The 55,529-nt window shown below is 73.8% G+C and carries 52 protein-coding genes, 1 tRNA gene and 1 pseudogene (1 of these 54 running past the window's edge); 25 read left to right on the top strand and 29 right to left on the bottom strand.

The window, feature by feature from the left end:
• Together ACIOHG_RS35035 and ACIOHG_RS35030 are read left to right on the top strand one after the other, a co-directional pair.
• Positions 1-443 (top strand): annotated as a pseudogene (locus tag ACIOHG_RS35035) (phosphoribosyltransferase); it begins 2,061 nt to the left of the window's first position.
• A 31-nt stretch (positions 444-474) separates the two neighbouring features.
• Positions 475-1,320 (top strand): HAD family hydrolase, encoded by an 846-nt coding sequence (locus ACIOHG_RS35030; RefSeq protein ID WP_400956959.1) that lies wholly within the window; start codon positions 475-477, stop codon positions 1,318-1,320.
• 89 nt (positions 1,321-1,409) lie between these two features.
• Here ACIOHG_RS35030 and ACIOHG_RS35025 read toward each other — a convergent pair whose 3' ends face one another.
• Complete coding sequence (locus ACIOHG_RS35025) at positions 1,410-1,625, bottom strand: zinc ribbon domain-containing protein (protein ID WP_400956956.1); 216 nt, start codon at positions 1,623-1,625, stop codon at positions 1,410-1,412.
• Positions 1,626-1,791: 166 nt separating this feature from the next.
• Positions 1,792-3,048 carry a hypothetical protein gene (locus tag ACIOHG_RS35020; RefSeq protein WP_400956981.1) on the bottom strand — a complete coding sequence of 419 codons (1,257 nt, stop codon included), beginning with the start codon at positions 3,046-3,048 and terminating at the stop codon, positions 1,792-1,794.
• A 180-nt stretch (positions 3,049-3,228) separates the two neighbouring features.
• Between ACIOHG_RS35020 and ACIOHG_RS35015 the strand changes: the two genes are divergently transcribed.
• Both ACIOHG_RS35015 and ACIOHG_RS35010 read left to right on the top strand, forming a co-directional pair.
• A tRNA-Val gene (locus tag ACIOHG_RS35015) sits at positions 3,229-3,300 on the top strand.
• Between the two features lie 224 nt (positions 3,301-3,524).
• Entirely contained in the window at positions 3,525-4,085 is a 561-nt protein-coding gene (locus ACIOHG_RS35010) for a flavoprotein (RefSeq protein ID WP_400956953.1), read from the top strand.
• Here ACIOHG_RS35010 and ACIOHG_RS35005 read toward each other — a convergent pair.
• Both ACIOHG_RS35005 and ACIOHG_RS35000 read right to left on the bottom strand, forming a co-directional pair.
• On the bottom strand, positions 4,042-4,683 hold the full coding sequence (locus ACIOHG_RS35005) for an HAD family hydrolase (RefSeq protein ID WP_400956950.1): 642 nt from the start codon (positions 4,681-4,683) through the stop codon (positions 4,042-4,044). The two genes, ACIOHG_RS35010 and ACIOHG_RS35005, sit on opposite strands and share 44 nt — an antisense overlap.
• 42 nt (positions 4,684-4,725) lie before the next feature.
• Positions 4,726-6,072, bottom strand: a complete 1,347-nt coding sequence (locus tag ACIOHG_RS35000; RefSeq protein WP_400956948.1) for an acyltransferase — start codon at positions 6,070-6,072, stop codon at positions 4,726-4,728.
• A 316-nt stretch (positions 6,073-6,388) separates the two neighbouring features.
• Here ACIOHG_RS35000 and ACIOHG_RS34995 point away from each other — a divergent pair, with 316 nt between their 5' ends.
• A complete protein-coding gene (locus tag ACIOHG_RS34995; protein ID WP_400956945.1) occupies positions 6,389-7,954 on the top strand; it encodes an APC family permease in 1,566 nt (521 codons plus the stop codon).
• A 136-nt stretch (positions 7,955-8,090) separates the two neighbouring features.
• Here the strand turns inward: ACIOHG_RS34995 and ACIOHG_RS34990 are convergent, their stop codons facing one another.
• A complete protein-coding gene (locus ACIOHG_RS34990; RefSeq protein ID WP_400956942.1) occupies positions 8,091-8,744 on the bottom strand; it encodes an NAD(P)-dependent oxidoreductase in 654 nt (217 codons plus the stop codon).
• Between the two features lie 261 nt (positions 8,745-9,005).
• Here ACIOHG_RS34990 and gcl point away from each other — a divergent pair, with 261 nt between their 5' ends.
• Complete coding sequence (gcl, locus tag ACIOHG_RS34985; RefSeq protein ID WP_400956939.1) at positions 9,006-10,787, top strand: glyoxylate carboligase; 1,782 nt, start codon at positions 9,006-9,008, stop codon at positions 10,785-10,787.
• A gap of 256 nt (positions 10,788-11,043) precedes the next feature.
• On the opposite strand, the gene ACIOHG_RS34980 is transcribed toward gcl, so the two are convergent.
• On the bottom strand, positions 11,044-11,298 hold the full coding sequence (locus ACIOHG_RS34980) for a DUF4190 domain-containing protein (protein WP_400956937.1): 255 nt from the start codon (positions 11,296-11,298) through the stop codon (positions 11,044-11,046).
• A 19-nt stretch (positions 11,299-11,317) separates the two neighbouring features.
• Positions 11,318-11,470 carry a hypothetical protein gene (locus ACIOHG_RS34975; RefSeq protein WP_400956934.1) on the bottom strand — a complete coding sequence of 51 codons (153 nt, stop codon included), beginning with the start codon at positions 11,468-11,470 and terminating at the stop codon, positions 11,318-11,320.
• 101 nt (positions 11,471-11,571) lie between these two features.
• Here ACIOHG_RS34975 and ACIOHG_RS34970 point away from each other — a divergent pair, with 101 nt between their 5' ends.
• The 4 genes from ACIOHG_RS34970 (at position 11,572) to ACIOHG_RS34955 (ending at position 15,570) form a co-directional block, all read left to right on the top strand.
• Entirely contained in the window at positions 11,572-12,207 is a 636-nt protein-coding gene (locus ACIOHG_RS34970) for a TetR family transcriptional regulator (protein ID WP_400956932.1), read from the top strand.
• Between the two features lie 114 nt (positions 12,208-12,321).
• Positions 12,322-13,164 carry a serine protease gene (locus ACIOHG_RS34965; protein WP_400956930.1) on the top strand — a complete coding sequence of 281 codons (843 nt, stop codon included), beginning with the start codon at positions 12,322-12,324 and terminating at the stop codon, positions 13,162-13,164.
• Positions 13,165-13,342: 178 nt separating this feature from the next.
• Positions 13,343-13,939, top strand: a complete 597-nt coding sequence (locus ACIOHG_RS34960; RefSeq protein WP_400956928.1) for a TetR/AcrR family transcriptional regulator — start codon at positions 13,343-13,345, stop codon at positions 13,937-13,939.
• Entirely contained in the window at positions 13,939-15,570 is a 1,632-nt protein-coding gene (locus tag ACIOHG_RS34955) for an acyl-CoA dehydrogenase family protein (RefSeq protein ID WP_400956926.1), read from the top strand. The genes ACIOHG_RS34960 and ACIOHG_RS34955 overlap by 1 nt, the downstream gene beginning before the upstream one ends.
• A gap of 422 nt (positions 15,571-15,992) precedes the next feature.
• Here ACIOHG_RS34955 and ACIOHG_RS34950 read toward each other — a convergent pair whose 3' ends face one another.
• Positions 15,993-16,268: a hypothetical protein gene (locus ACIOHG_RS34950; protein ID WP_400956923.1), complete on the bottom strand. Its 276-nt coding sequence runs from the start codon at positions 16,266-16,268 to the stop codon at positions 15,993-15,995.
• A gap of 49 nt (positions 16,269-16,317) precedes the next feature.
• Between ACIOHG_RS34950 and ACIOHG_RS34945 the strand changes: the two genes are divergently transcribed.
• Both ACIOHG_RS34945 and ACIOHG_RS34940 read left to right on the top strand, forming a co-directional pair.
• A complete protein-coding gene (locus tag ACIOHG_RS34945) occupies positions 16,318-23,037 on the top strand; it encodes a ricin-type beta-trefoil lectin domain protein (protein ID WP_400956920.1) in 6,720 nt (2,239 codons plus the stop codon).
• Positions 23,034-23,564 (top strand): hypothetical protein, encoded by a 531-nt coding sequence (locus ACIOHG_RS34940; protein WP_400956917.1) that lies wholly within the window; start codon positions 23,034-23,036, stop codon positions 23,562-23,564. Before ACIOHG_RS34945 ends, ACIOHG_RS34940 begins: the two co-directional genes overlap by 4 nt.
• A 79-nt stretch (positions 23,565-23,643) precedes the next feature.
• Here the strand turns inward: ACIOHG_RS34940 and ACIOHG_RS34935 are convergent, their stop codons facing one another.
• The 5 genes from ACIOHG_RS34935 to ACIOHG_RS34915 all read right to left on the bottom strand — a co-directional run bounded on the left by ACIOHG_RS34935 (position 23,644) and on the right by ACIOHG_RS34915 (position 27,790).
• Positions 23,644-24,873, bottom strand: a complete 1,230-nt coding sequence (locus ACIOHG_RS34935; protein ID WP_400956914.1) for a sensor histidine kinase — start codon at positions 24,871-24,873, stop codon at positions 23,644-23,646.
• Positions 24,870-25,589 carry a two-component system response regulator CseB gene (gene cseB, locus ACIOHG_RS34930; protein ID WP_400956911.1) on the bottom strand — a complete coding sequence of 240 codons (720 nt, stop codon included), beginning with the start codon at positions 25,587-25,589 and terminating at the stop codon, positions 24,870-24,872. Before cseB ends, ACIOHG_RS34935 begins: the two co-directional genes overlap by 4 nt.
• Positions 25,586-26,416, bottom strand: coding sequence for a hypothetical protein (locus tag ACIOHG_RS34925; protein WP_400956909.1), 831 nt, complete (start codon positions 26,414-26,416; stop codon positions 25,586-25,588). Before ACIOHG_RS34925 ends, cseB begins: the two co-directional genes overlap by 4 nt.
• Positions 26,417-26,563: 147 nt before the next feature.
• Entirely contained in the window at positions 26,564-27,406 is an 843-nt protein-coding gene (locus ACIOHG_RS34920; protein ID WP_400956906.1) for a class F sortase, read from the bottom strand.
• Between the two features lie 3 nt (positions 27,407-27,409).
• The gene (locus ACIOHG_RS34915) at positions 27,410-27,790 is read right to left on the bottom strand and encodes a sortase-dependent protein (RefSeq protein WP_400956903.1); all 381 of its coding nucleotides are present in this window, start codon (positions 27,788-27,790) and stop codon (positions 27,410-27,412) included.
• A gap of 247 nt (positions 27,791-28,037) precedes the next feature.
• On the opposite strand from ACIOHG_RS34915, the gene ACIOHG_RS34910 reads away from it, so the two are divergent.
• Positions 28,038-28,526, top strand: a complete 489-nt coding sequence (locus tag ACIOHG_RS34910; protein ID WP_400956901.1) for a DUF2269 family protein — start codon at positions 28,038-28,040, stop codon at positions 28,524-28,526.
• Here the strand turns inward: ACIOHG_RS34910 and ACIOHG_RS34905 are convergent.
• A complete protein-coding gene (locus ACIOHG_RS34905; RefSeq protein ID WP_400956898.1) occupies positions 28,495-28,731 on the bottom strand; it encodes a DUF2277 family protein in 237 nt (78 codons plus the stop codon). The two genes, ACIOHG_RS34910 and ACIOHG_RS34905, sit on opposite strands and share 32 nt — an antisense overlap.
• 62 nt (positions 28,732-28,793) lie before the next feature.
• Positions 28,794-29,771 (bottom strand): Lrp/AsnC family transcriptional regulator, encoded by a 978-nt coding sequence (locus tag ACIOHG_RS34900; RefSeq protein ID WP_400956894.1) that lies wholly within the window; start codon positions 29,769-29,771, stop codon positions 28,794-28,796.
• A 93-nt stretch (positions 29,772-29,864) separates the two neighbouring features.
• On the opposite strand from ACIOHG_RS34900, the gene ACIOHG_RS34895 reads away from it, so the two are divergent.
• Positions 29,865-30,683, top strand: coding sequence for an inositol monophosphatase family protein (locus ACIOHG_RS34895; protein WP_400956891.1), 819 nt, complete (start codon positions 29,865-29,867; stop codon positions 30,681-30,683).
• Between the two features lie 154 nt (positions 30,684-30,837).
• Positions 30,838-31,332 carry a hypothetical protein gene (locus ACIOHG_RS34890; protein WP_400956888.1) on the top strand — a complete coding sequence of 165 codons (495 nt, stop codon included), beginning with the start codon at positions 30,838-30,840 and terminating at the stop codon, positions 31,330-31,332.
• 29 nt (positions 31,333-31,361) lie between these two features.
• On the opposite strand, the gene ACIOHG_RS34885 is transcribed toward ACIOHG_RS34890, so the two are convergent.
• On the bottom strand, positions 31,362-32,015 hold the full coding sequence (locus ACIOHG_RS34885; protein ID WP_400956886.1) for a 4'-phosphopantetheinyl transferase family protein: 654 nt from the start codon (positions 32,013-32,015) through the stop codon (positions 31,362-31,364).
• Between the two features lie 224 nt (positions 32,016-32,239).
• Between ACIOHG_RS34885 and ACIOHG_RS34880 the strand changes: the two genes are divergently transcribed.
• Positions 32,240-33,694 carry a choice-of-anchor A family protein gene (locus tag ACIOHG_RS34880; protein ID WP_400956883.1) on the top strand — a complete coding sequence of 485 codons (1,455 nt, stop codon included), beginning with the start codon at positions 32,240-32,242 and terminating at the stop codon, positions 33,692-33,694.
• Positions 33,695-33,783: 89 nt separating this feature from the next.
• On the opposite strand, the gene kynU is transcribed toward ACIOHG_RS34880, so the two are convergent.
• Complete coding sequence (gene kynU, locus ACIOHG_RS34875) at positions 33,784-35,031, bottom strand: kynureninase (RefSeq protein ID WP_400956881.1); 1,248 nt, start codon at positions 35,029-35,031, stop codon at positions 33,784-33,786.
• Entirely contained in the window at positions 35,028-35,855 is an 828-nt protein-coding gene (locus ACIOHG_RS34870) for a tryptophan 2,3-dioxygenase (RefSeq protein WP_400956878.1), read from the bottom strand. Before ACIOHG_RS34870 ends, kynU begins: the two co-directional genes overlap by 4 nt.
• A 166-nt stretch (positions 35,856-36,021) precedes the next feature.
• On the opposite strand from ACIOHG_RS34870, the gene ACIOHG_RS34865 reads away from it, so the two are divergent.
• Entirely contained in the window at positions 36,022-36,453 is a 432-nt protein-coding gene (locus ACIOHG_RS34865; protein ID WP_400956875.1) for an Lrp/AsnC family transcriptional regulator, read from the top strand.
• Positions 36,454-36,508: 55 nt separating this feature from the next.
• On the opposite strand, the gene ACIOHG_RS34860 is transcribed toward ACIOHG_RS34865, so the two are convergent.
• Entirely contained in the window at positions 36,509-36,826 is a 318-nt protein-coding gene (locus ACIOHG_RS34860) for a barstar family protein (protein ID WP_400956872.1), read from the bottom strand.
• Positions 36,827-36,944: 118 nt separating this feature from the next.
• Here ACIOHG_RS34860 and ACIOHG_RS34855 point away from each other — a divergent pair, with 118 nt between their 5' ends.
• The 3 genes from ACIOHG_RS34855 to ACIOHG_RS34845 all read left to right on the top strand — a co-directional run bounded on the left by ACIOHG_RS34855 (position 36,945) and on the right by ACIOHG_RS34845 (position 40,137).
• Complete coding sequence (locus tag ACIOHG_RS34855) at positions 36,945-37,508, top strand: DoxX family protein (protein WP_400956869.1); 564 nt, start codon at positions 36,945-36,947, stop codon at positions 37,506-37,508.
• Positions 37,509-37,548: 40 nt separating this feature from the next.
• Positions 37,549-38,067: an FxLYD domain-containing protein gene (locus ACIOHG_RS34850; RefSeq protein ID WP_400956866.1), complete on the top strand. Its 519-nt coding sequence runs from the start codon at positions 37,549-37,551 to the stop codon at positions 38,065-38,067.
• Positions 38,068-38,334: 267 nt separating this feature from the next.
• Positions 38,335-40,137: a glycosyl hydrolase family 18 protein gene (locus ACIOHG_RS34845; RefSeq protein WP_400956863.1), complete on the top strand. Its 1,803-nt coding sequence runs from the start codon at positions 38,335-38,337 to the stop codon at positions 40,135-40,137.
• Positions 40,138-40,255: 118 nt separating this feature from the next.
• On the opposite strand, the gene ACIOHG_RS34840 is transcribed toward ACIOHG_RS34845, so the two are convergent.
• Positions 40,256-40,819 carry a MarR family winged helix-turn-helix transcriptional regulator gene (locus ACIOHG_RS34840; RefSeq protein WP_400956860.1) on the bottom strand — a complete coding sequence of 188 codons (564 nt, stop codon included), beginning with the start codon at positions 40,817-40,819 and terminating at the stop codon, positions 40,256-40,258.
• Positions 40,820-40,963: 144 nt separating this feature from the next.
• On the opposite strand from ACIOHG_RS34840, the gene ACIOHG_RS34835 reads away from it, so the two are divergent.
• A complete protein-coding gene (locus tag ACIOHG_RS34835) occupies positions 40,964-42,244 on the top strand; it encodes an MFS transporter (RefSeq protein WP_400956857.1) in 1,281 nt (426 codons plus the stop codon).
• A 58-nt stretch (positions 42,245-42,302) separates the two neighbouring features.
• Here ACIOHG_RS34835 and ACIOHG_RS34830 read toward each other — a convergent pair whose 3' ends face one another.
• A complete protein-coding gene (locus tag ACIOHG_RS34830; protein ID WP_400956854.1) occupies positions 42,303-43,322 on the bottom strand; it encodes a MerR family transcriptional regulator in 1,020 nt (339 codons plus the stop codon).
• Between the two features lie 146 nt (positions 43,323-43,468).
• Between ACIOHG_RS34830 and ACIOHG_RS34825 the strand changes: the two genes are divergently transcribed.
• Both ACIOHG_RS34825 and ACIOHG_RS34820 read left to right on the top strand, forming a co-directional pair.
• Positions 43,469-45,064, top strand: a complete 1,596-nt coding sequence (locus ACIOHG_RS34825) for a dolichyl-phosphate-mannose--protein mannosyltransferase (protein ID WP_400956851.1) — start codon at positions 43,469-43,471, stop codon at positions 45,062-45,064.
• Between the two features lie 6 nt (positions 45,065-45,070).
• Positions 45,071-45,871, top strand: a complete 801-nt coding sequence (locus ACIOHG_RS34820) for an ABC transporter permease (protein WP_400956848.1) — start codon at positions 45,071-45,073, stop codon at positions 45,869-45,871.
• Positions 45,872-45,891: 20 nt separating this feature from the next.
• On the opposite strand, the gene ACIOHG_RS34815 is transcribed toward ACIOHG_RS34820, so the two are convergent.
• Both ACIOHG_RS34815 and ACIOHG_RS34810 read right to left on the bottom strand, forming a co-directional pair.
• Positions 45,892-47,235, bottom strand: coding sequence for a hypothetical protein (locus ACIOHG_RS34815; RefSeq protein ID WP_400956846.1), 1,344 nt, complete (start codon positions 47,233-47,235; stop codon positions 45,892-45,894).
• Between the two features lie 206 nt (positions 47,236-47,441).
• Positions 47,442-48,395: an AraC family transcriptional regulator gene (locus ACIOHG_RS34810; RefSeq protein ID WP_400956843.1), complete on the bottom strand. Its 954-nt coding sequence runs from the start codon at positions 48,393-48,395 to the stop codon at positions 47,442-47,444.
• A gap of 103 nt (positions 48,396-48,498) precedes the next feature.
• Between ACIOHG_RS34810 and ACIOHG_RS34805 the strand changes: the two genes are divergently transcribed.
• Positions 48,499-49,023 (top strand): DUF1772 domain-containing protein, encoded by a 525-nt coding sequence (locus ACIOHG_RS34805; RefSeq protein WP_400956841.1) that lies wholly within the window; start codon positions 48,499-48,501, stop codon positions 49,021-49,023.
• Between the two features lie 65 nt (positions 49,024-49,088).
• Here the strand turns inward: ACIOHG_RS34805 and ACIOHG_RS34800 are convergent, their stop codons facing one another.
• The 5 genes from ACIOHG_RS34800 to ACIOHG_RS34780 form a co-directional block, all read right to left on the bottom strand.
• Positions 49,089-50,072, bottom strand: a complete 984-nt coding sequence (locus tag ACIOHG_RS34800) for an FAD-dependent oxidoreductase (protein ID WP_400956838.1) — start codon at positions 50,070-50,072, stop codon at positions 49,089-49,091.
• A 14-nt stretch (positions 50,073-50,086) separates the two neighbouring features.
• The gene (locus tag ACIOHG_RS34795) at positions 50,087-50,683 is read right to left on the bottom strand and encodes an NADPH-dependent F420 reductase (RefSeq protein WP_400956835.1); all 597 of its coding nucleotides are present in this window, start codon (positions 50,681-50,683) and stop codon (positions 50,087-50,089) included.
• A 41-nt stretch (positions 50,684-50,724) separates the two neighbouring features.
• Complete coding sequence (locus ACIOHG_RS34790; protein WP_400956833.1) at positions 50,725-51,558, bottom strand: inositol monophosphatase family protein; 834 nt, start codon at positions 51,556-51,558, stop codon at positions 50,725-50,727.
• Positions 51,559-51,755: 197 nt separating this feature from the next.
• The gene (locus ACIOHG_RS34785; RefSeq protein ID WP_400956831.1) at positions 51,756-52,676 is read right to left on the bottom strand and encodes a LysR family transcriptional regulator; all 921 of its coding nucleotides are present in this window, start codon (positions 52,674-52,676) and stop codon (positions 51,756-51,758) included.
• Between the two features lie 214 nt (positions 52,677-52,890).
• Positions 52,891-53,934, bottom strand: a complete 1,044-nt coding sequence (locus tag ACIOHG_RS34780) for a Scr1 family TA system antitoxin-like transcriptional regulator (protein WP_400956828.1) — start codon at positions 53,932-53,934, stop codon at positions 52,891-52,893.
• A gap of 130 nt (positions 53,935-54,064) precedes the next feature.
• On the opposite strand from ACIOHG_RS34780, the gene ACIOHG_RS34775 reads away from it, so the two are divergent.
• A complete protein-coding gene (locus tag ACIOHG_RS34775; RefSeq protein ID WP_400956825.1) occupies positions 54,065-54,256 on the top strand; it encodes a hypothetical protein in 192 nt (63 codons plus the stop codon).
• A 587-nt stretch (positions 54,257-54,843) separates the two neighbouring features.
• On the opposite strand, the gene ACIOHG_RS34770 is transcribed toward ACIOHG_RS34775, so the two are convergent.
• Positions 54,844-55,416: a recombinase family protein gene (locus ACIOHG_RS34770; RefSeq protein ID WP_400956823.1), complete on the bottom strand. Its 573-nt coding sequence runs from the start codon at positions 55,414-55,416 to the stop codon at positions 54,844-54,846.
• Positions 55,417-55,529: the final 113 nt, after the last annotated feature.

Genomic DNA, 55,529 nt, shown 5'->3' with positions numbered 1-55,529 from the left:
AGTTCCACGGCGCCAAGTACTACCGGGACCTCGCGGCCGCCGACGTCTCCCGGCAGTTCGTCGACACCGTCGCCGCCGCCTTCCCGTCCGTCGGCCCCGCCGTCGCCGCCGAGACCGCCCGGCTCGCCGCCGCCGACCGCACCCCCACCTGGGAGGGCTGGGCCGCCGTCGAGCGGATCAGCGCCGAGTACGGCATCGACAGCGTCAACCTGGTCAAGCCCGGCGTCGGCGAGACCACCCGGGTGCTGCTGCGCCGCGTCCCCTGGCGGATCCTGGCCCGCCGCGGCGCCGGTGCCGACCTCGACCACGTGCGGCTGCTCGCCGCCCAGCGCGGTGTCCCGGTCGAGGAGGCCGACGACCTGCCCTACACCTGCGTCGGGCTGATCCACCCGCGCTACACGCGGGGCGCCATCGGCGCGGACGGCACCGCCGTCCAGCCCTGAGCCCCATCCCCGATCGAAGGAGAACCCGCCCGTGCCGCAGTTCCTGGTCGCCAGCGACCTCGACCGCACCCTCGTCTACTCCAACCGCGCGCTCGCCCTGGACGTGCCCGACCGGCTCGCCCCCCGGCTGCTCTCGGTGGAGGTGCACGACGGCAAGGCGCTCTCCTTCATGACCGAGACGGCCGCCGAACTGCTGGCCGAACTCGCCGCGCAGGTCCCGGTCGTCCCCATCACCACCCGCACCCGCACCCAGTACGAGCGGATCAACCTCCCCGGCCCCACGCCGGGCTGGATCCCCCCGTACGCGGTCTGCGCCAACGGCGGCCACCTGCTCGTCGACGGAGTCCCCGACCTCGACTGGCACCACGAGATCCGGGCCCGGCTGGCGGCCGCCAGCGCCCCCGTCGCCGAGGTGGTCGAGCACCTGGCGATCGCCGCCGACCCCGAGTGGACCCACAAGCGCCGGGTCGCCGACGAGCTCTTCGCCTACCTGGTGGTCGAGCGCGCCGAACTCCCGGCCGGCTGGATCGACGAGCTCACCGCCTGGTGCGCCGAACGCGGTTGGACGGTCTCGCTCCAGGGCCGCAAGGTCTACGCCGTCCCCGCGCCGCTCTCCAAGAGCGCCGCCCTCGCCGAGGTCCGCGAGCGCACCGGCGCGCGGACGGTCCTCACCGCCGGCGACTCGCTGCTCGACGCCGAACTCCTGCTCGCCGCCGACCACGGCTGGCGCCCCGGCCACGGCGAGCTCGCCGAGACCGGCTGGACGGCGGAGGGCGTCACCGCGCTCACCGAGATCGGCGTCTCGGCGGGCGAGGAGATCATCCGCCAGATGCTGGAACGGGTCCGCTCGGGGGCAACCGTCCCCGTCACGGCCTGACGGCCCGTCAGCCGTGGGTGCCGGGTCCGGGCGCACGCCCCGGACCCGGCCCCGGTTCCGGGTTGCGGTTTCGGGCTGCGGTTTCGGGCTCAGCCGCAGCAGCCACCGCCGCAGCAGCCGCCCCCGCCACCACCGCTGGGCGCCGGGGAGCCGGCCGCCCCGCCGGTGACGGCGACGGTGGAGAGCAGCTTGACGGTGTCGGGGTGCCCCTGCGGGCAGGTGGCCGGGTCGTTGGCTTCGGCCATCGGGCGGCTCAGTTCGAAGGTCGCGCCACAGGCGCGGCAGCGGAAGTCGTAGCGAGGCATACCGAGCAGGGTACCCAGCGGGCACCGGACACCCGGCGAAGCGGGCACCGGCGGCTGCTCCTCCTGTCCTCCTGCCCCTTCTGGTCTTGCTGCTCCGGCCGTCCGGTGCTCGGCTTCCGGTGTTTACTCCCGCTGTCCGCTTCCGACGGTTGCTCCCAGCGGTCGCTCAGTGGCCGCGGATCATGGTGACCACCTCGGCCGCCGTCTCCCGGACGGCCACCAGCTCGGTCAGGAAGGCCCAGTAGTCGGGGTGGCGGCCAGCGTCCTCCAGCGAGGCCACGGCGCGGTCCAGCCGGGCCACCGCCGCGTCCAGCGGTCCGGCGTGCCGCGGGTCCGGGGCCTGGCGTCCGGCCATGGCGAGCCGCTGCGCGTCGCGCAGCGCGAACCGGGCCCGCTCGATCTCCTGCTGCGGGTCGCGCTGCACCTCGTTCAGCTGCCGCAGCCGCTCGTTCACGGCGGACACCGAACCCTCGGCGGTGTCCAGCAGCGCCCGCACGGTGCCGATCGCCGCGGTGGCGTCCGCCCAGCGCTGCTCGTCCCGGGCCCGCACCGCCTCGGTCAGCCGGGCCCGGGCGTTGCGGACGGCGTCCGCGGTCTGCGCGGGCACGTGCTGCAGGTCCTGCCAGCAGGCCAGCGAGAAGCGGCGGCGCAGGTCGCTGAGCGCCGGGTCGACCGTCCCGGCCCGGTTCTCCAGGGCGTCGATCCTGGTCCGCAGGGTGCCGACCCGGCGGTCGATCTCGCCCGCCCGCTCCGGCAGCCGGACGGCCTCGGCCCGGACCTCCTCGGCCCGTCGGGCCACGTCCTCGGCGCGCTGCAGCGTGGCGGGCACGCCGTGCTGCGAGACGCCCTGGTTCAGCCTGGTCAGCTCCGGGGCCAGCTCGGCCAGCCGGGCCGCCAGGTCGTCGGCCCGCAGCCCGGCGCCCCGGGCCTGTTCGAGGGCGGTGGTCGCGGCCAGCAGCGCCTGCTTGGCCCGCTCCACGGCGGGCGTGACCCGGATCAGCTGCGCCTCGGCGTGCTCGACCAGCGGCTGCAACCGGCTCACGAAGGTGCCCAGTTCGGCGCGCTTGGCGTCCAGTTCGCGCTTGGCCTGGTCGAGCTGCTGCCGGGCCCGGGCGACGGCGCCCGGGTCGACCTCGGCCGAGTCCAGGTCGACGGCGTCCAGCGCACCCAGGTAGGCGACGGTGACCTGGTCGATCCGGGCGGTCAGGTCGGCGAAGTCCTGCTCGACCCGGCGGGAGGTGGCGGGCTCGCCCGCGGACTTCACCGTCTCGACCGCGAGCAGCGCGTCCCGCTGGGCGGAGTCCAACTCGTAGAAGGACTCCTGGGCCGCCTCCCGGGCCGCCCGGGCGTCCTCCCGCGCGGCGTCCCGGCGGCCGCCGCCCCACCAGCCGCCGCCCCGTCCCCCGCCACCGCCGCCGGCCACCCTCACCACGCCGCTCCCTGCTCCGTACCGTCCCGTCGCTTCCCCGCCATTCTTGCCGATCACCCGCCCCGCCCGGCACCCCCCGCGGAATCCCCCTTCCGGACACGGCGGCGAAGCACTCCCCGGACCAGGTAGTCTGTCCATTCGTCGTGCGACCGGCCTGCCGGTCCACCGCGACGAGGGCGCATAGCTCAGCGGTAGAGCGCCGCCCTTACAAGGCGGATGTCGGCGGTTCGAAACCGTCTGCGCCCACCCTCGTGAGTAGTGGTGAAGCACTCAAAGGCCCAGGTCGGAGCGGAAGTTCCGGCCCGGGCCGTTTGCGTTTCCGGGGCCGGGGTCGGTGCCGGCGGCCGGGGAGGGGACGGGGAGCGGCCACGGCGAAGACCGTCTCCCGATTTCCCCCTGAAGGATCATGATGTGTGCCCTCCGATGGCCGGGCGTTGCGTGGGGGACGGGGGAGCGGGTTGCATGGCGGGATGGGAGACGTGGGGGCCGGGCGGCCGGTGGTGTACCTGTTCGCTTCGGCGGCGGGGGTGGTGCCGGGGATCGGTGGGGTGGTGCGGTCGGCGTTGGGCCGGGGGTGGGACGTCGCGGTGGGGCTGACTCCGGCGGCGCGGGCCTGGTTGGAGGGGCGGGTGCCGGAGTTGGAGGAGTTGACCGGGCACCCGGTGAAGAGCACGTACCGGTGGCCGGGGCAGCCGGACGTGCTGCCGCCCGCGGATGCGGTGCTGTTCGCCCCGGCGACGTTCAACTCGGTCAACAGCCTGGCGCTCGGCCTGACCGGTTCCTGGGTGGTCGGCTACGCGGCCGAGGCGGCGGGCAAGGGCGTCCCGGTGCTGGTGGCGCCCTGTGTCAATGCGGCGCTCGCCGCACACCCCCAGTACGCCCGCAGTCTCGCGGTGTTGCGGGAGGCCGGGATGGAGGTGCTGGAGGCCGAGGACGCCGGCTTCGACTGGGAGGCGGGGCTGGACGCGGTGACCAGGGCGCTCCGGCTCAAGGGCGGGGACGGGGCAGCAGCAGGTCCGCGAGTGCGCTGAGCGAGTCCGCGGTGAGGTCGGCGTCCGGGGCGGTGGTGGTGAGGCCGATCGGTCCGCGTCGGAGGTGGGCGGTGCGCAGGCCGGCGGCGCGGGCGGGGGCGATGTCGTGGGCCGGGTGGTCGCCGACGTAGAGGGTGCGGTGCGGGGGCGTGGGGGCCCAGGCGGTGAGCCGTGCGTAGAAGTTCGGCGAGGGTTTGGCGGCGCCCCACTCGGCGGAGGTGGCGATCGCGTCGGCGGGCAGGTCGAGTCCGCGCAGCAGTGGGCCGACGGCGGCGTTCTGGTTGCCGGCGACGCCGACCCAGAGTCCGGCGGCCCGTAGCCGTCCGAGCGCGGGCCGGACGTCGGGGTACAGGTCGTCCTCGGTGAGCCGTTCGCCCCGTCCGGCGGCCTGCCGGGCCCGCCACTCGGCGCCCACGTCGCAGCCGGGGCGCAGGATGCGGATCGCGTCGGCGTTGTCGCGCCCCTCGGCGACCACCATGCCGACCAGCGCGGACATGGTGTGCGCGGGCACGCCCAGCCAGTCGGCCCAGTCCCGCCAGTACCGGGTGTCGTCGGTCAGCGTGTTGCCGACGTCGAACACCACCGCATCGATGTCCATGGGAGAAGGGTAACCAGAGCGGAAAAGGACATTGACGGCTCGTCAGAGGAGCTTGCGGGGCGCGAGGGCGGGGCGCGGGTCGTCGTCCGTGCGGTAGGGGTGGAGCAGGGCGGCGGCGCTGCGGAGGCGGGCGGCGGTGCGGGTGGGGAGGACGGCGGTCCAGAGGTGGCCATGGCCGGCGGGGCCCTCCACCAGCCAGGAGGTCCAGGGGAGTTGGAGGGTGGCGGCGGGACTGAAGGCGAGAGGGAGGTGGCCGGCCAGTGGGAGGTCCTGGAGGCCGAGGCGGCACCAGCTGGAGAGGGTGAGGGTGCGGCGGGCGGGGTCGAAGCCGACCGGGACGCAGTCGGCTACCCGGTCCCGGCCGACGGCGTCGAGGAAGCGCAGGTTGCTCCGGACGCTGAGGTGCTTCTCGGTGAACTCCTCGACTGCGGTGCGGAGTTCGGCCGCGTACCGGGCGGGGGTGGTGCCGGGCCGCCAGGGCAGCCGGATCTCGCCGAGCAGGTTGCCGAGCGCGCCGTCGGGCAGGCCGAGGACGCGGCGCAGGTTGACCGGCATGGTGAGGGTCTGCTCGTCCGCGTCGGCGCCGTCGGCCTCGCGCAGGACGTGCAGCAGGTGGGCGCAGAGGGCGTCGTTGGCGGAGAGCCGGCGGCCGGCCTCGGCGGAGAGTGCGGTGCGCAGCCGCTCGGTCTCCTCGGCGGAGAACCAGACCTGGACGGTGCGGTTGGCGAGGGCAGCGGCCGCGAAGGAGCGGCGGAGTTCGGCGCTCTCGGCCGGGGCGGGGAGCCGGAGGGCGGGGGTGCCGCTGTCGTGCTCGGGCAGGTGCGCGTCGAGGTGGCGGTCGCGGTCGGCGGCGCGTTCGACCGCGGGGAGCGGGGTGCCCTCGGTGCAGGCGGACCAGGTGCGCAGCAGGGTGGCGAAGGTCTGCATGTCGCCGACGGCGTGGTGCCAGGAGATGCCAAGGGCGCTGCCGCCGTCGGCGAGGCGGTTGAGCCGGACGGTGAGCAGCGGGTGGCCGCCGCGGCGGGCCTCGGCGGCGCGGACGTGGTCGACCAGCCCACCGGCGGGCAGCACCATCCGGTCGAAGGCCTCGGTGAGGGTGTGGGGGGAGTCGGCGACGGTGAAGGGGACGCCGGCGTCGTCGGTGTCGATCCACAGGTCGCCGTCGTCGGTGGTGCGCAGCCGGCCGGCGAACTCGGGGAGCCGGTCGAGGGCGAGGGCGAGGCCGTCGGCGAGGACCTCGGGGTCGAGGGCGTGTTCGTGGAACAGCACCACGGAGACCGGGAGGTCGGCGAGCAGCAGGTCGCCGACGGAGCAGCGGATCGGCCCCGGCCCGGGGCGGCCGGCCCGGACGGTGCGGGTGTCGGTCTCGGACGTCAGCGTGCCGGTCATGCCGGTCCCCTCCCTGGAGTGACGGGGGGAACGATAGGGGCGGCGGGCGGCGGGAACCAGAGGTGCCCGAACGGACGGTTCCGGTTCGGGAGGGTGTGTGGTGTTTCTCACGTTGCTGGTCGAAAAGCCGGAAATAACACCGTCTGCGGTTTTCGTCCCCGGCTCCACGCCCATGGAGCGGCCTGAAACGAAGGCAATTTCCAGTTAAAAATCATGTAATCAACGGGAGTAGACCCTATCATTCCGATGAAACGCAGGCGATCGTCCGGCTTCGACCGTGGTGAGCTGCGGAAACAGTGGGGGTTACGGTTCCCGCATGGTTCAGCTCGACAACCGCCCGCGGGCCGGCGCCGAGGTCGCCGCCGGTGCGGACGCCCCCGGCGGCGTCCGGTCCAAGGGCCTCAACAGCAACTCGGTGGGCCTGCTCGGCAACGCCGTGATCGGCGTGTCCACCGTCGCCCCGGTGTACTGCCTGACCACCACCCTCGGCACCACGGTGGCCGCCGTCGGCCTGCAGATGCCGGCGCTGTTCCTGGCCGGCTTCCTGCCGATGATGCTGGTGGCCTTCGCCTACCGGGAGTTGAACAAGGCGATCCCCGACAGCGGGACCTCCTTCACCTGGACGGTGAAGGCGTTCGGCCCGAAGGTCGGCTGGATGTGCGGCTGGGGCCTGGTGGTGGCGACCATCATCGTGCTCTCCAACCTCGCGGGCGTCGCCACCGAGTACCTGTACCTGCTGCTCGGCGAGATCACCCGGAGCGACGCGGTCACCGCGCTCAACGACAACCGGCTGGTCCACGTGCTCACCTGCCTGGCGCTGATCGCGGTCGCCACGCTGATCAGCTACCGCGGCATGACGGCCACCAAGGGCGTCCAGTACGCCCTGGTGGGGCTCCAGTTGGCGGTGCTCGGCCTGTTCGGCGCGATGGCGATCACCAAGTCCGCCGGCCACGGCGCGGCGGGCTCGCTGCCCTTCTCCTGGAGCTGGCTGAACCCGTTCCAGGCCAGCTCCTTCACCTCCTTCGTCGCGGGCCTGTCGCTCTCGCTCTTCATGTACTGGGGCTGGGACGCCTGCCTGAGCGCCAACGAGGAGACCGGCGGCAGCGAGAAGACCCCCGGCCGGGCCGCGCTGCTGGCCATGGCGGTGCTGGTCGGCTCCTACCTGTTCACCGCCGTCGCGGTGCAGATGTACGCGGGCGTCGGCACCACCGGCACCGGCCTCGGCAACCCGGAGACCTCCTCCAACGTGCTCGCCGTGCTGGCCGGACCGGTGATGGGCCCGGTGCTCGGCGTGCTGCTGTTCGTCGCCGTGCTGGCCTCCGCCGCCGCCAGCCTGCAGACCACCTTCATCCCGGTCAGCCGCACCGTACTGGCGATGAGCGTCTACGAGGCGCTGCCGCCGTCCTTCACCGGCGTCAACGAGCGCTACAAGACGCCCGGCCGGGCGATCGTCACCGCGGGCGTCGGCACCGGTGCGTTCTACACCGTGATGACCCTGGTCAGCTCGCACGTGCTGGCCGACACCATCGCCGCGCTGACGCTGATGATCTGCTTCTACTACTCGCTGACCGCCTTCGCCTGCGCCTGGTACTTCCGCGCCGACCTGCGCGGCTCGTTCCGCTACGCGCTGCTCAGGTGCGTCTTCCCGCTGCTCGGCGGGCTCACCCTGGCCGGGATCTTCGGCAAGTCGCTGGTCGACATGGTCGATCCGTCCTACGGCAGCGGCAGTTCGGTGTTCGGCGTCGGCTCGGTCTTCGTGGTCGGGGCCGGACTGCTGGCGCTCGGCCTGCTGGTGATGGCCGTGATGACCCGGCGCAGCCCCGCGTTCTTCCGCGGCGAGGTGCTCACCCGCGACACCCCCGCCCTGGTCGTCCCCGACTGAGCCGGGGAGCACGCCGGAGGGCCCCGACCACCCGGTGGTTCGGGGCCCTCGGCATGTCGTGCGACGGATCGGTGCGCGGGCGGGATCAGTACGCGGACGGGATCAGTACGCGGACGGGATCGGTGCGCGGACGGGATCAGTACGCGACGGTGAAGCGCTCGCCGAGGTGCTTCGGGTGCTCGATCTCGTCCAGCAGCGCCACCGCGTAGTCCTCGGTGGAGATCCGGCTCTCGCCGTCCGCGCCGATCAGCAGGTCGTCCAGGCCGACCCGGTAGGTGCCGGTGCGCTCGCCCGGCGCGATGGTGCCCGCCGGGGAGACGTTGGTCCAGCGGACGTCGGTGACGGTGCGCAGGAAGTCCAGCGCGTCGCCGTGCGCGTGCATGATCTGCAGCAGGAACTCCGGCAGGCCCTCGGCGTCCCAGACCTGCTTGCCGTCCGGGGTGCGCAGCGAGCCCGCGCCGCCCACCGTGACCAGTCGCGGCGCGTCCGCGCCCAGCGTGCGCAGCCCCGTCACCAGCGACTCGAAGGACGGCGCGATCAGCGCCTGGTGGCCCGGCCCGTCGCCGCCGCCGACCGCGCTGACCACCACGTCCGCGCCCTTGGCGTGCTCGGCCACCGAGGCCGGGTCCAGCACGTCGCCGGTCACCACGGTCAGCGCCGGGTGGGTCAGCGTCAGCTTCGCCGGGTCGCGGACCACCGCGGTGACGGTGTGGCCGCGGCGCAGCGCCTCATCCAGGACGCGGGAGCCGATGGTGCCGGTGGCGCCGTACAGGGTGATGGTGCTGCTCATGTCGGATCGTCCCGTCTGTCGTTTTCGGTCTTCGCAACGACCGTACGGCGGGTCGGTCCGGTTCGGCGAGGTGGCGGGCCGACAGGGTGTGGTGAAAAACGGACAGCGGCAGGGGTGGGGCCGAGGGGTGGCGAGGGGTTGGCTTGCAACGTTTTGTTGAAACGCACCTTGACGCCCCGGATGGCCCGGCCTAGCTTGCTTTCGCATGACAAAAATGTTCTTCCGCATAGCGGAAGCAAGCGCCGACGGCAGGAGTAGCCGATGCCCCGCATGACAGCCGCCCGCGCGGCCGTGGAGATCCTCAAGCTCGAAGGCGTCGAGGTCGCGTTCGGCGTGCCCGGGGCCGCGATCAACCCCTTCTACGCCGCGCTCAAGGCGTCCGGCGGCATCCGGCACACCCTGGCCCGGCACGTCGAGGGCGCCTCGCACATGGCGGAGGGCTACACCCGGGCGAAGGCGGGCAACATCGGTGTCTGCATCGGCACCTCGGGTCCGGCCGGCACCGACATGATCACCGGCCTGTACTCGGCGATCGCCGACTCGATCCCGATCCTGTGCATCACCGGCCAGGCCCCGGTCGCCCGCCTGCACAAGGAGGACTTCCAGGCCGTCGACATCGCCTCGATCGCCCGGCCCGTCACCAAGGCCGCCACGACCGTGCTGGAGGCCGCGCAGGTCCCCGGCGTCCTCCAGCAGGCCTTCCACCTGATGCGCTCCGGCCGGCCCGGCCCCGTCCTGGTCGACCTGCCGATCGACGTCCAGCTCACCGAGATCGAGTTCGACCCCGAGGCGTACCAGCCGCTTCCCGTCCACCGGCCCGCCGCCAACCGGGTCCAGATCGACAAGGCGCTCGCCCTGCTCCAGGAGTCCGAGCGCCCGCTGATCGTGGCCGGCGGCGGCGTCATCAACGCGGACGCGGCCGAACTCCTGCGGGAATTCGCCGAGTTGACCGGCGTCCCGGTCGTTCCGACGCTGATGGGCTGGGGCGTCGTCCCCGACGACCACGAGCTGAACGCCGGCCTGGTCGGCCTGCAGACCTCGCACCGCTACGGCAACGAGAACTTCCTCGCCTCCGACTTCGTCCTCGGCATCGGCAACCGCTGGGCCAACCGCCACACCGGCGGCCTGGACGTCTACACCGCCGGCCGGAAGTTCGTCCACATCGACGTCGAGCCCACCCAGATCGGCCGGATCTTCGCCCCCGACCTCGGGATCGCCTCCGACGCGAAGGCCGCGCTGGTGCTGTTGCTGGCGGCGGCCCGCGAACTGGCCGCCGCCGGGCGGCTGAAGGACCGTCGGGAGTGGGCCGCGAGCACCCGGGAGCGGAAGGCCGCGCTGCAGCGCAAGACCCACTTCGACGACGTCCCGCTCAAGCCGCAGCGCGTCTACGAGGAGATGAACCGCGCCTTCGGCCCCGAGACCCGGTACGTCACCACCATCGGCCTCTCGCAGATCGCCGGCGCGCAGCTGCTGCACGTCTACCAGCCCCGCCACTGGATCAACTGCGGCCAGGCCGGCCCGCTCGGCTGGACGATCCCCGCCGCGCTCGGCGTCGCCACCGCCGACCCGGACGGGCAGGTGGTCGCGCTCTCCGGCGACTACGACTTCCAGTTCATGATCGAGGAGTTGGCGGTCGGCGCGCAGCACCGCATCCCCTACGTCCACGTGCTGGTCAACAACGCCTACCTGGGCCTGATCCGGCAGGCCCAGCGGAACTTCGACATCGACTTCCAGGTCAAGCTGGAGTTCGAGAACGTCAACGCCCCCGAGCTGGGTGTCTACGGCGTCGACCACGTCCGGGTGGCCGAGGGGCTGGGCTGCAAGGCGATCAGGGTGACCCGGCCGGAGGAACTGCTGCCGGCGTTCGAGCAGGCGAAGAAGCTCGCCGCGGAGTTCCGCGTCCCGGTGGTGGTCGAGGCGATCCTGGAGCGCGTCACCAACATCTCGATGGCGGCCGCGGACATCGACAAGGTCATGGAGTGGGAGGAGCTCGCCACCTCGCCGGAGGACGCGCCGACGGCGATCCTCCCGCTCAACTCCTGAGCAGTCAGGGGCCCGTGGAACTTTGCGGCAGACGCTGAGTCATCAGGGGCCCGGGGAACGGCGGGGCCGAGGGGCGAGGGGCCGGGGCACAGTGGGGCGCTACGGGGCGTCGGCCAAAAGACCTTCGGCCCGAAACGGGGTGGCGCCTCGCAGCCTGTTGGACGCCCGCCACTCGGCTCCGCCGTTCCCCGGGCCCCTGGAGCTTCGCTCCCAGCGGGCCCAGAACGGAGCTTCGCTCCCCGGGCTGGGCCCTGGTTCAGCCGAGGTGCCAGAGGGTGCCGTGGGCGGTGTGCAGGGTGGTGGCGAGGAGGGCGAGGTCGGCGAGGCCGAGGGTGAGGCCGAGGAGGGCGCGGGCCGGGCGGGTGGTGCGGCGGCGGAGGGCGACGGCCGCGAGGGTGAGGGCGATGGGGCCGAGGACGAGGTTGAAGAAGAGGAGTCCGAGCAGGCCCAGGACGAAGGAGGCGACGGCGAGTTGGTCGGCCTCGGCGGCGGTGCGGCGGGTGTCGTGCATGGCGGAGGCTCCCGAAGGGTCAGTGACGGCGGGTGCGGCCGAGTCGTTCGCGGGCGGCGAAGAGCAGCAGCCAGCCGGAGATCGCGGCCGCGGCGGTGAGGAAGACCGGCCCGGGCAGGTGGGCGGCGGCCCCGGCGAGCAGGCCGAGGGCGAGCAGGGCGACAAGCAGCACGGCGGACTCCTTCCGACTTCGGTTAACAAGTGTTCGCTGAGTGTTGGTCAGTACTCTAGCGGGGCTCGCCAAATTCGGCAAACAGTTGTTTACTGAACCCCGTGACGACCCCCACGACGACCCCGCCCCCCGGTGCCCGCCAGGTTCAGAAGCAGGCCAGCCGCCGCGCCCTGCTGGACGCCGCGCTCGGCCTGCTGGAGCAGCAGAACCTGAGCGGCCTGGGTGTCCGCGAGGTGACCCGGGCCGCCGGCCTCTCCCCGGCCGGGTTCTACCGGCACTTCGCGGACCTGGCCGAGCTGGGCGTGGTGCTGGTGGAGGAGTCGCTGGCGAACCTGCACGAGATGGTCCGGGCGGTGTTCGCGGGCGCGGGCGACCCGGAGCGGCTGATCGACCGCTCGGTCGAGGTGATCGCCGCGCACGTGGCCGCGCACCCGGCGTACATCCGGTTCCTGGCCCGTGAGCGGCACGGCGGGGTGAAGCCGGTACGGGACGCGGTCGCCGCCGAACTGGCGCGTTTCGCCGAGGAGTTGGCCCAGCTGCTGGCTGTCCAGCCGGACACCGCGGACTGGTCGGCGGCGGACCGGCGGATGCTGGCGGAGCTGTACGTGGACCGGATGGTGTCGACCGCGCTGGCGCTGGTGGAGGCGGACCCGGCGGGCCGGGCGGCGCTGGCGGCAACGGTGCGCACCCAGTTGCGGCTGATCAACCTGGGCAGCCGCCACTGGAAGGCCGACTGACGGCCCGTCGGCGGGAGGTGTCGGAGGCGGGGGTCTTGACAGTCTGTCATGGGCGCGCCAATTTAGGTGGACCCCGTGGGACCCCCACCCCCACGCCCCTTGAGAGGCACCCTCATGAAGAAGCCGCTCACCGGCGCGCTCTGCGCGCTCCTCGTCACCGGCGCCACCGCCCTGGTGAACGCCGCCCCCGCCACGGCCGCCCAGGCCCTGGTCGCCCCCGCCGTCACGGTGAACTTCTCCGGCACGGTCGCACTCAGCAACTGCTCCGGCTCGCTGGTGCGGATGCCCAACTCGGTCGACAGCGACCCCGGCCTGATCCTCACCAACGGCCACTGCCTGGAGTCCGGCATGCCGAACCCCGGACAGGTCGTCACCAACCAGTCCTCCAGCCGCAGTTTCACCCTGTTGAGCGCCAGTGGCAGCAGCCTCGGCACCGTCCGGGCCAACCGGGTGCTCTACTCGACGATGACCGACACCGACGTCACGCTCTACCGGCTGGGCAGCAGCTACGCCACGATCAAGAGCCGCTACGGGGTGTCCCCGCTGACCATGGCCACCACCCACCCGGTGGCCGGCAGTGCGATCAAGGTGGTCTCCGGCTACTGGAAGAAGATCTACTCCTGCAACGTGGACGGCTTCGTGTACCGCCTCAAGGAGGGCGGCTGGACCTTCAAGGACTCGGTCCGCTACACCTCCGCCTGCGACACCATCGGCGGCACCTCCGGCTCCCCGGTGGTCGACGCCGCCAGCGGCCAGGTCGTCGCCGTGAACAACACCGGCAACGAGAACGGTGAGCGTTGCACCGTCGACAATCCCTGCGAGGTCGACCAGAACGGCACGGTGACGGTCCGTCAAGGCATCAACTACGCCCAGGAGACCTACACCATCCCGAACTGCTTCGCCCCGGGCAACGTGCTCGACCTGACCAGGGCAGGCTGCGTGCTGCCCCGCCCGTAGTCGCGCCCGCTCCCGTCCGGCCACCCGCGAACCCCCTTCCCGCGGGTGGCCGGACGCGTTCCTGCCCGGACGCGTTCCCGCCCGGACACGTCCCCGCTCGGATGCGTTTCCGGGCGGATGCCTGCGCCCCCGCCGCGCGCCCTTCCTGAAGCAGTGAATCGGTGCTTCAATCCTTGCCGTGGTCTACCGACGCACCCCCGCCGTCCAAGCCCGGCTCGACGACCGGCGCGAAGCCGTCCTGCGGGCCGCCGCCGCGCTGCTCGCCGACCGCGGCTACGCGGCCTGCTCGATGGCGGCCGTCGCCGAGCGGGCGGGCATCGCCACCGGCAGCGTCTACCAGCACTTCGGCAGCAAGGCCGAGTTGGCCGTCGCCCTGTTCCGTGCCGTCTGCGGCCGCGAGATCGCCGCCGTCACCGAGGCCGCCGAACGCGCCGCCGACCCGCTCGACGGCATCGCCGCCCTGGTCGGCGCCTTCGCCGCCCGCGCCCTCCAGGCGCCCCGGCTCGCCCGCGCCCTGCTCGCCGAACCCGCCGACCCGGCGGTCGAGGCCGAACGGCTGGTCTTCCGCCGGGCCTTCCGCGACCTGATCGCCGTCCGGATCGACCGGGCCGTCGCGCTCGGCCGACTCCCCGCCCAGCCCGCCGAGTTGACCGCCGCCGCGATCGTCGGCGGCGTCGCCGAGGCCCTGGTCGGACCGCTCACCGAGGGCCGCCCGCCCGAGGCGGTGCTGCCCGCACTGGTCACCTTCACCCTGCGCGCCCTGGGAGGGCACTGATGGCAAGCACCCACGAGGTCACCAACCAGGTGCCCGACCCGTACGGCCACGACGTCGCCGCCGACCCCACCCTGCTCGCCGCCCTCGACCGGGCCGGTGCCGGCTGGGCCGCCGACGAACTGCACGCCCTCGGCCGGCTCGCCGGCAGCGAGCAGGCCGCCGACTGGGCCCGCCTCGCCAACGACCACCCGCCCGTGCTGCGCACCCACGATCGCTACGGCCACCGCGTCGACGAGGTCGAATTCCACCCGTACTGGCACGAGTTGATGCGCACCGCCGTCGAACACGGCCTGCACGCCGCCCCCTGGCGCGACGGCCGCCCCGGCGCGCACACCGCCCGGGCCGCGAAGTTCTACGTCTGGGGCCAGGTCGAGGCCGGCCACACCTGCCCCGTCTCGATGACCTACGCCGCCGTCCCCGCGCTCCGCACCAGCCCCGAACTCGCCGAGCAGTACGAGCCGTTGCTCGCCGCCCGGGAGTACGACTTCGGCCTGCGCGAACCGCACGGCAAGCGCGGCCTGATCGCCGGCATGTCGATGACCGAGAAGCAGGGCGGCTCCGACGTCCGCGCCAACACCACCAGCGCCGTCCCCGCCGGCGACGGCACCCACCGCCTCACCGGCCACAAGTGGTTCACCTCCGCCCCGATGTCCGACCTGTTCCTGACCCTGGCCCAGGCCCCCGGCGGCCTGTCGTGCTTCGTGCTGCCCCGCGTCCTGCCCGACGGCAGCCGGAACGCGCTGCGCCTGCAGCGCCTCAAGGACAAGCTCGGCAACAAGTCGAACGCCTCCGCGGAGATCGAGTACGAGGACGCGGTGGGCTGGCTGGTCGGCGAGGAGGGCCGGGGCGTGCGCACCATCATCGAGATGGTCAACATGACCCGCCTGGACTGCACGGTCGGCGCCGCCTCCGCGATGCGCTACGGCGCCCTGCGCGCCCTCCACCACGCCACCCACCGGCGGGCGTTCGGCAAGGCCCTGGTCGACCAGCCGCTGATGCGCAACGTCCTCGCCGACCTGGTGGTCGAGTCCGAGGCCGCCACCGCGATCGCCCTGCGCCTCGCCGAGGCCACCGACCGCGCGCTGGCCGGCGACCCCGGCGAGGCGCTGCTGCGCCGCCTCGGCCTCGCCGTCGCCAAGTACTGGGTGTGCAAGCGCGGCCCCGGCCACGCCGCCGAAGCCCTCGAATGCCTCGGCGGCAACGGCTACGTCGAGGAGTCCGGCATGCCCCGGCTCTACCGGGAGGCCCCGCTGGTCTCGATCTGGGAGGGCTCCGGCAACGTCGCCGCGCTGGACGCGCTGCGCGCGATGGCCCGCCAACCCGAGAGCGTGGCGGCCGTGTTCGCCGAACTCGACGCCGCGAGCGGCCTCGACCGGCACTACGACACCGCGCTGGCCGCTCTTCGCAAGGATCTCGCCGACCCCGACCAACTGGAGTACCGCACCCGCCACTTGGTCGAACGGCTCGCCCTCGCCCTCCAGGGCTCCGTGCTGCTCCGGCACGGCCACCCCGCCGTCGCCGAGGCTTTCACCGCGACCCGCCTGGCCGGTGGCGGCGGCCTCGCCTACGGCACCCTCCCCACCGGCCTCGACATCGCCGCGATCCTCGGCCGGATTCCCGAACTCCCCTGAGGCCGTCGGAGCAGGCGGGGCACGCCCCGCCGTTCTCTCCGCGGCGATTTGGGCGGGATTGTTTCGGCTGTGCCCAATCGGACGGGTGGGCCGGAATTCGGGGCGGATCGATCAAATGTCCGCCCGGTTGTCCGGTCGCAGCCCGCCCGGCCGAACGGGGTCGAATTTCCCGGAGTTGTGCAGGTGAATGGTGTCTTTGCGCGACATTTGGCGCCGCGTCACCTATGCGGCGGCAATGGACGATTTCGGAGTCGAACGTGACCTGCATCACTCCGCTGCCGTTGGAAATTTCAGCGCCCTGAATTGACCTGCCCTTGGTACGCTGCACCGCCATTTTCCTGATCGTCGGTCAGTTTTCTGATCCGGACAATAGGGGTGCAAAGCATGTCAAGGGCAAAGCAGCTGACATATCGTCAAGCGGCTCAATCCCCACCGAAGTACCGGACCAGGTTCGCCGCGTTGGCCGCCGGGGCCGTCGTCGCCTCGCTGCTGGTGCCGGTGTCGGTGGCTGCTGCGGGGCCGGACTGGTCGCGGAAGTGGTCGCCGCCGAACACGCCGTTGGCGAGGACCGCGTCGGTGGACGGTCGGGACGCGGCGTTGCTGGGTGCGGTGAAGCCGGCGCATCCGGTGCCGCCGGTGTGGCAGCCGGCGAAGCCGGTGGCGGTGCCGAAGGGGCACGCGGACGTCAGGCTGTCCAAGTCGCCTGCGGCGAAGCGCAGTTCGGGTGTTCCGGAGGCGGGTGCGGCGGTGCAGGCGGCGGGTCTGCCGGTGGCGCTGGCGCCGCTGGCGGGCTCGGCGGTGGCGGAGCAGTCGGTGGGGGTCGACGTGGTCGACCCGAAGACGGCCGGTGCGGCGGGGATCCCGGGCCCGGTGGTGGCGCTGTCGCGGGCGGCCGGGGCTTCGGGGGACGGCCCGGTGCGGGTCTCGCTCGACCTGGCGAAGCTCGCCCCCGCCTACGGTGCGGACTGGGCGTCGCGGGTGCGGCTGGTGGCGCTGCCGGCGTGTGCGCTGACGACGCCGCAGCACGAGGAGTGCCGGAGGCAGACTCCGGTGGAGTCGCAACTCGACGCCACTGCCAAGCAGTTGACGGCGGACGTGGTGCTGCCCGGTGACGGCGGTACGGCGCGGACGCAGCTCCAGGGCGTGGGCGCGGCCTCCGCGCAGCAGGGTGTGGTGCTGGCGGCCGTGTCCGGTGCGTCCAGCGGTGCGGGCACCTACGCCGCGACGCCTTTGAACGTCTCGCAGAGTTGGACGTCGGGTTCGTCCTCGGGTTCGTTCGACTACGACTACCCGATCGGGCTGCCGAAGGGCCTGGGTGGCACGGCGCCGTCGGTGTCCCTGTCCTACGACTCGGCGTCGGTGGACGGGAAGACCTCTTCGACGAACGCGCAGGCGTCCTGGATCGGTGACGGCTGGGAGTACGGCGCGGGTTTCGTGGAGCGCTCGTACAAGCCCTGCTCGAAGGCCGGGATCACCAACTCCGGTGACGAGTGCTGGGCGGGGGCGAACCTGACGCTGTCGCTGGGCGGCCACTCCGGTGAGCTGGTGCCCGACGACGCGTCCTGCCAGAGCGGCGCGGCGGCGACGCTGGAGCAGTCGGCGTGCACTTGGCGGCTGAAGAAGGACGACGGCAGCAAGGTGCAGTTCCTGACCGGCGCCACCAACGGCACCTGGAACGGCTCGTACCTGAAGGTTACGGACACGGCCGGCACGGTCTACTACTTCGGCCTGAACCACCTGCCCGACGCGAGCGGCAACCCGTCCACCAAGGGCGCGGACTCCGGCTCGGCGTGGACGGTGCCGGTGTACTCCCCGAACGCCGGGGACCCGTGCTACGACGCCGCCAAGGGCAAGTCCTCCTGGTGTCAGGCGGCCTGGCGCTGGAACCTGGACTACGTGGTCGACGCGCACGGCAACCTGACGACGTACACGTACGCGCCGGAGACCAACTCCTACGCGCGGGGCGGTGCGCAGAACAACGGCACCGGCACGCTGACGCAGTACACCCGCGGCGGCGTCCTGCAGTCCATCGGCTACGGGCAGCTGCTGTCCGACCAGATCGCGGCGAACGGCGCCTACAACCCGGCGGCGAAGGTCGTCTTCTCCTCCGGCGAGCGCTGCGTCACCTCGACCCTGGCGTGCGACCCGGTGAACCGGACCGCCGCGCACGCGGGCGACTGGCCGGACGTCCCGCTCGACCAGCAGTGCGCGAGCACCGGCACCTGCACCAACTACGGGCCGACCTTCTGGTCCACGAAGTGGCTCAACTCGATCACCACGCAGGTGCGGTACAACGGCGCCTACCAGGACGTCGACGTCTACACGCTCACGCACCGCTTCGTGAACGTGCAGAACAGCACGGAGAACACCCAGGTCCCGTGGCTGGCCAGCGTCCAGCGCACCGGCAAGGACACCCAGGCATCGTCCACCCCGGTGGCGCTGCCGCCGGTGTCCTTCACCGAGATGCTGCTGCCCAACCGGGTCGACGGCACCAACCTGGTGCCGTCCCGTCCGGCCTACAACCGGCCGCGCATCCAGCTGATCACCACCGAGACCGGCGCGACGATCGGCATCGACTACTATCCGGCGGACTGCTCGCGGGTGAACAACTCGATGCCGGGCTCGGCCGATACGAACACCCGGTCCTGCTACAACGTCAAGTGGCACACCCCGAACGAGGTTCAGGGCGCGGACCCGGTGGACGACTGGTTCCAGCGCTACCCGGTCAAGACCGTCACCGTCACGCCCGGCACACCCGGCTCGGCCCCGATGACCACCGCCTACAGCTACGGCAGCACGGCCTGGCACCGCAACAACTCGCCCTTCGTCGAGACGAAGGACCGCACCTGGGACGACTTCCGGGGCTACGCGAGCGTCACCACCGTCACCGGAAACGGCAACGACGGGCCGCGCGCGCAGAGCACCGCCACCTACCACCAGGGCATGGACGGCGACTTCAAGGCCGACGGGACGACCCGCAGCGTCAGCGTCGCGGGGCCGATGAGCGGTCAGGTCACCGACTCCGAGTGGCTCTCCGGCCGAGCGCTGGAGACCGACACGTTCACGCAGGCCGGCGGCACGATAGCGGCCTACACTGTCACCACCGGTACCGGCCCGGTCGCCACCGCCACCCACGCCCGCAGCGGGCTGCCGTCGCTGGTCGCCCGCTACGGTGCCACCACCGGCACCACCGTGGCCAAGTCCCGCAAGAGCGACGGGTCCTGGACCGGGACGACGACCACCACGACGGGCGACGCCACGCACGGCAACCGCACCGTCTCGGTCCTGACCGCCGCCGACGGGCTGCCGGACACCTGCAGGCGCACCTCCTACGCCACCGGCCCGGACCCGCAGGTCACCTCCCTCGTCTCGGAGGAGCTGACCGTCAGTGGCGCGAACGCCTGCACCGCCACCGCCGGGCAGCAGAACACCGTCTCCTGGACCAGGACGTACTACGACGGCAAGCAGCTCGGCCAGGCCGGTGCCAAGGCCGACGCCACCTCGGCCGAGACCGTCGACCACTACACCGGCGGCACGGCCGCGTTCACCGTCACCGGCGTCCGGACCTACGACGCCTACGGGCGGACCCGGTCGGTGACCGACCCCAACACCACCGACAGCACCCACCAGGGCGGTGCGACCACCACGACCGCGTACACCGCGCCGCAGGCCGGTGAGCTGCCGACCGGCATGACGGTGACGACCCCGGCCCCGGCCGGAGCCGCCGACGCGGCCACCGGTCGCACCACCGTCACGGTCCTGAACAGCGCCCGGGGCCTGGTCAAGAGCTCGACGGACGCCAACGGCCGTGCCACCACGGTCGGTTACGACGCGCTCGGCCGGACCACCGCGGTGTGGAACCCGGGCCGCAGCACCTCGCTGTCCCCGAACACCGCCTACGCGTACGCGATCCCCGGCGTGGTCAACGGCCAGGTCGTCCCGCCGAGCACCAGCACCACCACCCTGGTCGGCGCCGGCACCAACGACACCTACACCTCGGTGACCGCCACCGCGATCATGGACGGTACGGGCCGGACGATCCAGACCCAGTCCCCGCCCGCCCTGTCGGCGTACTCCGGACGGCTGCTCACCGACACCGCGTACGACTCGCAGGGCCGGGTGATCCGCGCCAACGCGAGCTGGTACAACGACGCGGCCCGGCCGGGCACCACGCTCTACCAGGAGAGCAACACCCAGAAGATCCCGGCCCAGACCCACACCGTCCACGACGGCATGGGCCGCCCGGTCACCACCGAGTTCGTGGCCTACGGCACCGTGCAGAACACCACCACGACGGCGTACCCGGGCGCGGAGCGCACCGATGTGACCCCGCCCGCCGGCACCGCGCCCACCAGCACGGTGGTCGACGCCCTCGGCCGCACCACCCAGCTGTGGCAGTACCGCACCCCGACGGCGACCGGGAACCCGGCCGACGCCGACGTCACCACCTACACCTTCAACCCCGACGGGCAGCCCGCCACCCGCAGGGACGCGGCCGGAAACACCTGGTCCTACGGCTACGACGTGCGGGGCCGCCAGACCTCCGTCACCGACCCGGACACCGGCACCAGCACCACCGCCTACGACGCGGCGGGCCGGGCCGCCTCCACCACGGACGCCCGGGGGCGGACGATCACCACCAGCTACGACCTGCTGGGCCGTCCGGTGGCGACCTACGACGGGGCGACCACCGACGCCGCCAAGCAGTTGACCGCCCGCAGCTACGACACCGTGGCCAAGGGCCGACCGGCCTCCACCACCCGCTACACGGGCGGGGCGTCCGGCAGGGCCTACGTCTCGACCGTCAACGCCTACGACACGGCGTACCACCCGACCAAGGCCACCACCACGATCCCGGGGTCGGAGATCGGGGCGGCCGACACCAGCCCGCTGACCTACACCTACCAGACCGTCTACGACCAGGTCACCGGCCTGCTGCTGCGCGACAACCGGCCGCAGGTGGACACCACGGCCGCGGAGCGGCTCGACTACAACTACGACGCGTACGGGCTGCTGATCGGCTACGGCGCGTTCGGCGGGTCGACGTACGACCTGTCGAACGACTACGACGCCTACGGCCGACCGACCCGCACCACGGTCAACCCGTGGGGCACCCAGATCGTGCTCACCAACGTCTACGACGAGTCGACGGGGCGTCAGCTCTCCCAGTTCGTCGACAAGCAGACCGCCGCGACGGGCGCGGTGCAGCAGACCACGTACGCCTACGACGCCTCGGGCCGGATCACCGGCATCCGCAGCATCCCGGACAACACGCCGTCGGCCACCGACCTGCAGTGCTTCTCCTACGACCACCTGAGCCGCCTGACCACCGCCTGGACGGACAAGGGCGCGCTCAACCTCGCCCCCGACCCGGCCGTCGGCGGGCAGGGCGCCTGCGCCAACACCTCGCCCACCAGCGGCGCGGTCGCCCCGGCGAAGAACACCGTCGGCGGCGGCGCCCCCTACTGGCAGGACTACGGCTACGACCTGACCGGCAACCGCAAGAGCCTCACCCAGCACGACCCGAGCGGTGACACCAGCAAGGACACCGCCACCACCCAGACGTTCCCGGCGGCGGGCACCGTCAACAACGGCAACGGCCAGGGCGGCCCGCACGCCCTTACCGGCACCGGCACCGTCGTCAACGGTGCCACCGACACCACCGGCAGCAGCACGTACGACGCCGCCGGCAACACCGCCGCCCAGTACTCCGACCGGACCGGCACCACCGACCTCGCCTGGACCGCCGAGGGCAAGCTCGACGCCTACCGGCCCGCTGTCCAGATCCAGGGCATCGGCGGCACGTGCCTCACCACCCAGGGCGGCGGCTCCGCCGCAGGCACGCCCGCGGAGATCGTCGACTGCGCCGCCGGCGGTGCGCAGAAGTTCGCCACCACCGGCAACCTGCTCAAGGTCCTGAACAAGTGCCTCACCGCCGCCGGCACCACCCCCGGCGCGGCCGTCCAGCTCCGGACCTGCGACGGCAGCTCGGCGCAGACCTGGACCGCGCAGCCCAACGGCACCGTCACCAACGGTGCGAGCGGCCTGTGCCTGGCCGTCCCCGGTGACGTCACCACCTCGGGCACCGACACCGTGGTCGCCACCTGCGGCACCAGCACGATCCCGGCCGGCCAGAAGTGGACCGTCCCCGACAACGCCACCAGCTACGTCTACGACGCCGACGGCAAGCAACTCGTCCGCCGCGACCCGGGGAAGACCACCATCACCCTCGGCAGCGACGAACTCGCCTACGACACGGTCGCCAGGACCAAGGCCGTGACCCGCTACTACCGGATGCCCGGCGGCCTGAGCCTGGTCCGCCAGGGCGGCACGGCCACCTGGCAGGTCAGTGACCACCACGGCACCGGCAACCTCGCCCTCGACGGCACCACCCTCGCCGAGACCAGGAGGACCACCGACCCGTTCGGCAGCCCACGCGGCACCCAGCCCACCGGCTGGGCCGGATCGCACGGATTCGTCGGCGGCACCAAGGACGAGGCCACCGGCCTGACCAACCTCGGCGCCCGCCAGTACGACCCCCGCACCGGACGCTTCATCAACCCCGACCCGCTGCTCCGCCCCGGCGACCCGCAGCAGTGGAACGCCTACGCCTACGGCAACAACAACCCGCTGAACCTCACGGACCCGGACGGCCTCGCCCCCTGCGCGGACGGCATCAGGGACCAGTGCGGCCCGGCGGGGCCGAGCTGCGGCGGCAGCATGTGGGCGAAGCCGTGCCCGCCCAGCACCGGCACGTGCACGAACCCGTTCGCCCTGAAGTGCAACGGCGGCGGGGGCGGCGGCGGTACGCCCGGCCCGACGCCCGGTCCGACGCCTTCCCCGAGCCCGTCGTCCGGCCTGATGCCGACCCCGGGTCCGACGCCGCCCAAGAGCCCGAAGGCCACCCCGTCCCCGTCGCCGAACTCGCCGCCGCCGGGGTACTACAAGCCGTGCGACGGCCCCTGCAAGTACGTCACCACGGCGGGCATGGCCCTGGACAGCCTCGGCTGGGCGCCCTTCGGCCGGGCCAACGAGCTCAACGGCGCCGACGAGCTGGCGCGGGTGATGGACAACTCCGAAACCTGCGAGGTCGGCGAGAAGCAGGTGATCTGCTACGGCGGCTCGCCCGGCGGCGAGCAGCCGATGACGGTCGGCGACGTGCTCTTCTACCCCGGCAGCAAGGAGGAGCTCAACACCCAGCTGGCGAACGAGGCCGAGACCCGGCGGCAGATGACCGAGAAGCGCGGAGCGGACTTCACCGAGAAGTACGGGCCGGACCTGTTCCGGCACGAGACCGTCCACTCCGAGCAGTGGTCGCGGGAGGGGGCCATCCTGTTCTCGGCGAACTACGGCATGGCGTCCGCCACCTCCAAGATGGCGACCGGGAGCCCGGCCCTGGCCAACAAGTACGAGATCGAGGCCAACCTCTACTGGGGCAGCTACCAGACGATGGAGGGCTGGAAATGACCGGCCCGCGCGTCCGGCGGCACCGCTTCGCCGCCGCCGCGGCCGCCGGCTGCCTCGCGCTCCCCCTGCTGGCCGCGTGCACCCCGGCCGAGGACCGCGTGTTCGGGGTCCGGGTGGTGCAGGGGCGCCTCGTGGTCGACCCCGGCAGGTGTCCGGACGAGACCATGGACTACGTGTCGGTCACCACGCGGCTGAACGGCGCCGAGGCCGGGTCCTGGCGGGCGGACGCGGACAGCACGGGCGCGAAGGCCGACCAGGTCGACCCCGGGGCGCTCGCCCCCGGCTGGAAGGCCGCCGGGGAGCCGCCCGTCCTCCGCGAAGGGGCGAGCTACACCGTCCGGGTGTCGGCGGCCCGCGGCGACCGGCCGCACATCGGTGCCTTCACGGTGGACGCCGCGGCGCTCACCGGGCTCGGCGCGGACCGGATCGTCCGGTTCTCGGGAGGGAAGTCGGGAGGGAAGAAGGACGGGAGCGGGACCGTGACGCTCTCGGACTACCGGGCGCAGGTGGAGAAGTCCTGCCACTGACCCGGTGCACGGACGGCCCCCGCCGTCGGGCCCGGCTCCGGCCGGAGCCCGGTGGCGGGGGCCGTCCCCGTTGCCGGGGTCAGTCCGCCGGGGGCGGGAACTCCGGTCCGGGGAGGCGGAGTTCGGCCACGGCGCCGCCGTCCGGGTGGTTGCCGAGGCGGAGTTCGGCGCCGAGGGCGCCGGCGTGGCCCTGGGCGATGGTGAGGCCGAGGCCGTGGCCGCCGCCGCGTTCGCGGGCGCCGGTGCGGAAGCGGCGCGGCCCCTCGCGCAGGACCTCCTCGGGGTAGCCGGGGCCGTGGTCCCGGACGGTCACGGTGGTGCCCTCGGCGGTGACCAGCACCGGGCCCCGGCCGTGCCGCTGCGCGTTGGCGACCAGGTTGTCCACCACCCGGGCCAGCCGGCGCGGGTCGGTGGTGACCGTCCCGGCGGCGCCGGTGCGCAGCTCGGCCCCCGACCCGGCGGCGGTGACGATCCGGACCAGCAGCGGGCCGAGCGGCAGCTCGGCCAGCTCCGGGGCCTCCGCGCCCGCGTCCAGCCGGGACACCTCCAGCAGGTCCTCCGTCAGGTCCCGCAGGGCGCGCACCCGATTGCGGACCAGCTCGGTCGGCCGGCCCGGCGGCAGCAGCTCGGAGGCGGTGAGCAGCCCGGTCAGCGGGGTGCGCAGCTCGTGCGCCACGTCGGCGGTGAAGCGCTGCTCGCCGGCCAGCCGGTCGCGCAGCGCCGCCGACATCGAGTCGACCGCGGCGGCCAGGTCGGCGACCTCGTCGCGGGAGCGGCCGAGCGGGCCGATCCGGGCGTCCAGGTCGCCGCCCGCGATGGTCCGGGCGGTGCGGGCGGCGGTCCGCAGCCGGCTGCTGATCCGGTCCGCGGCCAGCACCCCGGCCAGCACGGTGACCAGCACCGACAGGGTGGCGCCGACCGCCACCGCCCGGTCCAGGTCGGCGATCGCCCGGGCGTCCTCGGCGTAGTCCATCCGCACCGACAGCACCTGCCCGTTCGCCCCGGCGGCCGCCCACATCGCCGGGCCGCGCGGCCCCGGCCCGAGCATCGACCCCTGCCGGCCGCGCTCGGCCAGGCGGCGCAGCTCGGCGGGCAGCGCCGGGTCGCCGACCGCGGCGTGCCAGCCCGCCACCGGCTCCCCGGTGGCGTCGTAGCCGGTCAGCACGGTGTCGAGGGCGGCCAGCGCGGACTTCCGGGCCTGCGCGCTGTGCTGGTCCACCGAGGCCCGGTGGACCAGCACCCCGACGGCCGTGGCGACCAGGCAGGACACCAGCGCGATCACCGCGGCGATCTGCCGGCGGAGCGTCACGTGGTGCGCCGCAGCTTGTAGCCGAAGCCGCGGACGGTTTCGATCCGGGCCGCGCCGATCTTCGCCCGGAGCCGCTGCACGTGGACGTCCACCACCCGGCTGTCGGCGCCCCAGGAGTAGTCCCAGACCCGCTCCAGCAGGGTCTGACGCTCCATCAGGACACCCGGGGCGGCGGTGAATTCGAGCAGCAGCCGCAGCTCGGTCGGGGTGAGCGGGACGGGCTTGCCCGCGACCCGGACCTCCAGTGCCTCGGTGTCCACCTCCAGGTCCTCGATCACCCGCAGCCCGGCCCCGGCCCCGGGGGCCGCGGCGGGCGCGGGCCCGGCCGGCTGCAGGCCGGTGCGCCGCAGCACGGTGCGGATGCGGGCCACCAGCACGGCCGTCTCGAAGGGCTTGACCACGTAGTCGTCGGCCCCGGCCTCCAGGCCGGAGATCACGTCGATCGGCTCGGTGCGGGCCGACATCATCAGGATCGGCAGCTGGCTCTCCTCGCGGATGCGCCGGCACAGGCCGACGCCGTCCAGCAGCGGCAGCATCACGTCGAGCAGCAGCAGGTCCGGCGGCGCGGCCCGGAACCGCTCCAGGCCCTCCAGGCCGTCCGCCGCCGTCTCGACCGGGAACCCGTAGCGCTCCAGGGCGAGTTGGGTGGCTTCGCGGATCACCTCGTCGTCCTCGACCAGCAGGATGCGCGGGGCGCCGGGCACGGGAGCGGTCATCGGGTCCTCGTCGGGCTGGGGCGGGGGGCCTCGCCCCGGGTGGCGGGGGCGGCCGGGGCGGCGGTGGGGGCGGCGGTGGCGGCCGGGAACGGCGCGACCGCCGGGCGGGAGGGGGCCGGGGACGGCACGGCCGCCTCCGGCGGGCAGCCGGGCGCGTCCTGGACGGGGCCGGTGGCCTTGATCCGCCGGTCGGCGAAGGCCAGCCGGACGCCGTTCCAGCGGTAGGTGCTGCTGGTCTCGGCGGCCTGCCCGGTGGGCTCGTGCACCACCAGGTCCGCGCCGACCGTCTCGGCGGTGAAGCCCGGCAGGGCGGTCACCGACAGCACCGGCAGCACGTCCCGGCCGCGCAGCCGGTAGACGTGCAGCACGGCCCGCCCGGAGTCGGCGCCGGTCAGCACGGCGGTGAGCAGCTCGGGGCTGCCGTCGCCGTCCAGGTCCCGGTACTGGGCGTCCCGGACGGCACAGCCCGGGCAGCCGCCGTCCAGCGCCGCCCGCTCGCCCGGGCCGAGCTCCGGGTCCTTGGCGAGCACCGTGCGGGCGTCCAGCGCGGTCAGCGAGTCGGCGCCCAGCCCGGGCAGCGGGGCCGGGGCCGGCTGGTCGGCCGCCACCTGCGGGGCGCTCGCCGGGGCGGCGGCCGCCGCGTCCGGCCACAGCGGCAGCGGGCTCGGATGGGCCCGGACCGGCCGGGTCTCCCCGGCGTCCCGCAGCCCGCCGGACGCCGAGCAGCCGGTGACGGCCAGCAGGGCGGCGAGCAGGACGGCGAGCGCGGCGAGTGCGGCCGGGAGCCGGCCGGACGGTGGGCGGCGGACGGTCGGCCGGGTCCTCACGTCGGGGGCGCCTTTCGGGAGCGGTCGGGGGCGGTCGGGGAGTCGGGGGGAGCACGGGTACGGGGGAGCGGCCAGTCTCGCACCACCGCGTCCGGCCGCCCGCGGCCCCGGTCGGGACTGCGGGCGGCCGGACGCGCCGACGGCCCGTCAGGCGGCGGGCGTCGCGGGTGCCGGGTCGGCGAAGACGACGATGTTGTCGGTGTAGTGGCCGTCGCCGCCGATCACGCCGCCGCAGGTGATCAGCCGCAGCTGCGGCCCCGCGGTGTCGCCGTACACCAGCTCGGTCGGGAAGGCGTTCTTGGCGTACTGCTGCAGTTCGCGCACCCGGTAGGAGAGGGTGCTGCCGTCCTGCCGCCGGACGTCGATCCGGTCACCGAGCCGCAGCCCCGGCAGCCGGTGGAACACCGCCGGGCCCTTGCGGGTGTCGTAGTGCCCGAGCAGCACGGCCGGACCGGGCTGCCCCGGCTGCGGCCCGTGCCGGTACCAGCCGACCTCGTCGGCCCGCTCCGGCGTCGGCACCTCCACGGTGCCGTCCGGGTTCAGGCCGACGCCCTCGACCGGCGCGTCCACCCCGATCCGCGGGATCACCAGCCGGACCGGCGGCGAGGCCGGGACGGCAGCGGGGGGCGGCGTTCCGAGGGGCGGCGTTCCGAGGGGCGGCGTTCCGGCGGACGGCGACCCGGCCGCCCGGGCCGGCGCGGCCTGCTCGGCCGAGATCCGCACCGGCGCCGCCTCCGGGTGCCGGGCGGCCAGCAGCGTCACCCCGCCCGCGACCAGCAGCCCCGCCGCCAGGGCCGGGGCCCAGCGCGGGCGCCGGCCGCGGCGCCGCCCGGCGCGGGTCCGACCGTCCCCGCCGGCCGGGCGGCGCCGCAGCGCGTGCCGGGCCGACCCGTCCGCCGCCACCGGTGTCCCGGCGCGGCCGTCCGTCCCGGGGCCGCCGGTGCCCGCGCTCCGCCGCCGCCCGCCGGTCCGGCGGGAACGGTCGGTCATCCGCTAGGCCCGGGAGCCGGCGCGGCGGCGGAGCACGACCAGGCCGAGGCCGGCCGCACCGGCCGCCGCGAGCCCGGTGCCGAGCACCAGCGGCAGGGACGAGGAGGCCGTGCCCTCACCGGTCTGCGCGCCGCCCCTGGGGACCGCGGTGACCTGGATGCCGGACTTCGGGTCGGTGCCGGGCGTGGGGGCGACGTCCCGGCCGGTGGCGGAGGTCGCCGCCGGGGAGGGCGCCGCGCTCGGCGTGGCCACGGCGGCGGGCGCGGTCGGGGACGGGGTGCCGTCGGCGAACGCGGCGGTGGTGGGCAGCGCGAGCGCGCCGGCGACACCCGCCGAGACCAGGGCGAGGCGCACCGCACGGCGGACGGACGTGGTACCAGGCATTCGGGTTCCTCCGAGTGTTCGTCACCCGCGGCCCGGTGGCCGCCGGTTGACGCCGCTCACGCTAGGAACCGCGCCTCTCGGCGGGCCGCCGGTCGTGTAACGGCCACCGCCCGGCTCCGTAACAGTCCCGCCGGACGCCCGAGATACCCGGGCGGGCGCGTTCGACGCCGGTGGCGGAGGGGCGGATAAGCGCTGCTAGCGTGACGGGCGTTCCGTCCCCGAGTCGTGGTGAAGGGTTGCCCCCGCGATGGCCAAGTTCCTGCTCTGCCTGCACCTGCTGGCGGTCGCGCTGTGCATCGGACCGGTCGCGGTGGCGGTGAGCATGTTCCCGCGCCGCGCGAAGGCCGCCCTCACCGAGGGGCCGGAGCGGGCGGGCGCCGAGGCATCGGTGCGGCTGCTCCAGCGGATCTGCCACGTCTACGCCCTGATCGGGCTCGCCGTCCCGCTGCTCGGCGTCGGCACCGCGCAGGCGATGGGCGTGCTCGGCAACGCCTGGCTGATCGCCTCGATGGTGCTGACCGCGCTGGCCGCGGGCGTGCTGCTGCTGTTCGTGCTGCCCGGCCAGCAGGCCACCGTCGACGCCCTCGACGCCGCCGACGCGGAGCGGGACGCCGAGACCGCCCGCGCCACCGGCATGCTGAAGAAGCTGCCGATGACGGCCGGGGTGTTCAACCTGCTGTGGGCCGTGGTGCTGGTCCTGATGGTCATCCGGCCGGGGTCGACGACGGGGGCGTGACCCCGCGCACCTCCAGCCCGGCCAGCAGCTCGGCGGTGGCGGCCGCGACGGCGGCCACCGCCGCGTCGAACACCGCCCGGTTGTGCGCGGCGGGCGCCCGGAACCCGGAGATCTTCCGGATGTACTGGAGCGCCGCCGCGTGCACGTCCTCCGGACCGGCGTCGGTGGTCATCGGCGGGCGCAGGGTCTTGATGCTTCGGCACATGCCCCCAGTCTGCCGCGCCGCACCGACGCCCCGGGGGCTTTTCCGGACGGCCCGGGGGCTTTTCAGGACGGCGGGCGCAGCCGGACCCCGGCCCGCTTGACCGGGCGGGCCACGATCGCGGTCTCCGCCCGCCGCACCCCCAGCGGGCCCAGCACCTCGGTCTGGAACCGGTACAGCGCCGCGTGGTCCGGGCAGAACACCGCCGCCATCAGGTTGCTCGGCCCACTGGTCGCCAGCACCCCGTGCACCTGCGGGTGCCGGGCCAGTGCCGCGCCGGTCTCCGCCAGCCGCCCCGGCTCCACGTCCAGCCACAGGTTGGCGTCCACGGCCGCGCCCAGCAGCCGCGGGTCCACGCTCACGTGGGTGCGCAGCAGCCCGCCCGCCGCCAGCCGGTGCAGCCGCCGCCGGACCGTCGACTCCGGCGCGCCCAGCGCCGCCGCCAGCGCGGCCTGCGGGCGGCGGGCGTCCACCGCCAGCAGGTCCAGCAGCCGGTGGTCGAGCGGGTCCGGCTCCGGCGGGGCGGTGCTCGGCGCGGGCGGGGCCAGCGCCGCCTCCTGATCCGCCGTCAACTGCCCGCAGCGCCAGGCGGAGGCGTCCGCGAACAGGTGCAGCACCGCGTACGCCGTCGACTCCACCACCGCGTCCGTCGCCGGGAGCTGCCCGTACAGCAGCCGGTCCCGGTCGGCGGCGCCGCCCAGCACCACCGCCGACACCTCCTGGCCGCCCAGCATCACGTCCAGGAACGGCACGTCCTCCCGGGCCGCCAGGGCCAGCGCGATCGCGTCCACCCGCCCGCGCAGCACCCGGACCCGCAGCAGCAGCGCCCCCAGCGCGGCCGCCCGGGTGTCCGGCATCCGCACCACCCGGACGGTGCCCGTCCCGAACAGCCGCCCCAGCCGCCGGGCCACCGTCCGCGCCGACACGCCCAGCACCTCGGCGATCCGCCCGTTCTCCGCCCGCCCGTCCACCTGGAGGGCGTGCACCAGCCGCCGGTCCAGCGCGTCCAGCACGCCGTCCGGATCCGCCGCCGAGGTGTCCATGGTGTCCGATCTCCGCCGCTTCCCGGCCCTCCGACGTCCCGGAAGGCCGCCCCGACGGTACACCTCGGTCCACACCCGACCCGAGGAGGACCCGTGCGACACCTGCTGGACGCGACCGAGACCGCCGTGCGCGAGGTCGGCGCACTGCTGCGGGCGCGGCAGCCCGCCGAACCGCTCGACGCCGCCACCCCCGCCGAGGCGCTGGCCGCCTTCGAGCGGTACGACCGGCCTGCCGCGGCGCTGCTCCGCGAACGGCTCGGCGCGCTGCGCCCGCAGGCCGGGTGGTGGGGCGACGAGTGGGCCCGGGAGGTCCCGGCGGCGGGGGAGTGGTGGGTCTGCGACGCCACCGACGGCGCCGTCCAGTACCTGAGCGCCCTGCCGCAGTGGGCGGTCACCGCGACGCTGCTGCGCGACGGCGCCCCGGTGCTGGCGGTGGTGCACGCCCCGCTGCTCGGCGCCACCTACACGGCGTGCGCGGGCGGCGGCACCCGGCTGGACGGGGTGCCGTGCGCGCCGCGGGCCCGCAGCCTGGCCACCGCCGTCGCCGCCACCTCCCAGCCGCCCGGCGCGGCCGGCGACCCGGCGGCGCTGCGGGCGGCCGGGGCCTCGCTCGCCGCGGTCCTCCCGCACGTCCCGGCGGTCCGCAACCTCGGCCCCACCGCGCTGCAGGCCGCCCAGGTCGGCTCCGGCCACCTCACCCTGTTCTGGCAGTACGGCGCGGACCCGGCGAACCTGCTCCCCGGCGCCCTGCTGGCCGCCGAGGCGGGCGCCGCCGTCACCGACGCCGAGGGGCGCCCCTGGACCCCGGGCGCGGCCTCCTTCGTGGCCGCCGCCCCGGGCGCGCACGCGGACCTGCTGCGGGTGCTGCGGGCTGTCGGGACCCCGGAGCAGGAAGGGGCGAAGCGGATGTAAGGGGTCTGTTCGGGTGATATCGGTCGAATGGCGTTTCCCTACCGGACCGGGCTCGTTGTGGAGTCTGGAATTCCGGATCTGATCAAGAACGACTACCCGATCTCACCGCTGTGCGGCGGACACCGGCGACCGGCACAGCCACAGGAGGACACGGATGCGCACCCTGCTGGACAGCTTTCTGGCCGAGATGGACCGGATTCAAGCTGACTTCCAGACCAGGATGGAGAGTATCGACCGCCCGAAGCCGCCCGCGCCCCCCTCGTCGCCGGAACCCGAACCGGTCGGCGGGGTCTTCGCCGCGCAGCCCGAGGGCATCGAGGACCGGATCGGCGAACTGCGGCACCTGCTCGGCCTGGAGGCGATCTGGAACGGCAAGCGCGAGCCGGCCCGCGAGGCGGTGCGGGAGGCGGCCCGCGAGACGCTGCGGGACGAGACCGGGCGGGACGGGGTGGTTCGGGAGGAGCGCGCGGAGGAACTGTTCGCCGCGGCGTTCGGCGAGCTGCCCCCGGGGCCGGACGCCGAGCAGGTCGAAGCCCGCACGTGCAGAAACGTTCCTGCGCTGACGGTACGTCAGCCCCGGACGGTGCACCACCACGGGCTGTCCGGCGGGCCGCTGGTGCCCGGCGCGCGTGCAGAAACGATTCTCTGAAACCGTCCCGGCCGGACGGCGGGCCGCAGCTACCCCAGGGTGATCGGCAGGGTGGCCGCGGCGGTGAACACCGCGTCGGGGGTGGTGAGTTCGAGGAAGTGCAGGTCCTCGTGCCGGTGGGTGGCGGGCGGGTCCAGCGGGAGGGCGGAGAGGTCGAGCTCGGGCAGCGAGTCGAGGGTGGCCCGCCCGAGCTTGATCAGTGCCTCCTTGCGCACCCACTGGCGCAGGAACGCCCGGGTGGGCTCGGGATGGGCCCGGACCAGGGCGGTCTCGGCGGCCGTCAGGACGTGCCCGAGGGTCACCGGATCGGTGGTGCGCGGACCGAGGTGCTCGACGTCCACGCCGATCGGGACGGGGGCGGCCGCCGCCGCGATGATGCCGTTGGTGTGCGACAGGCTCAGCCACGTCCCCGGCCGGTCGGTGAGCAGCGGCCGCCCGTGCCCGTCCCCGCCGCAGCCGGGGCAGTGCTGGCCGAAGGCGAGGTCGGCCGGTTCGACGCCGAGCTGCGCGGCCGCGCAGAACCGCACCAGCAGGTGCGCCGCCAGGTAGTCGTCCCGATCGGCGGCCCGCCGGAAGCGTTCGGCGCGCTCGCGCTCGTACGGGGCGAGCAGCCGCTCGTCGGCGTCGGGCCGGGCGAGCACGCCGGCGGTGGTGGCGAGCACGGCGAGCGGGGGGTTCGGCACGGGGCTCCTCGTCCGGACGGGCGGGCGCCGCGGGGTGCGGCGGCGGACTCCCAAAATAGTCCGTTCGAACGACTTCCCGGCGCGTCCGGGGCCGAGTGGCCGGAGTACGCGCCGCGAAACCTTTTTGCTGGCCGGGTCTGCTGTCCGTGACCCACCGTCAAACGAGAGGGGTGGCCGTGCGACACGGCGTCCGAACCAGGAATCCGCTGCTCAGGCTCGCGGCGGTGACCGCCCTCGTTGCCACTCCGGTGCTGGCCCTGGCCACGATCGGCCAGGCCGACCAGCTGGCCCCGCCGCTGGGGCCCTGCGTCGGCAGTTGCCCGAACCCGTACCCGAACCCGCCGCACAACGGCGACTTCGCGGGCTCCGACAGCACCGTCAACGTCTACGTCGGCGGCAACTACCGGGTGCAGGGCCGGGCGGCCGAGGCCGAGGGCAAGATCGTCACGGTCAAGGACCTGACGGTCGACAAGTCCGACGGCGGCGGCCTGTTCAACATGGGCGTGGTCGGCGTCGGCTCCCGGGTCCCCCCGCCGTCGGGCTCCGACTTCGTGACGGTCGGCGGCGCGGTGGACGTGAAGACCGGCAACCGGATCGAGGTCGGCGGCTCCGACTCCAAGGGCAGCCGCGGGGGCAACCTGGTCTACGGCACCACCCGGGCCGGGACGATCGACACGGTCGCCCCCGGCACGGTGCGCAAGGACCCGGCGGCGATCGACGCCTACACCGGGCTGACTCGGATCATCGAGGACCACTCGACGTGCATGGCCGACCAGACGGCCACCGGCACGTTGAAGGTGGACGGCAACCTCTACACCTTCACCGGCGACGGCACCAGCATGCGCCAGGTCTTCAACGTCGACCGGAACATCGGCAACCCGACGGGCGCCGCCGCCGACCTGGTGTTCGCCGGCATCCCGGCGGGCGCCACGGTGATCGTCAACATGGTCGGCCCCGACCCCGTGCTGATCCGCACCAACACCGGCAGCGGCTTCCCCGGCGACCAGCTGACGGACATGCGGCCCCGGCTGATGTGGAACATCCCGAAGGCCGCCGCGGCGACCATCACCGGCGGCGCCCAGTTCCAGGGCTCGATCATGTCGGGCAACCCGGACGGCACCGTCACCGTCTCCACCCCCGGCACCAACGGCCGGGTCTACCTGGCGGGCAACCTGGTCCAGGAGGGCAGCGGCGGCACCGAGCTGCACGCCTACCCGTTCGACGGCGACCTGCCGGTCTGCACCACCCCGACCCCGTCGACCTCGCCGAGCGACAGCATCAGCCCCTCGCCGTCGTCCTCGCCGAGCGGTTCGACCGGCCCGAGCCCGTCGCCGTCGGAGAGCACCAAGCCGTCCCCGTCCTCGTCGGCGAGCGGTTCGACCGGCCCGAGCCCCTCCCCGTCGCCCTCGTCCTCGCCTTCGGGGAGCAACAGCCCGGCCCCGAGCCCGAGTTCGTCCTCCGGCTCGCCGTCGCCGAGCGGGAGCGGCAGCTCCGGGCCGGCGCCGTCCGGGAGCACCCCGGGGACGCCGAAGCCGGTGCCGCCCTCGCCCGGGGGGCCGTCGCTGCCGAGCACCGGTGACGGACTGGTGGCGCCGGCGGCGGGGGCCGCCGCGGTGCTGCTGGCACTGGGCGGCGGTGTGATCGCGCTGGCCCGCCGCGGCCGCGGTCGCCACGGCTGAGCGCGGTGAGCACCTGCTGAGCAGGCAGTGAGCACGCCGGAGGGCCGGAACCCCGTACGCGGGCTCCGGCCCTCCGGCGTGACGGTGGGTCAGGTGACCTCGCCGCGGCGGGCGAACCGCTCCTCGCGCCACTCGCCGGTGGCGAGGACCTCGCGCAGGGCGTCGGCGGCGTCGTGGACGTCGGTGCGGGAGAGGTAGAGCGGGGTGAAGCCGAAGCGCATCAGGTCGGGGGCACGGAAGTCGCCGATGACGCCGCGGGCGATCAGCGCCTGGACGATCCGGTGGCCGTCGGGGTGGCGCAGCGCGACCTGGCTGCCGCGCCGGGCGTGCTCCCGGGGGGTGACCGGTTCGACGTCCAGGTCGGCGGTCAACTCCAGGAACAGGTCGGTGAGTTCGAGGCTCTTGGCGCGGACGGCGGCCGGGTCGGCGAGCTCCCAGACGTCGAGCGCGGCCTCCAGCGCGGCGAGGCCGAGGACCGGCGGGGTGCCGGTGAGGAAGCGGGTGATGCCGTCGGCGGGCCGGTAGCCGGGCTCGAAGTCGAACTGCCGGGCGTGGCCGAACCAGCCGGTGAGCGGCTGCCGGGCGGCGTCCTGGTGCCGGTGCGCGGCGTACAGGTAGGCGGGGGCGCCGGGGCCGCCGTTGAGGTACTTGTAGCCGCAGCCGACGGCGAAGTCGGCGCCGGCGGCGTCCAGTTCGATCGGCAGGGCGCCCGCGGTGTGGCAGAGGTCCCAGACCACCAGCGCCCCGGCGGCGTGCACCCGGGCGGTGGTCTCCGCCAGGTCGAGCAGTTCGCCGGTGCGGTAGTCGACGTGCGAGAGCAGCACCACGGCGGTGTCGGGGCCGAGCGCGGCGTCCAGGTCGGCGGCGGAGTCGAGCAGCACGGGGCGGGTGCCGGGGTGCAGCGCGGTCAGGCCGTCGGCGATGTACAGGTCGGTGGGGAAGGCCCGCCGCTCGGCGAGCACGGCGGTGCGGCCGGGGCGCAGCCGCAGGGCCGCGCCGAGCACCTTGAACAGGTTGACCGAGGTGGAGTCGCAGACCACCACCTGGCCGGGGGCGGCGCCGAGCAGGTGGGCGCCGAGCCGGTCGCCGAGCCGGCCGGGCTGGTGGAACCAGCCGGCGTCGTTCCAGGAGCGGATCAGGCCCTCGCCCCACTCGCCCTCGACCACCTTGGCGAGGTGGCCGGGGGTGCGGCGGGGGAGCGCGCCGAGCGAGTTGCCGTCGAGGTAAAGCACTCCGGCGGGGAGGGTGAACTCGGCGCGCAGGGCGTGCAGCGGGTCGGCCGCGTCGAGGGCGGCGGAGGCTTCGCGGGTCCGGGTCACCGGGAGCTCCTGGGTCACAGGGTGTTCCTGACGGTCCACAGTTCGGGGAAGACGTCCTGGTCGGCGGCCTGCTTGAGCCAGCTGAGGCCGCTGGAGCCGCCGGTGCCGGGCTTGGCCCCCATGGTGCGCTTGACCGAGGAGTAGTGCCGCTGGCGCCAGCGGGTGACCCGCTCGGCGGTGTCGAGCAGGGCCTCGCCGAGCCGGGCCAGGTCGGCCAGTTCGGGGTCGGTGTAGACGGCGCGCCAGGCGTCCTCGACGGCCTCGTCGTGCCGGTGCCGGTCGGTGACGGGCGCCTCGGGTATCCGCTGGCCGCGCCGGGCGAGCAGGGCCAGCGCCTCGTCGTACAGGCTGGGGGTGCGCAGCTCGGCGGCCAGCTCCTGGTGCTCGGCGGGGGAGTCCTGGTACATCGTCAGCAGGCGCTCGCTCTTGTTGCCGAGCAGGAACTCCAGCCGCAGGAAGGCGGAGGACTGGAAGCCGGAGGCCTCGCCGAGGACCGGCCGGAAGGCGTTGAACTCGGCGGCGGTCATGGTGGCCAGCAGGTCCCAGGAGGAGACCAGCACGTCCTGGGTGTGGTGGCCGCGGCGGAGCGCGGCGAGCGCGGCGTCCAGGTCGTCCTCGCGCAGCGCGGCGCGGGCGGCCGTCCACTCGTGGTGCAGCAGGTCGAAGAGCAGCTCCATCACCTGGGTGGTGACGATGAACGAGTACTCCGCGGGCTCCTTGCTGCGGGGCTGCTGGAGCGCGTGCAGTTCGGCCAGGCGCACGTAGCGGGCGTACGGGGTGGATACGCCGGGCTCCTGCTCGGGCCTGAACCGCAGGTGGGGCCGGTCGGCTTGCCCGGTCATGCCGGTACCTCCTGGTTCCGCCCGTTCCGGATCTCGGCGGGCCGGTCACCATTGTGCGGCGCGCGGGCGTGCTCTTGAATGGCCGTCGTGGCCCGGATGGCCCATTCGACCTGCCGTTCGCAAGCCGATCGGGGCCGATCACCTGACGAACGAAAAGGAGCCCCCGATGGACGCGGTGGACCGCCTGCTGCTGGCCGAACTGCAGGCCGACGCGCGGCTGTCGTTCAACGAGCTCTCCCGCCGGGTGAACCTGTCGCCGCCGGCCGTCGCCGAGCGGGTGCGCCGGCTGGAGGCGGACGGGGTGATCACCGGCTACCACGCCCACCTGGCCCCGGCGAAGGCCGGGGCGGCGGTGATGGCGCTGGTGACGGTGCAGTGCTACGGACCGCGCTGCGTGCTGCGCGACCCGGAGGTGCCCGGCTGGCCGGAGGTGTTCCAGCTGCACCGGGTCACCGGCGGGGCGTGCTGCGTGCTGCTGGTCGGGGTGCCGGACATGGCGGCGTTCGAGCGGCTGACCGACCGGCTGGGCGGCTACGGGCAGCCGACCAGCTCGATGATCCTGTCCAGCCCGGTCCCCTGGCGGCCGCTGACGCCCTGACGCCCTGGCGTCCCGCTGCTCCGGCGGCCTGACGCTCCGGCGGCCCGGCGGGGCGTCAGTCCAGCAGGACGGTGACGCCACCCTGGCGGAGCACGTCGAGGACCGCGTCGAAGTAGGAGCGCTCCTCCTCGTCCGGGCCGGTCACCCGGCGGGTCAGCGCCTGCGCCGAGTCCATCGCCCGCCGCCAGCGCAGCGTGAACGGCGGTTCGGGGACGAAGCCGCCGCGCAGGCAGTCGGCCAGCGCGTCCAGGTTGCGGCCGTAGTAGCCGTCGGGGGCGTGCACGGCGCGGCCCAGCTCGGCCCAGAACGCGGGTTCGCCGGTGGCCCGCTCGCCGTGCAGGACGTACTCGGGCGGCTGCGGTGCGGTGGGCATCGGAAGCTCCTGTCTGCCGGTGGCGGGGTCGCCCGGATGGGTTCGCCGGGTCGAAGGGGGCCGGTGCGCGCGCTGGGATGGGCCCTACTGTCATCTCTTCCACACCAGGGGCAACACCATGACCAGTCTGCACCGCAAGGATCTCGGTCTGCTGGCGCTGCGCGGAGCCGTCGGCGGCGTCCTGTTCGCGCACGGGACGCAGAAGCTGTTCGGCTGGTTCGGCGGCGGGGGCCTGGCCGGCACCGCGCAGGGCATGGAGCACATGGGCTTCGTCCCGGCCGAGCGCAGCGCGCTGGCGGCGGGCCTGGGCGAGGCCGGCGGCGGCACGCTGCTCGCGCTCGGCCTGGCCACCCCGGCGGCCGGCGCGGTGGTGGCCGGCACCATGGCCGGCGCGATCTCCGTGCACGCCCCGGCCGGCTTCTTCGCCCAGGGCGGCGGCTACGAGTACCCGGCGCTGCTGGGCGCCTGCGGCCTGGCGCTGGGCGTCTCCGGCGCGGGCCGCTACTCGCTGGACGCCGCGCTCGGGCACCGGCTGGACCGCCCCTGGATGGGGCTGCTGGCCTTCGCGGCCAGCGCGCTCGGCGCCGCCGCGGTGGTGACCCGCCGCCAGGAGGAGGTGCGCCGGCGGGAGGCCCGGGCCGCCGACGAGGCGGTCCGCGAGGACGGCAGCGGACTCTCCTGAGCACCCGCGACCGAACGTCCACGATCGAAGGGAAGTACTGATGAAGCGATCGATGCGGGCCGCCGCGGGTTGGACCGCGGCCGCCCTGCTGGGCGGCGCGGCGCTGGCCGGCTGTTCCTCGGACGGTTCGCCGTCCCCCGGGGTGTCCTCGGCGCTGGACGGCGCCAAGTCGGCGGTGGCCTCGGCGGCCTCCTCCGCGACGGCCGCGATCGGCTCGGCGGCGGCCTCGCTGGGCGCCTCCGCGCAGGCGGCCGCCTCCTCGGCGCTGGCCGGGGTGAAGGGCGGGCTGGACGCCACGGCCGACGTGGCGGCCGGGACCGCGAGCACCGACGGGGAGGGGAAGGTGGTGGTGCCGCTGACGGTCACCAACCACGGTTCCCAGTCCGGCAAGTACACGATTCAGGTCAACTTCCAGGACGGGTCGGGCAACCTGCTCGACGCGGCGGTGGTGAACGTGCCGGAGCTGGCCGCCGGGGCGTCCGCGCAGGCCACGGCCAGGAGCAACCGCGCGCTGAACGGGACCGTGACACCTGCGGTGGCGAACGCGCTGCGGTACTGACCGGACACCGAACCTTAAGCGTGGCGTAAGCGTCAGAACCCGCTCTTGACGGTCGAGTTGGTCTAGTCCATTTTACTTGGCAGGTGCAGGGAGCCCCTGGGCCGGCGCCGGTGGTCCATACCACCGGCGCCGGTTCGGCTTCCCGGCACCCGGTGTTTGTGCAGGCCACCGCTCGATTCCCCTGTCATGCCCATGGCTGTGCGGCCCCACCTCGCACGGTTCGAGCCCGGGTGCGGCAGGACCCCCACGACCAGGAGTCACGCAGCCATGCTTCGTTCCGTTTCCACCCAGTCGCCCGCGCGGCGGCGGCCCAAGGGCTGGGCCGCGCTCGCGGCCGGCACCGCGGCCTCCCTGCTGCTCGGCGGCACCCTCGCGCTGACCGGCGGCACCGCCCAGGCGGCCCCCACCAACTCGACCGGCGCGCCCGCCACCAGCGGCGGCATCAAGGTCGCGTACTTCGACCAGTGGTCGATCTACGCCAACGGCTACTACCTGAAGACCGTGCAGGACACCGGCGCCGCCGGGAAGCTCGACTACCTGATCTACGATTTCGCGAACATCAACCCGACCACGCTGTCCTGTTTCGAGGCCAACAAGGCCGCGTCGCAGAACGAGGACGACCCGAACGCGGGCGACGGCGCGGGCGACTCCTTCGCGGACTACCAGAAGAGCTTCGGCGCCGACATCTCGGTCGACGGCGTGGGCGACACCTGGAACCAGCCGATCGTCGGCAACTTCAACCAGCTGAAGAAGCTGAAGGCGAAGAACCCGAACCTCAAGGTGCTGCTCTCCATCGGCGGCTGGACCTACTCGAAGTACTTCTCCGACGCCGCGGCCACCGACGCTTCCCGCAAGAAGCTGGTGTCCTCCTGCATCGACATGTTCATCAAGGGCAACCTGCCCTCCGAGGGCGGCTACGGCGGCCCGGGCACCGGTGCCGGCATCTTCGACGGCTTCGACCTGGACTGGGAGTACCCGGGCGGCGGCGGCCACACCGGCAACCACGCCGCGGCGGCCGACAAGCAGAACTTCACCGCGCTGCTCGCCGAGTTCCGCAGCCAGCTGGACGCCCAGGGCAGGACCGACAACAAGACCTACGGCCTGGCGGCCGCGGTCGGCGCCGGTCAGGACAAGATCAAGAACGTCGAGACCGACAAGATCGGCCAGTACCTGACGTTCATCGACATCATGACCTACGACATGCACGGCGGTTGGGAGGCGCAGGGCCCGACCAACCACCAGGCCCCGATCTACACCAACCCCAACGACCCGATGAACCCGGTCCCGGGCGGCAACGGGAAGTACTCGCTGGACAGCGCCATCAAGGCGTACACCGTGGGCGACCCGCAGTACGGCATCCCCGGCGGCTTCCCGGCGAAGAAGATCAACGTCGGCATCCCGTTCTACTACCGCGGCTGGACCGGCGTGACCGCCGGCGCCAACCACGGCCTGTTCCAGAAGGCGACCGGCCCGGCGACCGGCGGCACCTACTCCGGCAACGTCAACGGCATCCGGATGTTCAAGGAGCTCAACGGCTTCGTGGACAACCCGAGCTACACCTACTGGGACGACGCCGCCAAGACCGCGTACTTCTACGACGGCACCACCTTCTGGTCCGGCGAGAACGCCCAGTCCATCCAGGCCAAGGTCGACTACGCGCACTGCAACGGCCTCGGCGGCTCCTTCGCCTTCTCGATGTACGACCTGGGCACCCAGACCGGCCTGTTCGACAAGATGGTGACCGCCACCAACGGCTCCGCCGCCGCCTGCCCGGCCGCCCCGACCCAGTCGGCCTCGCCGTCGCCGTCGACCTCGGTCTCGCAGTCGGCCAGCCCGTCCCCGTCGACCTCGGTCTCGGCCTCCCCGTCGACCTCCGTCTCGGCCTCCCCGTCGCAGTCCGCCACCTCCGGCGCCTGCACCCTGCCGAGCTGGAACTCCGCCACCGTCTACGCCGCCCCGACCAAGGTGTCGTGGAAGGGCCACAACTACACCAACAAGTGGTGGACCCAGGGCGAGGACCCGACGCTGAGCGGCCAGTGGGGCGTCTGGGCCGACAACGGCGCCTGCTGAACCACCTGAACCACGGCATCCCGCCGGTCGCCGACCGGTCGGGTGACCGTCCCTGACGACGCGGGGCGCGAGGAGAGGTCATCTCCCTCGCGCCCCGCGTCCTGTTTCCCGGGGGCCGTCAGCAGGTCAGGTCCTCGGTGCGGCCGAGGGCGTCCGGCTGGGACACCTCGATCCGGCGCAGCATCCGGGTCAGCGTCGCGGACAGCTCGGGGCGGGCCTCGGCCGGGACGTCCTGGAGCACGTCGGCCTCGAAGACGGCGGCCATCCGCATCAGCTCCAGCCACTTGTCGCGGCCCTCGGGGGTCAGCTCGACGATCACCCGGACCCGGTTGGCCTCGTCGCGCGCCCGGGTGACCAGGCCCTCGGCGACCATTCGGTCGATCCGGTGGGTCATCGCGGCCGGGGTCAGCCCGAGCCGCTTGGCCAGCTCGCCCGGGCCCAGCCGGTAGGGAGCGCCGGAGATCACCAGCGCCTTGAGCACCTCCCACTCGGCGGAGGTGATGCCGAGGGTGGCCAGCTGCCGGCCGTAGGCCACGTTCATCCGGCGGGCCAGCCGGGACAGGGTGGACACGATGGTCTCCACCTGCGGGTCCACGGTGGGGAACTCCCGCTGGTAGACGGCCACCTGTTCGGCGATGCCGAGTTCGGTGGCGGTCTCCGGCTCCGCTCTGCGTGCGCTCATGTGCTCATCCTCCCACGCGAGGGGTGCAGGACTTAAGCCTTTGACCCGTTAAGGTTTCGGTGGTAAGACTTTAGGTCTGAAATCTTACGGGTTGAAGTCGGGCGAGGGGCCCGGCTCCCCGGCGAACGAGAAGAGGGGTGTGCAGTGAAGGAGTGGGGCGGCCGACTGCGTCGCGTCCAGATCGGCAACGCGCTCAGCGCCTTCGGCAGTGGGTTCACCCTGCCGTACATGTTCGTGTACGTGGACCAGGTGCGCGGCCTCGGCACCGCGGCGGCCGGCGCGGTGTTCACCGTGTTCGCGCTGGCCGCGCTCGCCGTGCTGCCGTTCACCGGCCGCGGCATCGACCGGTACGGCCCCCGCCCGGTCCTGCTGGCCGGTACCGCGATGGCCGCCGCCGGCGCCTTCGCGTTCGGCCAGGCCGCGAGCACGCCCGCGCTGCTGGTGTCCTCCTTCCTGTTCGGTGCGGGCGTCACCACCTGCCAGCCCGCGCTCGCCACGATGATCGTCCGCTGCACCGGCCGGGCCGAGCGGTCCCGCGCCTTCGCGCTCCAGTTCACCCTGGTCAACCTGGGCATGGGCATCGGCGCCCTGGTCGGCGGCCAGATCGTCGACACCGCCGACCCGGCCAGCCTGACCAGGCTGTTCACCATCGAGGCCCTGACCTTCCTCGGCCTCGCCGCCGTCACCGGCACCGCCCGGATGCCCGCCGAGGCCGTCGAACCGGCCGCCCCGGGCAGCCCCGCAGCCAAGCGCGGCGGCGGGCTGCGCGCACTGGTCGCGGACAAGGCGATGCTCCGGCTCTGCCTGCTGGCCGGCCTGATCTTCTTCACCTGCTACGGCCAGTTCGAGTCCGGCGTGGCCGCGTTCGCCACCGACACCGTCGGCACCGCGCCGTCCACCCTGGGCCTGGCGATCGGCGCCAACGCGCTGACCATCGTGCTGCTGCAGATGTTCGTGGTCCGGATGACCGAGCGCCGCCGCCGCACCACCGCGATGGCCGCCGCCGGCCTGGTCTGGCTCGGCGCCTGGGCGATGGCCCTGGTGGCCGGCGTGGTCCGCACCGACGCGCTGGCCGCCACGGTCGCCATCGTCGCGGTGTACGCGCTGTTCGGCGTCGGCGAGTCGCTGCTCGCGCCCACCATGGGCCCGATCGTCGCGGACCTCGCCCCGGCCCGGCTGCTCGGCACCTACAACGCCGGCTACGCCCTGGTGAAGCAGATCGCCGTCGCGGTCGGCCCCGCCGTCGGCGTCCTGCTGGTCGGCTCCGGCACCTGGCCGCTCTACCTGGCCGCGATGGCGCTCTGCACCCTGCTGATCGTCGCGCTGGCCGTCCGGCTGCGCGGGCACCTGACGCCCGCCCAGGACAACGTCCGGGTGCTGAACGTGCCGCAGCGCGAGGTGCGGGAACTGCAGACCGCGGCCTGACGGCCCGGAGACCACGAGGGTCCGGCGGGGCGCGACGGCGCCCCGCCGGACCCTCGCGTCAGCGGGCGACCGGCATCAGCAGCGAGAAGGTGTCCGCCCGGGACGGGAAGCGGATCGCCAGCGGGGCGATCGGGCCGCCCAGCTCCAGGACCAGCTGCTCGGCGCCGCCCGCGGCCTCCAGCAGGAAGTCCCGGTTCACGTGCACCAGCAGGCCCTCCGGGGCCTCCGCGCCCGGCAGGGCGTCGGCGGCGGTGGCGGTCAGCGCGGCCGTCGGCGCGCCCGAGTCGGCGGCGGCGTCCAGCGGCAGCGCCCGGAGCTGGTCGGCCGTCAGCACCACCCGGTGGGTCGGCTCCAGCCGGAGCAGCCGGCGGTAGTCCGGGAAGTCGTGCCCGGCGGGCTCCCCGGAGAGCTCGCGGCCCGCCGCCCGGACGGTGAACTGCCCGCCGTCGAAGACCAGTTCGGCCTGGTCGGCGTCGCCGAGCAGGGCCCGGGCGGCGTCCGCCAGCGCGGTCGGCAGCAGCGCCGAGACCGTCGGGCCGGACAGCTCGGCCGGGCAGTCGGCGACCGCCAGCCGGTAGCGGTCGGTGGCGACCAGGTGCAGCACGCCGTCCTCCGCGTCCAGGAAGATCCCGGCGACGGCGGGCAGGTCGGCGCCGGCGGGGGCGGCGAAGCGCACCGCGTCCAGCGCGGCGGCCAGGGCGGCGGCGGAGACGGTCAGGGTGGACTGCGGCATGGGGAACTCCCGGGAATCGAGCAGCGAACGGACCGCGGAGAGCTCCCGGCGCGCGTCGGTCAGGCCGTCCTGCAGCCGGCGCAGGTGCGCGTCCAGCTCGGCCCGGGCCTGGTCCGGGGTGCCGGTCAGCACCCTGGTGATCCCGGCCAGCGGCATCCCGACCCGGCGCAGCCGGGCCAGCAGCCGGGCGTCCGGCAACTGTTCCGCCGCGTACCGGCGGTAGCCCGTCCGCGGGTCCACCTCGGCGGGGACGAACACGCCCGCGCCGTCGTAGAACCGCAGCGCGCTCACGCCGAGCCCGCTGGCCCTGGCCATCTCGCCGATGCTGCGCATGGTGCTCTCCACCCGGCACACCCTGTGCCCTCGACCTGGTCGAGGGTCAACCGTACGCGAGCGCGATACCCTCCTGGGGCGCGCCGTCCGGCCCGGGCCGGGGGCTAGGATGCGGACATTGCGGACAAGTCGTCAACTGGCGGGCGGACGGGGCGGACATGGCGCTGGCGGTGCTGGAACGGCGGGACCTGCGGACGGGGCGGCGGGCCGCACCGGCGGCGGCCGACCGCTTCGGCTGGTGGGGCCCGCTCGCGGTCGCGGCGTTCGCCGGGGTGCTGCGGCTGTGGGACCTGTCCTACCCGAACGCCTTCGTCTTCGACGAGACGTACTACCCCAAGGACGCCTGGTCGCTCTGGCAGCAGGGCTACGAGGCGGCCTGGCCCGACAACGCCAACCAGCTGATCCTCGGTGTCCCGCAGAACGTCCCGCTCGACCGGGCCCCCGCGTTCGTCGCCCACCCGCCGCTCGGCAAGTGGGCGATCGGCCTCGGCGAGCACGCCTGGGGCCTGCACCCCTTCGGCTGGCGGATCGTCGTCGCCGTGCTCGGCACGCTGAGCGTCCTGCTGGTGGCCCGGATCGGGCGGCGGCTGTTCCGCAACACCCTGCTCGGCTGCGTGGCCGGACTGCTCACCGCCGTCGACGGCCTGCAGTTCGTGATGAGCCGGGTCGGCCTGCTCGACGGCGTCTCCGCGTTCTTCGTGCTCGCCGCGTTCGGCTGCCTGCTGGTCGACCGCGACCGCACCCGCGACCTGCTGCGGGCCGCCCGCGCCGAGGGCGGCCGGGCCGCCGACGAGCTCCGGCTCGGCCTGCGCCCCTGGCGGATCGGCGCGGGCCTGCTGCTCGGCGCCGCCTGCGCCGTCAAGTGGAACGGCCTGCAGATCCTCGCCGTGTTCACCGCCCTCACCCTGCTCTGGGACCAGGCCGGCCGGCGCGCCGCCGGCGCCCACCGGGCGATCCGCTCCACCCTGCGCCGCGACCTGTGGCCCGCCGCGCTCGCCATGCCCGGCGCCGCCCTGCTGGTCTACCTCGGCTCCTGGAGCGGCTGGCTCGCCACCGGCGGCGGCTACGGCCGGCACTGGGCCGACGGCCGGGCCGGGCTCTCGCCGGCCCGCACCCCGCTCGTGGACGTCCCGCTCCCGCAGCTCCCGATGACCTGGGTGCCCGCCCCGCTGCGCAGCCTGTGGCACTACCACTCGCAGATGTACGACTTCAACACCGGCCTGTCCTCCCCGCACACCTACCAGTCCAACCCGTGGAGCTGGCTGGTCCAGGGCCGCCCCGTCTCGATGTACTGGGAGCAGGTGCCGAACGGGCAGCGCGGCTGCGCCTCGGCCGAGGGCTGCGCCAGCCAGATCCTCGGCCTCGGCACCCCGTTCCTGTGGTGGGCGGCCTGCTTCGCGCTCGCCTACGCCCTGTACCGCTGGTTCTTCCGGCGGGACTGGCGCTCGGGCGCGATCCTGGCCGGCGTCGCCGGGATCTACCTGCCCTGGTTCCAGTACCAGCACCGGACGATCTTCTCCTTCTACATGGTGCTGCTGGTGCCGTTCCTCGCCCTGGCCGTCACCCAGATGCTCGGCGCCATGCTCGGCCCGGCCGGCTGCCCGCCCCGCCGCCGGGCCTGGGGCGCGGCCGGGGCCGGGCTGATCGTGCTGGCGATCGTCGGCTGCTTCGCCTTCTTCCACCCGCTGTACACCGCGGAGGTGATCCCGATGTCCGACTGGCGCACCCGGATGTGGTTCACCAGCTGGATGTGACGTCCCGTGAGCGCCGTAGCCTCCTCCCAGCTCCTGCCGGTGACGCCCGCGCTCGGCGCCGCCTGCCTGGTCCTGCTCGCCGCCGCCGCGCTCGTCGCCGGGCGCGGCGGCCTCGGCCACGGGCGGGCGGTGCTGCGCGCCGGGCTCCGGGCGGCCGTCCAACTGGCGGTCGTGGCCCTGGTGATCGCCTGGGTGGTGCGCTCGCTCTGGGCGTCCGCGCTGTTCGTGCTGCTGATGTTCGGCGTCGCCGTGCGCACCGCGGGCCGCCGGATCGGCGAGGGCGGCGCGGGCGGCCGGACGGTCGAGGGGCGCTCCCGGCCCGGGCGGTGGGAGTGGCTGTGGGCGGCGGTGCCGATCGCGGCCGGGGTGCTGCCGGTGCTGCTCCTGCTGCTGGCCGCCGGACTGCTCCCCGCCCGCGGCCTGACGGTCGTCCCGGTCGCCGGCATCCTGATCGGCGGGGCGCTCACCGCCACCTCGCTCGCCGGGCGGCGGGCCCTGGACGAACTGCGGCTGCGGCACGGCGAGGTGGAGGCCGCGCTGGCGCTCGGCTTCGAGGACCGCGACGCCCGGCTGGAGATCTGCCGGGCCGCCGCCGCGACCTCGCTCGTCCCCGCCCTCGACCAGACCCGCACCGTCGGGCTGGTCACCCTGCCCGGCGCGTTCGTCGGCATGCTGCTGGGCGGCGCGACACCCGTCCAGGCGGGCGCGGTGCAGCTGTTCGTGCTGGTGGCGCTGCTCGCGGTGGAGGCGGTCGCGGTGACGGCGGTGCTCGAACTGGTCGGCCGGGGGCTGGTCGGAGCGAACTGACGGAGCGAACTGACGTGACGTCAGCAGTAGTTCGGGCTCTGCGGGGTCTGCAGCAGCGCGAGCTGGGTGACGGCGTCGTAGACGCCGTCCTTGTACTGCACGGCGGGCTTGGCACCGTCGAACAGGTCGTGCTGGAGGTCCGACAGGCGCTGCCTGGTCCAGTCGCCGAAGCCGGGCTGTCCGGACCGGGTGGTGTCCATGGTGAGCGGGCCGATCCGGTTGCACCAGTACGTCATGATCTTCTGCTGCATCGCCGTCACCTCCGGTCCGGTGTCGCCGAACTTCAGCACCCGGCCCGCGGTCGGGGCGGCCGACGGCGACGGGGAGGGCGCGGCCGGGCTGCTCGGCGCGGGCGGCGGGCTCGGGGCCACGGCCGGCTTGCTGACGGCCTGGGTCGGGCGGGCCGTGGTGCGGCTCGGGGACGGGGGCGGCGTCGACGGTGCCGGGGCGACGGAGGTGGCGCTCGGGTCCGGGGTGACCTGGACCGGGCTGGACACCGCCGGGCCGGTCGGGGCGGGCAGCGCGTTGTCGACCTTGGTGGGGGAGGAGGACAGCAGCATCGCCAGGCTCGCGCCGAGCGCCGTCACCCCGACCGCGCCGCCCGCGATCACCAGCCGCTTGCGGTCGGCGCTCTGCTTGCGCCGCTCCCGGCGGTCCGCGCGGCTGACCGGCCCCTCCGCCTCCTCCTCGCGGAAGGTGAACATGCCGAGGTCCGCCGGGGGCGGGCCCGGCTCGGCCGGCCCGGCAGGGACCGGCGGCAGCAACCGGGTGGCCGGCCCGGCCGGTTCGGGGCGGAACAGGTGCGGCGCCGGTTCGACCGGCCCCGCCGGCCGGAGCACCTCGACGGCGGGCGCGGCCGACTGCGGCGGGACCACCACCCGGCCCAGCGCGAACGGCGCGTCCGGCGCCCCGCCGGGCCCGGCCGGTGCGCCCGGCCCCTGCGGGGGGACGGGCGGCAGCAGCTGGGTCGCGGCGGCGTCCGGCTGCGGCGGCTGGGACTGGGGCTGCTGGTGCGGTGCCTGCGGTGCCTGGGCCTGCGGCGGGCCGAACGGGCTGGCGGCCTGCGGGACGTGCGGGGGCCGACCGGGCGGCGGCGGGGCGGCGAACGGCCCGGACGGGACGATCGGCTGCACCGGGGGCGCGGCGGGCGGCGGCCCGGGCGGCGGGCCGACCCGGGTGGCGAACGGGTCGGCGGCCGGGTCGCCGGGCTCGACGACGGAGGCGCCGGCCACGTACGGGCGGACCAGTTGCGGGCCGTCCAGCAGCGGCAGGACGGCGGTGTCCTCGACCGGGGAGGCGGCGTCGCACGCGCAGCGGCCGGCCGTCCGTGCCGTGCCGCAGCGGGGGCAGCGCTCTGCCGGCATGGGCCGGTCCTCCTCGGGTCGGAATCGAACGGGGTGATTATGCAGGAGCATTCCCCGGGGCGACAGGGAAGCCCGGCCCCGGACCCGCTTCCTGTCCGCTTTGATGCTTAATCGGACGGTGTGGACGTCCGCCCGGTTCTCCCGCGCGCCCCTTCCGGCCCGGGAGGCCCCCGCCGCCCCGCCCGGTCAGGCGGTCCGGTCCTCCGTCAGGCGGTCCGGTCCTCCGTCGCGGCCAGCTCGCGGAACCGCTGCGGGCTGATCCCGCGGACCCGCTTGAACGCGGCGCTGAGCGTGAAACCGCTGCCGTAGCCGACCCGGCGGGCCACCGCGTCCAGAGTGGCGTCCGGCTCGGCCAGCAGGTCGGCGGCCTGGGTGAGCCGCCAGTCCGTCAGGTACGCCATCGGGGGCTCGCCGACCAACTCGGTGAACCGGCGGGCCAGCGCGGCCCGGGACGCCCCGCACTCCGCCGCCAGGGCCTGCACCGTCCAGGCCCGGGCCGGGGCGGAGTGCAGCAGGCCCAGCGCCCGGCCGACCAGCGGGTCCGCGTGCGCCCGGTACCAGGCCGGGGCCCGGCCGAGGTCGCGGGCGAACCAGCGACGCAGCACCGAGATCAGCAGCAGGTCGAGCAGCCGGTCCAGCACCGCCTCCTGCCCGGGCTCGTCCCGGTCGATCTCGGCCTCCAGCAGCGCCACCAGCGGCGAGCTCCACTCCTCGGCGCCCAGCCGGAGCACCGGCGGCAGCGCCCGCAGCAGCCGTCCGCCGACCTCGCCGTGCAACTGGTAGGTGCCGCTGAGCAGCACCGTCGCCGCGTCCCGGGCGGGACCCCAGGTCCGCACGCCCTGGTCGAACGCCTCGCACAGGCGCTCCCCGGCGGGCGTGGCCGACACCTGCCCGGGGTGGATCACCACCTGCGGCGGGGTGTCCGGCCGGTCCGCGACGGTGTACGGCTCCGGGCCGCGGACGATCGCCAGGTCGCCGGTGCGCAGCGGCACCGGCGCGGCCCCGTCCGGCACGATCCAGCCGTCGCCGCGCACCGTGGTCAGCACCGTCAGCGGGGCCCGGTCCTCGATCCGCAGCGACCACGGCGGATCGAACACCGACCGCAGCAGGAACGCCCCGCGGGCCCGGGGCCCGGCCAGCAGTGCGGTGAGCGCGTCCATGGCGGCCAGCGTAGTGGCGGGGCGCCGACGGGTGGACGCTCGCGCATGCGGGCGAGCGCCCCGGCCATGGAGCCCGCGGCCGCCGCCGGATTGACTGGACGTCATGACCACACGAACGGGGGCGCACGGCATGGCAGTTCTGCGCACGGTGACACTGATCGGCGCCGTCCTCAGCGCCGGGCTGAGCGCCGGACTCTTCTACTCCTACGCCTGCTCGGTGATGCCGGGCCTGGCCCGGGTCGACGACCGGGCGTTCGTCGCCGCCATGCAGCGGATCAACGTGGCCGTCCTGAACGGGTGGTTCCTGCTGAGCTTCCTCGGCGCGCTGGTCCTGATCGCCGCCGCGGGCCTGCTCCAGTGGCGCGGCGGCGACCGCACCGCCCTGCTCTGGATCGGCGCCGCGGCCGTCCTGTACACCGTCGTGCTCGTCGTCACCGCCGCCGTCAACGTCCCCCTCAACGACCGGCTCGCCGCCGCCGGCGACCCGGCGGACCTCACCGACCCGGCCGCCGTCCGCGCTGCCTTCGAACACACCTGGGTCCGCTGGAACCTGGTCCGCGCCCTGTCCGCCACCGCCGCCTTCGCCTGCCTCGCCCGGGCTCTCGCCCTCACCGGCCGCAGCTCCTGACGCTCCGTCAGCGTGCCTGCAGGGCCGGGTGATCCGGTCCCGCCGTTTCCTGTCGGCGCGTCCGGTCACCCGTGGTGGGGCCGCTCGAACAGCGCGGCCACGCTCTGCGGCGTCCCCCGGCCGAAGAAGGCCTCCAGGTTCCGTGCCGAACGGCCGGCCGCCGCGCTGCTGCGCGGGAACAGCCGCTCCTCGTAGGCGCCGAGCGCGGTCTCGGTGTCGGGCCGTCCGACCAACTCGCCCGCCAGGTCCGCACCGTCGTACAGGGCGAGGTTCGCGCCCGCACCGGCGAAGGGGGCCATCAGGTGCGCGGCGTCACCGACCAGCGTCACTCCGGGCACCCGGTTCCACGCGAGCCCGACGGGAAGTGCGTGAATGGGCCGCAGCCACGGCTCCGACTCGCTCTGCGCCACGAAGGCGGTGAGCGACGGTGACCAGCCGTCGAATTCCTCGGCGACCCGGCGGAGGGTGGCCGACCGGTCGCCGGAACCGATCGGCTCCATCCACTGCTCGGACCGGTTCAGCGCCGCGTATCCGCGCACGTGTCCGTCCGCACAGCGGTGGACGATGATGCCCTTGCCCGGAGCGAGCGCCATCAGCGTGCCGCTGCCGATAGCGGCGACGTTCGCCCGGTGGTCCCGACCGTCCGGGGCGAGGGCGATCTCGACGAAACAGGTCCCGCTGTAGGAAGGGGTGACGGGGGTGAGCAGGGGACGCACCTTCGACCAGGCGCCGTCCGCGCCGATGACGAGGTCGGCGTGCGCGGCGGGACCGCCCGCGAAGGTGAGCTCGTGGCCGCCCTCCGCACGGCGCCGGACCGAGGTGAGCTTGCGGCCCCACCTGATCGTCCCGGGGGCCAGCGAGTCGATGAGCAGGCGGCGCAGTTCGCCGCGGTCCACCTCCGGGCGGGCCGACCCGGGGTCCGCGGGCCGGTCGAACAGGACGGTGCCGCGGCGGTCGACCACGCGCTTGGCGTCCTCGCCCGGGCGGACCAGGGCGAGGAACCCGTCGTACAGGCCGGCTGCGCGAAGCGCGACCTGCCCGGTCTCCACGGCGCGCCGGACTCTCAGCGGCTGATCGAGAGGGCGAAGGGCGTGAACCCGCTGGAGCGGATGACGTGCGGGACGAACAGGATCGCGGCCTCGGTGGCGCGGGCGGTGCGGATCCCGCCGAGGTCGGTGATCCACTCCTGCTGCCAGCCGAGGTCGGTGAGCAGTGCGCGGACGGTCTGCTTGGCCTGCGGGTCGTCGCCGGAGAGGAAGGCGGTCGGGGCCTGGGCGAGCGTGGCGGGCGCGGTCATCACGGGGAAGAGCATGGTGTTGAGCGTCTTGACGACGCGCGTTTCGGGGAGTGCTTCCTGGAGTTGCTCGGCCAGGCTGGAGCCGGGATACACCAGGTCGGCGGGGAGCCCGTCCGGTCCGTCGACGGTGGCGTTGGAGACGTCGACGAGGATCTTGCCCCGCAGTTCGGCGCGCAGGGCGGTGAGGCGCTCCAGCGAGCCGGCGCCCGGGGTGGCGTTGACGACGACCTCGGCGGCGCGGGCGGCGTCGGCGGCGGCGCCCGGCTCGCGGTCCACCGCGGTCACCTGGTGGCCCGCCCCGGCGAGGGCGCGGGCGAGGTTGCCGCCGACGCGGCCGTTTCCGAGAACTGCGATCGTGGTCATGTCGTGCTGTTCCTTTCGTGCGTTCGGGATATGACGGGTGGTCAGCGGGAGAGCGTGGTGACGGCCTGGGCGTGGACGCCGGGTGCGGCGGCCAGGAAGCTCGCGCTCTCCGGGGTCCAGGGGCGGCCCTCGGCGTCGGTGATCCGTCCGCCGGCCTCGGTGACGAGCAGCGCCCCGGGCAGCAGGTCCGCGCGGGCGCCGGCGAACTGCCAGAAGGCGTCGATCCGGCCGGCGGCCACGTTCAGCAGGTGCAGGGTGGCGGGCACGGAGGTGCGCACCACGAGCGCGTCGAGGAGCATCGCGGTGATCGAGGAGCCGATGCGCCGCACGACCTGCTCGTCCTCGTCCGGCCTGGCCTGGCTGGTGGCGACCAGGCTCAGGCCGAGGTCCGCGGTCGGGGACACGTGCAGCGGGCGGCCGTCGAGGCGGGCGCCGGCGCCGGCGAGTGCGGTCCAGGTCTCGCCGGTCAGCGGCAGGTGGACCGCGGTGAGCACCGGCCGGTTGTCGCGCACGAGAGTGGCGGTCACCGCCCAGTCCGGCAGGGCGTGCAGGTGGTTGACGTTGCCCTCGGCCGGGTCCACCACCCACCACTCGCCGGCCGGCAGCGCCCCGCCGTCCAACTCCTCCTCCACCCAGCCCGCGTTCGGGCGCAGTTCCGTGAGCGCGGGGCGCAGGGCGGCGAGGGCGGCGTCGTCGTTGGCGGCGAGCGCGCCCATCAGCTCTTCCCGGGTCCGGTGCGGGACCACGTCGCCGAAGCGCTCCCGCAGCACGGAACCCGCCGCGCGCACGGCGTCCGCGGTCCGGGCGAGCAGGTCGGTGTCGGAGACGGAGTCGGCGGGCGCGGCGATGGCGGTGGTCCGGAGCGATTCGGACATGGTGGTGCTCCTGTCTGAGGAGGGGGTGATCAAGCGGACCGGGCGAAACCGCGTGCCGTTCGTGCCTGCGTTTCGAAGGTAGGGGCGCCGACCGTTAACCTCAAGTGCATGTCATTCACTGCTGGAATGACTCCGGTGCAATTGAATCCACCGCCTCCGCGCGCCGCCCGGCGAGCCCCCGTCCCCTCCACGGGGGGCTACCGCTCGGATGCCTCCGGAGCGGCGAACAGGTGCTGGAGGGTCCGGGTCGCCAGGTCGAGCAGCCAGGTGTGGGCGGGGTCGTCGTCGTAACGCTGGTGCCAGAGCAGGTAGAGCGGTACGGGCGGCAGGTCGAACGGCAACGGCAGCACGGTCAGGCCCAGTTGGTCGCGGGCGGAGCGGGTGACCGCTTCGGGGAGGGTGACCACGACGTCGGTGTCACGGGCGAGCTGCAGGGCGGTGTCCGTCGCGGGTGCGGAGACGATGACCCGGCGCTCGTGCCCGAGGGCGGCGACGACCTCGTCGACCCGGTCGCGCAGGCTTCCGCGCCGGGAGACGGTCACGTGATCGGCCGCCGCGTACCGCTCGACGGTCACCGGCCCCTCAGTGAGCGGATGACCCGCTCGGACGGCGAGGACGATCCTGTCCCGGCCGATGAGGCGGTGCCGGATGTCGGGCTGGGACGGCGGTGCGGCACTGGAGGCCACATCGACCTCGCCGCGACGCAGCTCGGGGGTGTCCTGGCCGGGCTCGACCGTGAGACGCATCTTCACCTTCGGGGCCCGGCGGTGCACCGCGGCGACCAGAGCGGTCCCGCAGGCGGTGGTGAGGGCGTCGTGCAGGCGAACGGTGAACACCCGCTCCAGGCCCGCCAGGTCCAGGTCCGTACGGGAAGACAGCAACTGGTGGGCCTGCTGCACCAGGACGTGGACCTCGGTGCGCATGGCCAGTGCGCGAGGGGTGGGCGTCATGTGCCGTCCGGTGCGCACCAGGATCTGGTCGCCGGTGACCTTGCGGATGCGGCCCAGCGAGCGGCTCATCGCCGGGGCCGTGACGTGCAGCCGCTCCGCGGCCCCAGCCACGCTGCCCTCCTCCAGCAGCGCGTCCAGGGCGGTGAGCAGGTTCAGGTCCAACTGCATGGCGGTAAGCGTACAAGTGGCAGTCATGCACTTGCTGTGAGCTCCGGGAGCTTGATCGAACGGCCGGGGACCGGCTCGGCCGGGGTGGTGCTACCCGGATGTCCACCCACGGGGAGAAGATGGGCGGCATGAGCGTAGTGAAGATCAAGAAAGTTGTTAAGACACTCACATGAAGTCAGCTCTGGGATTCGCCCTCCTGGGGCCTGTGAGGCTGTCAGGAAGTGGGGAAGTCTCCCGATGCGACCTTGGTGACGAATGTCCGCCAGGCGTCCACAGAGAAGACCAGAGCCGGTCCCTCGGGGTCCTTGCTGTCCCGGACCGGTACGACCCCGGCGGCGACGAAGTTGTATGCGACCTCGACGCACTGTCCGCCGTCGCTGCCGCTGTAACTGCTCTTGAGCCACTGGGCGGTGGACAGGTCGATTTTCCGGTCCATGTTCAACAGTCCTTCCATGATGCGGAGGATCAGGCGGGCCGACTCCGGTGCTGACAGGACTTCGGCGCGGAGCCGATCATAGGCGCGTGAGCGCTCCCTGACCTGCCGCGGGTTGTTTGAAAAGGCTCCCCGGCTGAGTGATTCCGTGTACTGCCACTCCATACCTTCGGACAGCTTCAGCAGAGTGAACGATGCGCCGAACGGGGCACGCTCGCCGATCTCGTAGGGCGCGACCTGGATGACGATGTTGGGGCGCTGCGCCAGTTTCAGCAGGTGGCGCAGTTGCTCCGCCATGACGACCGGCCCGCCGACCGTGCGACGTGGCACTGCTTCATCCAGGACGACCACCAGGAACGGATCGGCGCCCGCTTTGAGGAACCGCTCCTGTCGGCCCAGTCGCGCTGCGACCCGTTCGCTGATCAGGTCGTCATCGCCTGCCGCGTCTCCATACGAGAGGACCGCACGGGCGTACGCCGGGGTTTGCAACAAGCCCGGAATCCAGGCAATCTCGTACTGCCGAAGATCAGTTGCCCGTGCTTCCATCTCGGCGAAGCGGCGGAACCAGTCGGGGTGTTCGACCTCTTGGTGCCAGGGCACCCGCTGCCAGACTCGCAGCAGCAGGCCACCCGTGTTCAGGAGCTTGTCGCAGGCTCGGGCGAAGTCCTCGTTCGGCACGCGCTCGCCGGCCTCGATCCGGCTGATCAGGGATCGGTCGCAAGGAATCAGCCGCGCCAACTCGCCCTGGGACAACCCGGCGTTCTCGCGCGCCTCCGACAACTCTGCGGCGAAGAACGCAGGTGAACAGAACGCCTGCTCCTGCACGGATTCCCGACGACCCACTCCCGCTCCCTCCGGTGACGGACTTCATGTCACCACCTGATGCCTACTCAGCGTAGGTACACGAGACGACTCTTGTAGCGGAAACCCCGCAGCGAAGCACAGGAGCCAACCCATGTCGGCAGCCGCCCAAGTCCAGCCCCGGTACAGAGTCGTCCCTCTGCCCACGCCGCCCGGCGAGTTCGATCTGTGGGGTGTCATGGGCGGGATTGGCGGGATTGGCGGGACCGTGACCGGGCTGGATGGTGAACCCGTGGCGTTCTACAGCTTCACCGAGGCCGCGCGCTGGGCGGACGCCCATGGATGAGCGGTGGGAGCCGACGGAGGGGCGGGAAGCCTACGACAGGCGCTCCGGCGAACCAGTGCGGGTAATGGCGGTGCACGCCTGCGGGGTGTTCGTCCGGACCCTGAGAGACGGGCGGGAGCACCTGACCACGCTGGGCGAACTTGCCCCGCCGGAGCGCGGGGCGAGGGAGCGGTGACGGAGGCGTCTCGTCGGGCTTGGGAGGCGGCGTCGCGGTTGGCGGCACTGACGGGAGAGGAGGTGCGGGTGTCGCGGGTGGCCGAAGGTGTCAGGATCAAGTTCCCTGTGCGCTCCGATGACGGCGACGTGGACCACCTCCAAGTACTTGCCGTTCTGGGAGAGTCCGACCAGTACGGGCACCAGAGATTTGCCGATGGAAGCGGACACCTATGGGCCGTCTATTGGCCAGAGCATCTCTGACCGGGCATCCAAAAAACGGCGTCGCCCCCAGGGCACGCACGGTGAGCCGGACCCGGGATCGCAGAGCGTCAGCGTGCCGAACTTCCGCAGCGCCCTTGCCCTCCTCGCCCTGATACGGGGAGAGCCGCCCACCCGCAGCAGGTGGACGGCTCTGTGTCGGCGCAGCGGCGCTACTCCCCGAGGTGGCGGTACAGGGTTGCACGGCTCACACCGAGCGCCTTGGCGATGGCCGTGACGCTCTCTCCGTTCGCCTGGCGGGCACAGGCGGCGGCGAGCTTGTCGGCGTCCAGCACGTTCGGCCGACCACCGGTACGGCCCTGTGCCTTGGCGGCGTCCAGACCGGCCCGGGTGCGATCCTTGATCAAGCTCCGCTCGAACTCTGCCATCGCGCCCACGACTTGGAGCATCAGGCGGCCGTCGGGGGTGTTCGGGTCGATGCTCGCCAACGCTCCCGTCAGCACCTTGAAACCGATGCCCCGGGCCGACAGCGCGTCCACCATCGTCACCAGGTCGATCAGCGAACGGGCGAAGCGGTCCAGCTTCCACACACACAGGGTGTCGCCGGGGCGCACGTAGTCCAGGACAGCGGCAAGCTCCGGCCGGGCGGTGTTCTTCCCGCTGGCCCTGTCCGTGAAGATCCGGGAGCAGCCCGCTACGGTCAGCGCGTCGTGCTGGAGGTGCGCTTCTTGGTCATCGGTTGAGACTCGGGCGTAGCCGATCATGTGTCCGGTGTTCTTCGCCATGGCCCAACCGTCTCATCTTGACATTTATGGTCGGCGGGCTTGGTGTTGCTTGATCGACTCGGCCCGTTTGGCCGTCTTGCCGACGTCGTGGCGCTTGGCCCGGTGTTTGTTCT

It is taken from the genome of Kitasatospora sp. NPDC088134 (genome assembly GCF_044741705.1).
Taxonomy (GTDB): Bacteria; Actinomycetota; Actinomycetes; order Streptomycetales; family Streptomycetaceae; genus Kitasatospora.
The sequence above is the reverse complement of the archived record's forward strand: the minus strand, read 5'-3'. Positions and strand labels throughout refer to the sequence as shown.

Excerpts from the sequence above, each read along its gene's own strand:
- ACIOHG_RS34990 (WP_400956942.1), bottom strand. The coding sequence starts at position 8,744 with ATGAGCAGCACCATCACCCTGTACGGCGCCACCGGCACCATCGGCTCC.
- ACIOHG_RS34910 (WP_400956901.1), top strand. The coding sequence starts at position 28,038 with ATGGCCAAGTTCCTGCTCTGCCTGCACCTGCTGGCGGTCGCGCTGTGC.
- ACIOHG_RS34995 (WP_400956945.1), top strand. The coding sequence starts at position 6,389 with ATGGTTCAGCTCGACAACCGCCCGCGGGCCGGCGCCGAGGTCGCCGCC.
- ACIOHG_RS34920 (WP_400956906.1), bottom strand. The coding sequence starts at position 27,406 with ATGACCGACCGTTCCCGCCGGACCGGCGGGCGGCGGCGGAGCGCGGGC.
- ACIOHG_RS34810 (WP_400956843.1), bottom strand. The coding sequence starts at position 48,395 with ATGGACGCGCTCACCGCACTGCTGGCCGGGCCCCGGGCCCGCGGGGCG.
- ACIOHG_RS34825 (WP_400956851.1), top strand. The coding sequence starts at position 43,469 with ATGGCGCTGGCGGTGCTGGAACGGCGGGACCTGCGGACGGGGCGGCGG.
- ACIOHG_RS34815 (WP_400956846.1), bottom strand. The coding sequence starts at position 47,235 with ATGCCGGCAGAGCGCTGCCCCCGCTGCGGCACGGCACGGACGGCCGGC.
- ACIOHG_RS34790 (WP_400956833.1), bottom strand. The coding sequence starts at position 51,558 with ATGTCCGAATCGCTCCGGACCACCGCCATCGCCGCGCCCGCCGACTCC.
- ACIOHG_RS35010 (WP_400956953.1), top strand. The coding sequence starts at position 3,525 with ATGGGAGACGTGGGGGCCGGGCGGCCGGTGGTGTACCTGTTCGCTTCG.
- ACIOHG_RS34770 (WP_400956823.1), bottom strand. The coding sequence starts at position 55,416 with ATGGCGAAGAACACCGGACACATGATCGGCTACGCCCGAGTCTCAACC.
- ACIOHG_RS34775 (WP_400956825.1), top strand. The coding sequence starts at position 54,065 with ATGTCGGCAGCCGCCCAAGTCCAGCCCCGGTACAGAGTCGTCCCTCTG.
- ACIOHG_RS34845 (WP_400956863.1), top strand. The coding sequence starts at position 38,335 with ATGCTTCGTTCCGTTTCCACCCAGTCGCCCGCGCGGCGGCGGCCCAAG.
- cseB (WP_400956911.1), bottom strand. The coding sequence starts at position 25,589 with ATGACCGCTCCCGTGCCCGGCGCCCCGCGCATCCTGCTGGTCGAGGAC.
- ACIOHG_RS34795 (WP_400956835.1), bottom strand. The coding sequence starts at position 50,683 with ATGACCACGATCGCAGTTCTCGGAAACGGCCGCGTCGGCGGCAACCTC.
- ACIOHG_RS34915 (WP_400956903.1), bottom strand. The coding sequence starts at position 27,790 with ATGCCTGGTACCACGTCCGTCCGCCGTGCGGTGCGCCTCGCCCTGGTC.
- ACIOHG_RS34905 (WP_400956898.1), bottom strand. The coding sequence starts at position 28,731 with ATGTGCCGAAGCATCAAGACCCTGCGCCCGCCGATGACCACCGACGCC.
- ACIOHG_RS34955 (WP_400956926.1), top strand. The coding sequence starts at position 13,939 with ATGGCAAGCACCCACGAGGTCACCAACCAGGTGCCCGACCCGTACGGC.
- ACIOHG_RS34850 (WP_400956866.1), top strand. The coding sequence starts at position 37,549 with ATGAAGCGATCGATGCGGGCCGCCGCGGGTTGGACCGCGGCCGCCCTG.
- ACIOHG_RS34785 (WP_400956831.1), bottom strand. The coding sequence starts at position 52,676 with ATGCAGTTGGACCTGAACCTGCTCACCGCCCTGGACGCGCTGCTGGAG.
- ACIOHG_RS34890 (WP_400956888.1), top strand. The coding sequence starts at position 30,838 with ATGCGCACCCTGCTGGACAGCTTTCTGGCCGAGATGGACCGGATTCAA.
- ACIOHG_RS34840 (WP_400956860.1), bottom strand. The coding sequence starts at position 40,819 with ATGAGCGCACGCAGAGCGGAGCCGGAGACCGCCACCGAACTCGGCATC.
- ACIOHG_RS34900 (WP_400956894.1), bottom strand. The coding sequence starts at position 29,771 with ATGGACACCTCGGCGGCGGATCCGGACGGCGTGCTGGACGCGCTGGAC.
- ACIOHG_RS35025 (WP_400956956.1), bottom strand. The coding sequence starts at position 1,625 with ATGCCTCGCTACGACTTCCGCTGCCGCGCCTGTGGCGCGACCTTCGAA.
- ACIOHG_RS34855 (WP_400956869.1), top strand. The coding sequence starts at position 36,945 with ATGACCAGTCTGCACCGCAAGGATCTCGGTCTGCTGGCGCTGCGCGGA.
- gcl (WP_400956939.1), top strand. The coding sequence starts at position 9,006 with ATGCCCCGCATGACAGCCGCCCGCGCGGCCGTGGAGATCCTCAAGCTC.
- ACIOHG_RS34870 (WP_400956878.1), bottom strand. The coding sequence starts at position 35,855 with ATGACCGGGCAAGCCGACCGGCCCCACCTGCGGTTCAGGCCCGAGCAG.
- ACIOHG_RS35005 (WP_400956950.1), bottom strand. The coding sequence starts at position 4,683 with ATGGACATCGATGCGGTGGTGTTCGACGTCGGCAACACGCTGACCGAC.
- ACIOHG_RS34980 (WP_400956937.1), bottom strand. The coding sequence starts at position 11,298 with ATGCACGACACCCGCCGCACCGCCGCCGAGGCCGACCAACTCGCCGTC.
- ACIOHG_RS34805 (WP_400956841.1), top strand. The coding sequence starts at position 48,499 with ATGACCACACGAACGGGGGCGCACGGCATGGCAGTTCTGCGCACGGTG.
- ACIOHG_RS35000 (WP_400956948.1), bottom strand. The coding sequence starts at position 6,072 with ATGACCGGCACGCTGACGTCCGAGACCGACACCCGCACCGTCCGGGCC.
- ACIOHG_RS34965 (WP_400956930.1), top strand. The coding sequence starts at position 12,322 with ATGAAGAAGCCGCTCACCGGCGCGCTCTGCGCGCTCCTCGTCACCGGC.
- ACIOHG_RS34860 (WP_400956872.1), bottom strand. The coding sequence starts at position 36,826 with ATGCCCACCGCACCGCAGCCGCCCGAGTACGTCCTGCACGGCGAGCGG.
- ACIOHG_RS34940 (WP_400956917.1), top strand. The coding sequence starts at position 23,034 with ATGACCGGCCCGCGCGTCCGGCGGCACCGCTTCGCCGCCGCCGCGGCC.
- ACIOHG_RS34865 (WP_400956875.1), top strand. The coding sequence starts at position 36,022 with ATGGACGCGGTGGACCGCCTGCTGCTGGCCGAACTGCAGGCCGACGCG.